The 55273-nt window shown below is 63.4% G+C and carries 52 protein-coding genes; 37 read left to right on the top strand and 15 right to left on the bottom strand.

Features of this window, described 5'->3' with window-relative positions:
* On the bottom strand, positions 1–83 hold an 83-nt coding region (locus JHD73_RS29715; RefSeq protein WP_368735496.1), incomplete at its 3' end, for a transposase.
* Positions 84–260: 177 nt separating this feature from the next.
* Here JHD73_RS29715 and JHD73_RS04805 point away from each other — a divergent pair.
* Positions 261–1517 carry an SGNH/GDSL hydrolase family protein gene (locus tag JHD73_RS04805; RefSeq protein ID WP_199028322.1) on the top strand — a complete coding sequence of 419 codons (1257 nt, stop codon included), beginning with the start codon at positions 261–263 and terminating at the stop codon, positions 1515–1517.
* Positions 1518–1524: 7 nt separating this feature from the next.
* Here JHD73_RS04805 and JHD73_RS04800 read toward each other — a convergent pair whose 3' ends face one another.
* Entirely contained in the window at positions 1525–3057 is a 1533-nt protein-coding gene (locus JHD73_RS04800; RefSeq protein WP_199028320.1) for an amino acid permease, read from the bottom strand.
* A gap of 76 nt (positions 3058–3133) precedes the next feature.
* Positions 3134–4672: an amino acid permease gene (locus tag JHD73_RS04795; protein ID WP_199028318.1), complete on the bottom strand. Its 1539-nt coding sequence runs from the start codon at positions 4670–4672 to the stop codon at positions 3134–3136.
* A 370-nt stretch (positions 4673–5042) separates the two neighbouring features.
* Between JHD73_RS04795 and JHD73_RS04790 the strand changes: the two genes are divergently transcribed.
* The 12 genes from JHD73_RS04790 (at position 5043) to JHD73_RS04735 (ending at position 18878) form a co-directional block, all read left to right on the top strand.
* Positions 5043–7124 carry a 3-hydroxyacyl-CoA dehydrogenase NAD-binding domain-containing protein gene (locus JHD73_RS04790; protein WP_199028316.1) on the top strand — a complete coding sequence of 694 codons (2082 nt, stop codon included), beginning with the start codon at positions 5043–5045 and terminating at the stop codon, positions 7122–7124.
* A gap of 39 nt (positions 7125–7163) precedes the next feature.
* Complete coding sequence (gene pncA, locus JHD73_RS04785) at positions 7164–7796, top strand: bifunctional nicotinamidase/pyrazinamidase (RefSeq protein ID WP_199028314.1); 633 nt, start codon at positions 7164–7166, stop codon at positions 7794–7796.
* Positions 7797–7856: 60 nt separating this feature from the next.
* Positions 7857–9035 (top strand): acetyl-CoA C-acyltransferase, encoded by a 1179-nt coding sequence (locus JHD73_RS04780; protein WP_199028312.1) that lies wholly within the window; start codon positions 7857–7859, stop codon positions 9033–9035.
* A 324-nt stretch (positions 9036–9359) separates the two neighbouring features.
* Positions 9360–11228, top strand: coding sequence for an acyl-CoA dehydrogenase (locus JHD73_RS04775; protein ID WP_199028311.1), 1869 nt, complete (start codon positions 9360–9362; stop codon positions 11226–11228).
* A 25-nt stretch (positions 11229–11253) separates the two neighbouring features.
* Positions 11254–12036 carry an SDR family oxidoreductase gene (locus tag JHD73_RS04770; RefSeq protein ID WP_199028309.1) on the top strand — a complete coding sequence of 261 codons (783 nt, stop codon included), beginning with the start codon at positions 11254–11256 and terminating at the stop codon, positions 12034–12036.
* A 32-nt stretch (positions 12037–12068) separates the two neighbouring features.
* Positions 12069–12503 carry a PaaI family thioesterase gene (locus tag JHD73_RS04765; protein WP_199028307.1) on the top strand — a complete coding sequence of 145 codons (435 nt, stop codon included), beginning with the start codon at positions 12069–12071 and terminating at the stop codon, positions 12501–12503.
* An 85-nt stretch (positions 12504–12588) separates the two neighbouring features.
* Positions 12589–13992 carry a serine hydrolase gene (locus JHD73_RS04760; RefSeq protein WP_199028305.1) on the top strand — a complete coding sequence of 468 codons (1404 nt, stop codon included), beginning with the start codon at positions 12589–12591 and terminating at the stop codon, positions 13990–13992.
* A gap of 28 nt (positions 13993–14020) precedes the next feature.
* Positions 14021–15031 carry an NADP-dependent oxidoreductase gene (locus JHD73_RS04755; RefSeq protein ID WP_199028303.1) on the top strand — a complete coding sequence of 337 codons (1011 nt, stop codon included), beginning with the start codon at positions 14021–14023 and terminating at the stop codon, positions 15029–15031.
* A gap of 102 nt (positions 15032–15133) precedes the next feature.
* Positions 15134–15982, top strand: a complete 849-nt coding sequence (locus JHD73_RS04750) for a class II aldolase/adducin family protein (protein ID WP_199028301.1) — start codon at positions 15134–15136, stop codon at positions 15980–15982.
* Between the two features lie 25 nt (positions 15983–16007).
* A complete protein-coding gene (locus JHD73_RS04745) occupies positions 16008–16964 on the top strand; it encodes a glutathione S-transferase family protein (protein ID WP_199028299.1) in 957 nt (318 codons plus the stop codon).
* Positions 16965–17029: 65 nt separating this feature from the next.
* Positions 17030–17932 (top strand): SDR family oxidoreductase, encoded by a 903-nt coding sequence (locus JHD73_RS04740; protein ID WP_199028297.1) that lies wholly within the window; start codon positions 17030–17032, stop codon positions 17930–17932.
* Between the two features lie 28 nt (positions 17933–17960).
* Positions 17961–18878: an alpha/beta fold hydrolase gene (locus JHD73_RS04735; RefSeq protein WP_199028295.1), complete on the top strand. Its 918-nt coding sequence runs from the start codon at positions 17961–17963 to the stop codon at positions 18876–18878.
* 9 nt (positions 18879–18887) lie between these two features.
* On the opposite strand, the gene JHD73_RS04730 is transcribed toward JHD73_RS04735, so the two are convergent.
* The gene (locus JHD73_RS04730) at positions 18888–20036 is read right to left on the bottom strand and encodes an iron-containing alcohol dehydrogenase (RefSeq protein ID WP_199028293.1); all 1149 of its coding nucleotides are present in this window, start codon (positions 20034–20036) and stop codon (positions 18888–18890) included.
* Between the two features lie 107 nt (positions 20037–20143).
* Between JHD73_RS04730 and JHD73_RS04725 the strand changes: the two genes are divergently transcribed.
* Genes JHD73_RS04725 through JHD73_RS04715 form a run of 3 tightly spaced genes read left to right on the top strand, consistent with a single transcriptional unit; the run spans position 20144 to position 22021 of the window.
* Positions 20144–21118, top strand: a complete 975-nt coding sequence (locus JHD73_RS04725; RefSeq protein WP_199028291.1) for an alpha/beta hydrolase — start codon at positions 20144–20146, stop codon at positions 21116–21118.
* A gap of 22 nt (positions 21119–21140) precedes the next feature.
* Positions 21141–21578 (top strand): thioesterase family protein, encoded by a 438-nt coding sequence (locus JHD73_RS04720; RefSeq protein WP_199028289.1) that lies wholly within the window; start codon positions 21141–21143, stop codon positions 21576–21578.
* Positions 21575–22021 carry a GNAT family N-acetyltransferase gene (locus tag JHD73_RS04715; protein WP_199028287.1) on the top strand — a complete coding sequence of 149 codons (447 nt, stop codon included), beginning with the start codon at positions 21575–21577 and terminating at the stop codon, positions 22019–22021. The genes JHD73_RS04720 and JHD73_RS04715 overlap by 4 nt, the downstream gene beginning before the upstream one ends.
* 8 nt (positions 22022–22029) lie before the next feature.
* Here JHD73_RS04715 and JHD73_RS04710 read toward each other — a convergent pair whose 3' ends face one another.
* Positions 22030–22935, bottom strand: a complete 906-nt coding sequence (locus JHD73_RS04710; RefSeq protein WP_199028285.1) for a LysR family transcriptional regulator — start codon at positions 22933–22935, stop codon at positions 22030–22032.
* Between the two features lie 111 nt (positions 22936–23046).
* Here JHD73_RS04710 and JHD73_RS04705 point away from each other — a divergent pair, with 111 nt between their 5' ends.
* Positions 23047–23943: a sterol desaturase family protein gene (locus JHD73_RS04705; RefSeq protein ID WP_199028283.1), complete on the top strand. Its 897-nt coding sequence runs from the start codon at positions 23047–23049 to the stop codon at positions 23941–23943.
* A 12-nt stretch (positions 23944–23955) separates the two neighbouring features.
* Here JHD73_RS04705 and JHD73_RS04700 read toward each other — a convergent pair whose 3' ends face one another.
* The 3 genes from JHD73_RS04700 to JHD73_RS04690 form a co-directional block, all read right to left on the bottom strand.
* The gene (locus tag JHD73_RS04700; RefSeq protein WP_199028282.1) at positions 23956–24771 is read right to left on the bottom strand and encodes an NRDE family protein; all 816 of its coding nucleotides are present in this window, start codon (positions 24769–24771) and stop codon (positions 23956–23958) included.
* Between the two features lie 118 nt (positions 24772–24889).
* A complete protein-coding gene (locus JHD73_RS04695) occupies positions 24890–25180 on the bottom strand; it encodes a DUF4936 family protein (RefSeq protein WP_199028280.1) in 291 nt (96 codons plus the stop codon).
* A 15-nt stretch (positions 25181–25195) separates the two neighbouring features.
* Entirely contained in the window at positions 25196–26236 is a 1041-nt protein-coding gene (locus JHD73_RS04690) for a folate-binding protein YgfZ (RefSeq protein ID WP_199028278.1), read from the bottom strand.
* Between the two features lie 142 nt (positions 26237–26378).
* Between JHD73_RS04690 and mltG the strand changes: the two genes are divergently transcribed.
* From mltG to JHD73_RS04660, 6 genes are all read left to right on the top strand, one after another.
* Positions 26379–27377 carry an endolytic transglycosylase MltG gene (gene mltG / locus JHD73_RS04685; protein ID WP_199028276.1) on the top strand — a complete coding sequence of 333 codons (999 nt, stop codon included), beginning with the start codon at positions 26379–26381 and terminating at the stop codon, positions 27375–27377.
* The gene (gene tmk, locus JHD73_RS04680; protein WP_199028274.1) at positions 27374–27991 is read left to right on the top strand and encodes a dTMP kinase; all 618 of its coding nucleotides are present in this window, start codon (positions 27374–27376) and stop codon (positions 27989–27991) included. Before mltG ends, tmk begins: the two co-directional genes overlap by 4 nt.
* Positions 27992–28072: 81 nt before the next feature.
* Positions 28073–29083, top strand: coding sequence for a DNA polymerase III subunit delta' (locus JHD73_RS04675; protein ID WP_199028272.1), 1011 nt, complete (start codon positions 28073–28075; stop codon positions 29081–29083).
* A 21-nt stretch (positions 29084–29104) separates the two neighbouring features.
* Positions 29105–29524, top strand: coding sequence for a PilZ domain-containing protein (locus JHD73_RS04670; RefSeq protein ID WP_199028270.1), 420 nt, complete (start codon positions 29105–29107; stop codon positions 29522–29524).
* Positions 29525–29577: 53 nt separating this feature from the next.
* Positions 29578–30381, top strand: coding sequence for a TatD family hydrolase (locus JHD73_RS04665; protein ID WP_199028268.1), 804 nt, complete (start codon positions 29578–29580; stop codon positions 30379–30381).
* Between the two features lie 13 nt (positions 30382–30394).
* The gene (locus tag JHD73_RS04660; RefSeq protein WP_233176783.1) at positions 30395–31231 is read left to right on the top strand and encodes an ankyrin repeat domain-containing protein; all 837 of its coding nucleotides are present in this window, start codon (positions 30395–30397) and stop codon (positions 31229–31231) included.
* A gap of 40 nt (positions 31232–31271) precedes the next feature.
* On the opposite strand, the gene egtB is transcribed toward JHD73_RS04660, so the two are convergent.
* On the bottom strand, positions 31272–32579 hold the full coding sequence (gene egtB / locus JHD73_RS04655) for an ergothioneine biosynthesis protein EgtB (protein WP_199028266.1): 1308 nt from the start codon (positions 32577–32579) through the stop codon (positions 31272–31274).
* A gap of 271 nt (positions 32580–32850) precedes the next feature.
* On the opposite strand from egtB, the gene JHD73_RS04650 reads away from it, so the two are divergent.
* The 7 genes from JHD73_RS04650 to JHD73_RS04620 all read left to right on the top strand — a co-directional run bounded on the left by JHD73_RS04650 (position 32851) and on the right by JHD73_RS04620 (position 39766).
* Positions 32851–33918 carry a LacI family DNA-binding transcriptional regulator gene (locus tag JHD73_RS04650; protein WP_199028264.1) on the top strand — a complete coding sequence of 356 codons (1068 nt, stop codon included), beginning with the start codon at positions 32851–32853 and terminating at the stop codon, positions 33916–33918.
* The gene (locus tag JHD73_RS04645; RefSeq protein ID WP_199028262.1) at positions 33915–34958 is read left to right on the top strand and encodes an ABC transporter substrate-binding protein; all 1044 of its coding nucleotides are present in this window, start codon (positions 33915–33917) and stop codon (positions 34956–34958) included. The genes JHD73_RS04650 and JHD73_RS04645 overlap by 4 nt, the downstream gene beginning before the upstream one ends.
* A 2-nt stretch (positions 34959–34960) precedes the next feature.
* Entirely contained in the window at positions 34961–35812 is an 852-nt protein-coding gene (locus tag JHD73_RS04640) for an ABC transporter permease (protein ID WP_199028260.1), read from the top strand.
* Positions 35809–36615, top strand: coding sequence for an ABC transporter permease (locus tag JHD73_RS04635; RefSeq protein WP_199028258.1), 807 nt, complete (start codon positions 35809–35811; stop codon positions 36613–36615). Before JHD73_RS04640 ends, JHD73_RS04635 begins: the two co-directional genes overlap by 4 nt.
* Positions 36612–37685 (top strand): ABC transporter ATP-binding protein, encoded by a 1074-nt coding sequence (locus JHD73_RS04630; RefSeq protein WP_199028256.1) that lies wholly within the window; start codon positions 36612–36614, stop codon positions 37683–37685. Before JHD73_RS04635 ends, JHD73_RS04630 begins: the two co-directional genes overlap by 4 nt.
* Complete coding sequence (locus JHD73_RS04625) at positions 37685–38533, top strand: phosphodiesterase (protein ID WP_199028255.1); 849 nt, start codon at positions 37685–37687, stop codon at positions 38531–38533. Before JHD73_RS04630 ends, JHD73_RS04625 begins: the two co-directional genes overlap by 1 nt.
* A gap of 354 nt (positions 38534–38887) precedes the next feature.
* Positions 38888–39766: a hypothetical protein gene (locus JHD73_RS04620; RefSeq protein WP_199028253.1), complete on the top strand. Its 879-nt coding sequence runs from the start codon at positions 38888–38890 to the stop codon at positions 39764–39766.
* A gap of 169 nt (positions 39767–39935) precedes the next feature.
* Here the strand turns inward: JHD73_RS04620 and JHD73_RS04615 are convergent, their stop codons facing one another.
* Complete coding sequence (locus JHD73_RS04615) at positions 39936–40625, bottom strand: FMN-dependent NADH-azoreductase (RefSeq protein ID WP_199028251.1); 690 nt, start codon at positions 40623–40625, stop codon at positions 39936–39938.
* Between the two features lie 141 nt (positions 40626–40766).
* On the opposite strand from JHD73_RS04615, the gene JHD73_RS04610 reads away from it, so the two are divergent.
* On the top strand, positions 40767–41675 hold the full coding sequence (locus JHD73_RS04610; protein ID WP_199028249.1) for a LysR substrate-binding domain-containing protein: 909 nt from the start codon (positions 40767–40769) through the stop codon (positions 41673–41675).
* On the opposite strand, the gene JHD73_RS04605 is transcribed toward JHD73_RS04610, so the two are convergent.
* A complete protein-coding gene (locus JHD73_RS04605) occupies positions 41646–42971 on the bottom strand; it encodes a polyhydroxyalkanoate depolymerase (protein ID WP_199028324.1) in 1326 nt (441 codons plus the stop codon). The genes JHD73_RS04610 and JHD73_RS04605 overlap by 30 nt on opposite strands.
* 268 nt (positions 42972–43239) lie before the next feature.
* On the opposite strand from JHD73_RS04605, the gene JHD73_RS04600 reads away from it, so the two are divergent.
* The 4 genes from JHD73_RS04600 to JHD73_RS04585 all read left to right on the top strand — a co-directional run bounded on the left by JHD73_RS04600 (position 43240) and on the right by JHD73_RS04585 (position 47228).
* Entirely contained in the window at positions 43240–43902 is a 663-nt protein-coding gene (locus JHD73_RS04600; protein ID WP_199028247.1) for a glutathione S-transferase family protein, read from the top strand.
* Positions 43903–44038: 136 nt separating this feature from the next.
* Positions 44039–45124: a pyruvate dehydrogenase (acetyl-transferring) E1 component subunit alpha gene (gene pdhA, locus JHD73_RS04595; protein WP_199028245.1), complete on the top strand. Its 1086-nt coding sequence runs from the start codon at positions 44039–44041 to the stop codon at positions 45122–45124.
* Positions 45117–46097, top strand: a complete 981-nt coding sequence (locus JHD73_RS04590) for an alpha-ketoacid dehydrogenase subunit beta (RefSeq protein WP_199028243.1) — start codon at positions 45117–45119, stop codon at positions 46095–46097. Before pdhA ends, JHD73_RS04590 begins: the two co-directional genes overlap by 8 nt.
* Before the next feature lie 3 nt (positions 46098–46100).
* Positions 46101–47228: a dihydrolipoamide acetyltransferase family protein gene (locus JHD73_RS04585; RefSeq protein WP_199028241.1), complete on the top strand. Its 1128-nt coding sequence runs from the start codon at positions 46101–46103 to the stop codon at positions 47226–47228.
* Positions 47229–47244: 16 nt separating this feature from the next.
* Here the strand turns inward: JHD73_RS04585 and JHD73_RS04580 are convergent, their stop codons facing one another.
* Genes JHD73_RS04580 through JHD73_RS04570 form a run of 3 tightly spaced genes read right to left on the bottom strand, consistent with a single transcriptional unit; the run spans position 47245 to position 51298 of the window.
* Positions 47245–48723: an amidase gene (locus JHD73_RS04580; RefSeq protein ID WP_199028239.1), complete on the bottom strand. Its 1479-nt coding sequence runs from the start codon at positions 48721–48723 to the stop codon at positions 47245–47247.
* A 35-nt stretch (positions 48724–48758) separates the two neighbouring features.
* Entirely contained in the window at positions 48759–49970 is a 1212-nt protein-coding gene (locus tag JHD73_RS04575; protein WP_199028237.1) for a M20 aminoacylase family protein, read from the bottom strand.
* Between the two features lie 26 nt (positions 49971–49996).
* Positions 49997–51298 (bottom strand): MFS transporter, encoded by a 1302-nt coding sequence (locus JHD73_RS04570; RefSeq protein WP_199028234.1) that lies wholly within the window; start codon positions 51296–51298, stop codon positions 49997–49999.
* A gap of 287 nt (positions 51299–51585) precedes the next feature.
* On the opposite strand from JHD73_RS04570, the gene JHD73_RS04565 reads away from it, so the two are divergent.
* The gene (locus JHD73_RS04565; RefSeq protein ID WP_199028232.1) at positions 51586–52503 is read left to right on the top strand and encodes a LysR family transcriptional regulator; all 918 of its coding nucleotides are present in this window, start codon (positions 51586–51588) and stop codon (positions 52501–52503) included.
* A gap of 36 nt (positions 52504–52539) precedes the next feature.
* Here JHD73_RS04565 and JHD73_RS04560 read toward each other — a convergent pair whose 3' ends face one another.
* Positions 52540–53562 (bottom strand): AraC family transcriptional regulator, encoded by a 1023-nt coding sequence (locus tag JHD73_RS04560; RefSeq protein WP_199028230.1) that lies wholly within the window; start codon positions 53560–53562, stop codon positions 52540–52542.
* A gap of 76 nt (positions 53563–53638) precedes the next feature.
* On the opposite strand from JHD73_RS04560, the gene JHD73_RS04555 reads away from it, so the two are divergent.
* Positions 53639–54850 (top strand): MFS transporter, encoded by a 1212-nt coding sequence (locus tag JHD73_RS04555; RefSeq protein WP_199028228.1) that lies wholly within the window; start codon positions 53639–53641, stop codon positions 54848–54850.
* Positions 54851–55273: the final 423 nt, after the last annotated feature.

Here is a 55273-nt window from a genome sequence, read left to right as displayed (position 1 = left end):
CGCTTGCCGCATGCGCGGCATTTGAGCCGCCCATCGGAGAGTTTGTAGGGCCTGCTTGCGGAACAATCCGGGCATCGCTTCATGGTCGGACCAGGGTAACTCTGGTCCGGTTTGGGTAGGAATTACCTTTTCTTTTGTCGAGCAGCAACCACCAGTTGACAAATCTCTCCTTGAAGTCGGTGCGAACGGTCATTACCACTTCGAGTGGGCCATGCGTTCGACATGGCTTTGTTCATCCGATCACATTCAATGGAGACATCATGCGTAGCAGCGTTCTTCGACAGCGGCTGTGCCGTGTAGCCGCGATTGCCCTGATCTCACTGACCTCTCCAGCGCTACATGCCGATGACGCAAGAGATAGCGGATGGGTAGCCACTTGGACAGCCAGCGCCGACCGCAACAACTACGCCACGACACCGCAGAGTTTTCCTGCCGCAACGACAATTCGGCAGATCGTCCATAGCAGTGTCGGCGGCGACCAACTGCGTATTCTGCTGACGAATGAATTTGGGGCGGCGCCGGTGGCGGTCGGGGCGGTTCACGTGGCGCTATCCGCCGGTGGTGCAAAAATCTTTCCGAATACGGACCGGCCCGTGACGTTCAGTGGAAAAACGAGTGCCACACTGGCTGCGGGCGCACCGCTGATCAGCGACCCGATCGACCTCCCGATCACGCCGTTGGCGGACGTTGCGATCAGCTTGTTCTTGCCCAATGCCACGAAGCTGGAGACGATCCATCAGCTTGGCAACCAGACGGCCTATATATCGAGCGGGGACAACACCGCCGCCCAGGATCAGCCATCATCGTCGACCTATACCAGCCGGTTCTATCTCTCGGGCCTGTTGGTCAAGGCGCGCAACAATCCACGCACCGTCGTCGCATTTGGTGATTCCATTACAGATGGCGCCTACTCCACGATCGACGCAAATCATCGTTGGCCAGACTATTTGTCTCGGCGGCTCAACAGTCATGGTCCATGGGGCGCGTTTGCCGTGCTCAACCAGGGCATTGCCGGAAATCGCATCCTTTCGGATCTGGCTGGCGTGAGTGCGCTTGCCCGGTTTGATCGCGACGTGTTGAGCCAGTCGGGCGTTCAGTGGGTGGTTCTGCTGGAGGGCGTCAACGATATTGGCTACCCCGGCACATCGCTGGAGCCCACGGCCCCCCTGGTGCCCGCATCAGACATCATCAACGGCTACCGGCAGCTGATTGCGCGTAGCCATCTGCGAGGCATCAAGGTCATGGGGGGCACTATCACGCCGTTCAAGGACGCCGCGTATAAGGGCTACTGGTCACCGCAAAAGGAATCCATCCGCCAAACCGTGAACCAATGGATCCGGATCAGCGGCGCCTTTGATGCCGTTGTTGATTTTGACGCGGCAGTGCGTGATCCGGCCAATCCTGCGGCGCTTCTGGCAGCGTACGACAGCGGGGATCACCTCCACCCCAATGACGCAGGCTACGCGGCGATGGCTAACGCCATCAATCTCTCGGTCCTGCGTGCGGTCGGGCCGTGATCACCGCCTAGTTGGCAGCCACCCCCGAGGCGGGAGCGCCAGCCTTGGGAGGCGCTGCATTGTGCTCGAGATGCTCGGTACTGAATTGCATGTCGGCATAACGCACAAACCGCGTCTTGAACTTCCAGCGGTAAGCCAGCCAGATCGCCACAAACACGACCACACCGCAATATGTCGCGACGAAGGCGCCAAAGTTATCGATCGGCGCGAGCAACGCCTTGGTGTTCTGCCCAAGAATGATCACCACACACACGATCGCAACCATGATCGGCCCGAACGGGAAGAACGGCGACCGGTATGCCAGTTGCTGGACTGAATGCCCTTGGCTGATGAACCCCTTGCGGAACCGATAGTGCGCTAGCGCAATGCCAAACCAGGCAATGAAGCACGTTACTGCAGACGTGTTCAGCAGCCACAGGTAGACCACCTGATCACCAAACAGCGAACTGAAGAAGCACAGCGCGCCCACCGCTGAGGTGGCGACCAGGGCGCGGTGCGGCACGCCGTTGCCTGACACCTTGGCAAACCAGCGCGGCGCCTGACCCTCAAGCGACAGGTCATACAGAATCCGCGTCGACACATACAGGCTCGACGTGCCTGACGACAACAGCGCGGTCAGTACCACCGCGTTCATGATTCCGGCAGCGAAAGCGAGTCCGGCATGCTGGAAGACGAGTGTGAATGGGCTCACGCCGATGTCTGTCGCTTCGTTGCGCAGCAAGTTCGGATCGGTATATGGCAGCACCACACCGATAACCAGGATCGCCAGCACGTAGAACAGAAGGATGCGCCAAAACGTCTGGCGAATGGCGCGAGGGATGGTCCGGGAGGGGTTCTCCGCCTCGCCGGCGGCTACGCCGATCGTTTCCACGCCCTGGAAAGAGAACCCAGCAATCATCGCCACCCCAACCATGGCAGGCAAGCCGCCCACGAATGGAGCGTCGCCCACGGTGAAGTTCTGCCAACCCGATTGCGGACCGCCGTGCATGATGCCGAAGATCATTGCCAATCCGATCAGCAGGAACACCACGATGGTTACGATCTTGATCATCGAGAACCAGTATTCCGCCTCACCGAAACCACGCACGGAGAAGGCGTTGATCCCGAACATAAGCAGCAGGAACGCGGCACTCCACACCATGCCGGGCACTTCCGGAAACCAGTACTTCATCACCAGTTGGGCAGCCGCGAGTTCAACGGCAACCGTTACGGCCAATGAGAACCAGTAGTTCCACCCCAGCGCAAAGCCGAAGCCTTCCTCTACATACAACCGGCTGTACGTCACGAACGAGCCCGACACCGGCAAATGCACGGCCAGCTCGCCCAGGCTCGTCATCAGGCAATAGACCATCACGCCGATCAACGTGTAGGTGAGCAGCGCGCCGCCGGGGCCCGCCGTCGCAATCGATGCACCGGAGGCCACGAACAGCCCCGTACCGATGGCGCCGCTCAGGGCGATCATCATGATGTGCCGCGAGCGCAGGCGTCGGCGCAGTTCGGATTGGGCTTCGAGGCCGGTGGGGGTAATGGGTGTGTGCATAGCGGGTGGCGCCAAAGTGGAGCGCGCAAATCAAAACGCCCGCCGAATGCAATGCAAACGGCAGGCGAGGCAAATGTTATTGCTGGGTGCGGGCGGCGACGGTCGGCAGTTCCGGGCCAGGGTCTTGCCCGGCCAGCGGATCACGCACCACGGGCGGGCGCGGAAAGTGCATGTCCTGGTAGCGGACGATGCCGCCACCGCGTACCAGCCGGTAGCCGATCCAGATCAAGAAGAAAACCGGAATACCGATGTACGTGGCAATGACCGCCGGCCAATCGATCGTGCCACTGGTGAATGCCTGATAGTTCTGGCCCAGCGTGATGACCAGGCACAACCCAAACGCGAACAGCGGGCCGTACGGGAAGAACTTCGAGCGATACGGCAACTGCGCCGGATCATGCCCCTGCGCTACCAGCCCCTTGCGAAAGCGATAGTGGCTGATGGCAATGCCCAGCCACGCCACGAAGCCCGTCATGCCCGAGGTATTCAGCAGCCACAGATAGACCGTTTTGTCGCCGTACAGCGAGCTGAGGAAGCACAGCGCGCCCACGGCAGTCGTCGCCAGCAGCGCATTGCGTGGCACGCCATTCTTGGTGAGCTGGGCAAAGATGCGCGGCGCACGGCCCTCGGTCGCCAGGTTGTAGAGCATGCGCGTGGACGCATACATGCCCGAGTTGCCCGCTGACAGCACGGCGGTCAGGATCACCGCGTTCATCAGCCCGGCTGCAAACGCCAGACCGGCATGCTTGAACACCAGCGTGAACGGACTCACGCCAATGTTGGTGACTTCCGTTGAGAGCAGGTTCGGATCGGTGTACGGCACCAGTACACCGATGATGAAGATCGCCAGCACATAGAACAGCAGAATCCGCCAGAACACCTGCTTGACTGCTCGCGGAATCGTCCGTGCCGGATCGGCCGACTCACCCGCTGCCACGCCGATCAGCTCCGTCCCCTGGAACGAGAACCCCGCAATCATCGCTACGCCGATCATCGCCGGTAGCCCGCCCACGAACGGCGCATCGCCCAGCGTCAGGTTCTGCAGGCCCGACTGCGGGCCGCCCTTCATGATCCCGAAGATCATCGCCAGACCGATGCCGATGAAGAAGATGACCGTGATCACCTTAATGAGCGCAAACCAGTATTCCGCCTCGCCAAAGCCACGTACCGAAATGGCGTTGAGCAGGAACATGATGAGCAGGAACACCGCGCTCCACAGCACACCCGGCACATCTGGAAACCAGTAGTGCATGACGAGTTGCGCGGCCGCCAGCTCCACGGCAATCGTCACCGCCCAGTTGTACCAGTAGTTCCAGCCCAGCGCGAAGCCAAAGCCCTCATCGACATAGAGCGCGCCGTAGGTGGCGAAAGAGCCTGAGATCGGCATGTAGGCTGCAAGCTCGCCCAGGCTGGTCATCAGGAAGTAGACCATGGCCCCGATCAGGATGTAGGCGGCGAGTGCCCCTCCGGGGCCCGCCTGCGAGACCGATGCACCCGAGGCCACGAACAGCCCGGTACCGATCGATCCGCCAATGGCGATCATGGTGAGATGGCGCGCGCGCAATGTGCGGCGCAAGCCCGGCGTCTCTGTGGACGGGGTAGCGTGTTCTGACATGTATGCAGAGTGGGCGATTCCGCTCGGATCACGAATGGAATCGACGAAATGTGACGAGACGTCCCCGCGCCTGATGGGCACCCGGCGGACGAAATGCGCGACTCTATCAAAACCGTCATGTGCCGGGCAAAAAATCGATGCTGCAGCACACGCGTTTGAACCTGCCGCAGCCCGCTGCATTGCCCGCCGGACGGCGCCGTGCAGCGCAAAAATAAAAATTGAACGACCGTGCTATTTTGTGTATTCTGTGTCGAGTCGCGGCCTTACCGCGCGTTAAAAAAACGATAGTTGAGAGACAGTTCAACCGCGAGGCACGGCGCGCAGTTCTGGCGTCATTCGAGCCGACCCTCGCATCACCAAAGGAACCAGCATGACAGCGGAGTACAAGGTCCAGGACGGCGTTGCCGTCATTACGCTCAGCAACCCGCCGGTCAACGGTCTCGGCCATTCCACGCGCCTGGGTATTGTCGAGGGCATGGTCAAGGCCAGTGATGACCCCAACGTCAAGGCGGTCGTGATCACCGGGGCTGGCAAGGCCTTCTCCGGCGGTGCAGACATCCGCGAGTTCAATACGCCCAAGGCAACGCAAGAGCCGACGCTGCACGCCGTCATCAAGGCGGTCGAGTCGAGCAGCAAGCCGGTCGTGGCCGCCATTCACTCGGTGGCGATGGGCGGCGGCCTGGAACTGGCGTTGGGCTGCCATTACCGTGTGGCCGCACCGGGCGCGCAGATCGCGCTGCCGGAAGTGAAGCTGGGCATTCTGCCGGGCGCCGGCGGCACGCAGCGTCTGCCGCGCGCGATCGGCTTGGAGCCAGCGCTGAACATGATCGTCTCGGGCACCGCCATTCCGTCGGAAAAACTGGCCAAGAGCGGCCTGTTCGACCAGATGGTCGAGGGTGACCTGATGGCTGGCGCCATCGACTTTGCGCTGAAGGCCGCTGCCGAAGGCAAGCTGCCGAAGGTGCGTGATCGCAAGATCGAGCATGACAACCCCGAAGGCTTCCTGCAATTCGCTCGCAACACCGTGGCCGCTGTTGCCAAGAACTTCCCGGCACCGGGCAAGTGCGTGGACGCCGTGCAGGCCGCTGTGCAGAAGCGCTTTGACGATGGCATCAAGTTCGAGCGCGAGCTGTTTATCGAACTGGTGAATACGCCGGAATCGCGTGCACTGCGCCATGCCTTCTTCGGTGAGCGTGCTGCCAGCAAGATCCCCGATGTGCCGGAAGACACGCCGGTGCGCAAGGTGGAGAAGGTGGCCGTGATTGGCGCCGGCACCATGGGCGGTGGCATCTCGATGAACTTCCTGAACGCGGGCATTCCGGTCACCATGCTGGAAACCAAGCAGGAAGCGCTGGACCGCGGCGTTGCCACCATTCGCAAGAACTACGAGAACAGCGCCAAGAAGGGCAAGCTCACGCAGGAGAAGGTCGAGCAGCGCATGGCTCTGCTGACCCCGACGCTCTCGTACGACGATATCAAGGACGCCGACCTCGTCATCGAGGCCGTGTTTGAAGAAATGGGCGTCAAGGAAGTCGTGTTCAAGAAGCTGGACGAAGTCGTCAAGCAGGGCGCGATCCTGGCTTCGAACACTTCTACGCTGGACGTCGACAAGATCGCCAGCTTCACCAAGCGCCCGCAGGACGTGGTCGGCATGCACTTCTTCAGCCCGGCCAACGTGATGAAGCTGCTGGAAGTCGTTCGCGGCAAGGAAACCGCCAAGGACGTGCTGGCCACCGTCATGAAGCTGGCCAAGGCCATCAAGAAGACTGCAGTCGTCTCCGGCGTGTGCGACGGCTTTATCGGCAACCGCATGATCGAGCAATACAGCCGCCAGGCCGGCTACCTGCTGGACGAAGGCGCGCTGCCGGAGCAAGTCGACAAGGCCATCGAGAAGTTCGGCTTTGCGATGGGTCCGTTCCGCATGGGCGACCTGGCCGGTAACGACATCGGCTGGGCCATCCGCAAGCGCCGTGCCGTGGACAAGCCGGACATCGTGTACTCGAAGACGGCTGACCTGCTGTGCGAGATGGGCCGCTTCGGCCAGAAGACCGGCGGCGGCTGGTACGACTACAAGGCGGGCGACCGCAAGCCGTATCCGAACCAGCAGGTCAACGACATGATCGTCCAGCACTCGAAGGATCTGGGCATCACGCGCCGCAAGATTTCCGATGAGGAAATCGTCGAGCGCCTGGTATTTGCGCTGGTCAATGAAGGCGCGAAGATCCTGGAAGAGGGCATCGCCTCCAAGGCGTCGGACATCGACATGGTCTACCTGACCGGCTACGGCTTCCCGCTGTTCCGTGGTGGCCCGATGCTCTACGCAGACACCGTCGGCCTGTACAACGTCGCGCAGACCATGCACCGCTACAGCAAGGGCTACCACGGTGAAGCGTGGAAGGTTGCGCCGCTGCTGCAGAAGCTGGCCGATGAGGGCAAGGGCTTCAATGGGTAAATGAGCGGCTAATCAACCGACAAACGCGACTGAGCCGCCATGCAACTCACGCCCACCGACTGCCTGCTGGTCATCGACGTGCAGAACGATTTTCTGCCCGGCGGTGCGCTGGCCGTGCCGAACGGCGACCAGGTCATCCCGGTCGTCAATCGGCTCGCCCAGGCATTCGGCCGGGTGGTGCTGACGCAGGACTGGCACCCGCGCGAGCATGTGTCGTTCGCGGCTAATCATGCCGGCAAGGAACCGTTTGGTACGATCGATTTGCCATACGGGCAGCAGGTGCTATGGCCTACCCACTGCGTACAGCACAGCACCGGCGCAGCACTGGCCGATGGGTTGGACGTGCCGCATGCGCAGTTGATCGTCCGCAAGGGCTATCACCCGCACATCGACAGCTACTCTGCCTTCTTTGAAGCGGATCGCAAGACACCGACCGGCCTACTGGGCTATCTGCGCGAGTTGGGTATCGCGCGCGTGTTCTGCGTCGGGCTGGCTACAGACTTTTGCGTAGCGTGGTCGGCACTGGATGCGCGTGCGGCGGGGCTGGAAGTCGCAGTCATCGAAGATGCCTGCCGCGCGATTGACCTGAACGGGTCGCTTGCGCAAGCGTGGCAGCACATGACGGATGCGGGCGTCGCGCGGTTGCAGTCGCACGAGGTTCTGAACGGATAACGGAATACAACGGGCGCGCAACAGAAGCCGCGCCCGCCACCAGATACGAGGAGCAACACCATGACCGAAGCAGTCATCGTTTCCACCGCACGTACCGGCCTGGCCAAGAGCTGGAAGGGCGCCTTCAACATGACGCACGGCGCCACGCTGGGCGGCCACGCGGTCGAGCACGCCATCGCGCGCGCCAAGATCGAGCCGGGCGAAGTCGAAGACGTGCTGATGGGCTGCGCCAACCCCGAAGGCGCGACCGGCGCCAACATCGCCCGCCAGATCGCGCTGCGTGCCGGCTGCCCGGTGACGGTGCCGGGTGCGACCGTCAACCGTTTCTGCTCATCGGGCCTGCAGACCATCGCCATGGCCGCGCAGCGCGTGATTGCCGATGAAGGCGACATCTTCGTGGCTGGTGGCGTGGAATCCATCTCGTGCGTGCAGCAAGAGATGAACCGCCACATGATGACCGAAGGCTGGCTGAACAAGCACAAGCCCGAAATCTACTGGAGCATGCTGCAGACCGCCGAGAACGTCGCCAAGCGCTACAACATCGGTAAGGACCGCCAGGACGAGTACGGCGTGCAAAGTCAGCAGCGCGCCGCCGCCGCTGCCGCTGCCGGCAAGTTCAACGACGAAATCGTGCCGATGACCACGGTGATGGGCGTGGCCGATGCCAAGACCGGCCAGCTCATGACGCGCGAAGTCACCATCTCGGCTGACGAGGGTATCCGCGCCGACACAACGCTCGAAGGCGTGTCGAAGATCCGCACCGCCATGCCCGGCGGCGTGGTGACTGCAGGTAACGCCAGCCAGTTCTCCGACGGCGCATCCGCTGCCGTGGTGATGAACGGCAAGGTGGCAGCCGCCAAGGGGCTGCAGCCGCTGGGTGTGTTCCGCGGTTTTGCGGTGGCCGGTTGCGAGCCGGACGAAATGGGCATCGGCCCCGTGTTTGCGGTGCCCAAGCTGCTCAAGAAGGCCGGCCTGAAGGTCGAAGACATCGGCCTGTGGGAGCTCAACGAAGCGTTTGCCGTGCAGGTGCTGTACTGCGCAGACAAGCTGGGCATCCCGATGGACCGCCTGAACGTCAACGGCGGCGCCATCGCCGTGGGCCACCCGTACGGCGTATCGGGCGCACGCCTGGTCGGCCATGCGCTGATCGAAGGCAAGCGCCGTGGCGTTAAGTACGTGGTTGTGACCATGTGCATCGGCGGCGGCCAAGGCGCTGCTGGTCTGTTCGAGGTGCTCTAAAGAGACACAGGCTCCCACTCAAAACGGGAGCCTGTTTTTTTTGGACGGGAACGTCCCAGTAAAACGCCAACCCACGCATTCCGCCGGTTTGGCCGTTGACGTTCCTGCCCTAGATGGCGCCTTGAATTTCTGTAAGCGGGCGGAAAAAAGAACGGGAACTGTCTGAGCGCAGCGAGGTTTCCCGTTCTCCGCCCGGTTACAGAAATTCAAGGAGTCTTTCGCCATCTCGGGCGCGCATTTCTTTGCTTACTTTCTTTGGGCAAGACCAAAGAAAGTGAGTCAGCCCCGGCAGGGGATGAAACAAGGGATGGACCACAAAACATCATGTCTTCTCTGCTGCTGTCGCGCCGCGACCTGAGCTTCCTGCTCTACGAATGGCTCAACGTCGAGTCACTCACAAGCATTCCCCGTTACGCCGACCACTCCCGCGAAACCTTCGACGCAGCGCTCGATACCTGCGTGCGCATCGCGACCGATCTTTTCGCCCCGCATAACAAGAAGAACGACCAGGAAGAGCCGCACTTTGACGGCACCACGGTCCACATCATCCCCGAGGTGAAGACTGCGCTGGACGCCTTCAACAAGGCGGGCCTGATGGCCGCAGGGCAAGACTTCGAACGCGGCGGCATGCAACTGCCGACCGTGGTCGAGAAAGCCGGCTTCGGCTTCTTCAAGGCCGCCAACGTCGGCACCAGCTCGTACCCATTCCTCACCATCGGCAACGCGAACCTGCTGCTCGCGCACGGCACGCCCGCGCAGATCGAAACGTTCGTGCAGCCCGAGATGGAAGGCCGTTTCTACGGCACGATGTGCCTGTCGGAGCCGCAGGCCGGGTCGTCGCTGTCGGACATCGTGACGCGTGCCGAGTACGAAGGCGAATCACCGCTGGGCGCGCAGTACCGCCTGACCGGCAACAAGATGTGGATCTCCGCTGGCGAGCACGAGCTGTCAGACAACATCGTCCACCTCGTCCTGGCGAAAATTCCTGGGCCAGACGGCAAGCTGATCCCGGGCGTGAAGGGCATCTCGCTCTTCATCGTGCCCAAGTTCCTCGTCAACGCCGATGGCTCGCTGGGCGAGCGCAACGACGTGGTGCTGGCCGGCCTGAACCACAAGATGGGCTATCGGGGCACGACCAACTGCCTGCTCAATTTTGGCGAGGGCACGCAGTTCCGACCGAAGGGTGCAGACGGCCAGCCGCGTGCGGGTGCCATCGGCTACCTGGTTGGCGAGCCGCATAAAGGCCTGGCGTGCATGTTCCACATGATGAACGAGGCGCGCATCGGCGTCGGCATGGGTGCGACGATGCTCGGCTACACCGGTTATCTGCACGCGCTGGACTACGCGCGCAATCGCCCGCAGGGCCGCCCGATTGGGCCATCGGGCAAGGACGCCGCCTCGCCGCAAATCCGCATCATTGACCACGCCGACGTGCGCCGCATGCTGCTGGCACAGAAGGCCTATGTGGAAGGCGCGCTCGGCCTGAACCTGTATTGCGCCAAGCTCGTCGACGAGGAGCGTGGCGAAACGGATGAGGCCAAGCGCGCCAAGCTCGGCCTGCTGCTCGACATCCTTACACCCATCGCCAAGAGCTGGCCATCGCAGTGGTGTCTGGAGGCCAACAGCCTGGCGATCCAGGTACATGGCGGCTACGGCTACACGCGCGAATACAACGTCGAACAGTTCTACCGCGACAACCGCCTGAACCCGATCCACGAAGGCACGCACGGCATCCAGGGCCTGGACCTGCTTGGCCGCAAGGTGGTGATGCAGGACGGCGCGGCATTCAAGGCGCTGGGCGAGCGCGTGCAGGGCACCGTTGGCCGGGCGCTTGAGACGGATGACGAAACGCTGGTGGGCCAAGGTCGCGCACTCGGCATGGCCACGCAGAAGCTCGCCAAGGTCACGCAAGCGCTGTGGGCCGCTGGCGACCCGCGTGTGACGCTGGCCAATGCGTCGGTCTATCTGGAAGCCTTCGGTCACGTCGTCGTGGCATGGCTCTGGCTGGAACAGGCCCTGACCGCAGCCAAGGCACTGCCCGTTGCAACGGGTGAAGACGCCGACTTTTACCGCGGCAAGCTGCAGGCGGCGCGGTATTTCTTCCAGTGGGAGTTGCCGAAGATCGACCCACAGATTGCGCTGCTGGGCTCGCTCGACACGACCACGCTGGACATGCAGGACGCTTGGTTCTAACTAAGACAACCACACAGGAGACACCATGGGTACGCTCAAGCATCTGTTCGATCTTTCCGGCAAGACGGCACTGATCACTGGCGGCTCGCGTGGGCTTGGCCTGCAGATTGCCGAAGCACTGGGCGAGCAGGGAGCACGCATCGTGCTGTCGGCGCGCAAGGCCGATGAGCTGAAGGAGGCGCAGGCGCATCTGAAGTCGCTCGGTATCGAGGCGGATTGGATTGCCGCCGACGGTGCCGTCGAAGCCGACATCCAGCGCCTGGCAGACGAGGCGCTGGCCAAGCTGGGGCACATCGACATTCTCGTCAACAATGCGGGCGCCACGTGGGGCTCGCCAGCGGAAGATCACCCCGTCGAAGCCTGGGACAAGGTGATGAACCTAAACATTCGCGGCCTGTTCCTGCTCACGCAGCAGATCGGTAAGCGATCGATGATCCCGCGCAAGTACGGCAAGATCGTCAACGTGGCATCGATTGCCGGCCTGAAGGGCAATCCGCCAGGCTCGCTCGATACGATCGCCTACAACACCAGCAAGGGCGCCGTGGTCAACTTCACGCGTGCGCTGGCCGGCGAATGGGGCGAGCACAACATCACCGTCAACGCCATCGCCCCGGGCTTCTTCCCCTCGAAGATGACGCGCGGCTCGCTGGAAAAGCTGGGTGTCGACAAGCTGACCGAGAAGTCGCCGCTGCATCGCATTGGCGACGACGAAGACCTCAAGGGCGTGGCCGCGCTGTTCGCATCGGATGCTTCGAAGCACATCACCGGGCAGATCCTCGCCGTCGATGGTGGCGTGAGCGTGGTCTAATTTCGGCTGCTTCCCACTCTTTTGAACGCAGCATGAGCGCAGACAACAACGGTTTTCCGATCGACATTCCCTTCCTGAAACTCATCGACATGCGCTGCCTGAAGGCGGCGGATGGCGAGGGCATCGTCGAGCTGACGCTGGAAGATCGCCACATGAACAGCTGGGAGATGGCCCACGGCGGCGTGACCATGACGATGCTGGACGTGGCCATGGCGATGGCCGGCCGCTCGGCTGACGTGCATGGCCGCGGCGTGGTGACGATCGAGATGAAGACGGCGTTCATGCAGCCCGGGCGCGGCACGCTCAAGGCCAGTGCGCGCTGCGTGCATCAGTCCACCACCATGGCCTTCTGCGAGGGTGAGGTGACTGACGACACTGGCAAGCTGGTCGCGCGTGGCTCGGGCACGTTCAAGTTCGTCAAGCGCATGCCGCCGCCGCGCACGCCTGAGCCTGGCGCGGACGGCTGATCACAAAGATTGCAGTTGCAGTACCCAGTTGCACATCCCAGGCCCGGGGGCCTGGACAACAAGAAAAGCAATCACGGAGACAACCATGCAACAACCCGCACGGCGGACGGCGTCTGCCCTTGCCATTACTCTGCTTTGCTGCACCGGATTGATCATGACCCTGGAAGGATGCGCCTCGAATTCTGCGCCGGCCGCAGCGCCGGCTGCTGACGCCCAAACGACCGTACAGGCGCCGTCCGCACCGAAGCCCCCCATGCAGAAGCCGCTCAATGCGGACGAATCCGACCCGAACAAGATGGGCTGGATGCAGGGCTTCCCGCCGCCGCCCGATCGCATCATCCGCTTTGATCTGGCGGGCAACATGTTCCCGCGTACGCGTTACGGTTTCAGCCACGTGCGTGAGTTCGTGCCCACGCGCGCGGTCTGGCACGGTGACGGCCCGGTGAGCAAGCTGCCGCGCGCTGAACGTGATATCAGCGGCGTGCTCTTCACCGATCCCGAGGGTGTGCGCCGCACCTTCGCCGAGGCTCTGAAGCTGACGTATACCGATGGCATCCTCGTCATGCACAAGGGCAAGGTGGTGTATGAGCGTTACTTTGGCGCGCTCGATGCACACACCCAGCACATTGCCATGTCGGTTACGAAATCGTTTGTGGGCACGCTGGCCGCCATGCTGGTGGCCGACGGCAAGCTCGATCCGGCCGCGCCCGTCACGCAATACGTGCCGGAGTTGAAGAACAGTGCCTATGGCGATGCCACCGTGCGCCAGGTCATGGACATGACTATCGGCGTGCACTATTCCGAAAACTACGCCGACCCGAACGCCGATGTCTGGGCCTACGCCCGTGCTGGCGGCATGCTGCCGCGCCCGGCCGGCTACAAAGGACCGGACAACTTCTACGATTATCTCGTCACGCTGAAGAAGGAAGGCGAGCATGACGCGGCGTTTTCGTACAAGACCGTCAACGCAGAAGTTCTGGCCTGGATCGTCCGTCGCGCGTCCAACAAATCATTGGCGGCGCTGCTGTCCGAGCGTATCTGGCAACCGATGGGGGCAGAGAACGATGCGTACTTTGGGGTGGATAGTATCGGCACCGAATCCGGTGGCGGTGGCCTGAACACCACGCTGCGTGATCTGGCCCGCTTTGGCGAGATGATCCGCAACGACGGCCGCTTCAATGGCCGCCAGATTCTGCCCAAGAGCGTGATCGACGACATCCGCCGCGGTGGTGACCCTGCCAAGTTTGCCAAGGCCGGCTACGCCACACTGCCGGGCTGGTCGTACCGCGATATGTGGTGGATCTCGAACAATGCCCACCACGCTTTCGAGGCGCGTGGCATCCATGGTCAAGCCATCTATATTGATCCGGTGGCGCAGATGACGATCGTGCGCTATGCCTCGCACCCCATCGCCGCCAATGGCGCCAATGATCCGATCACGCTGCCAGCCTTTGGCGCGCTGGCGGATTTCCTGATGCACCAGAAGTGATCCATTTGCATACCTAGGAGTGTTTTTTATGTCGAAGACTTATCAGCGCATCGTTCTGGCGTCCCGTCCGCAGGGTGCAGTGACGCTGGACAACTTCCGCCTGGAGACGGCTGATATTCCCGAACTGCAGGACGGCCAAGTGTTGGTGCGCAACCATTTCCTGTCGCTCGATCCGTACATGCGCGGTCGCATGAACGACAGCAAGTCTTATGCGCAACCGCAGCCGCTGGATGAAGTGATGATCGGCGGCACGGTGGGCGTGGTGGAAGCGTCCAAGAACCCGTCGTTTGCCGTGGGTGACAACGTGGTTGGCATGTTCGGCTGGCAGGAAGTGGGCGTGTCGGATGGGCGCGGCATCCAGAAGGTGGATACGCGCCACATTCCGCTGTCGGCGTACCTGGGCTCGGTGGGCATGCCTGGCGTGACCGCGTGGTACGGCCTGAACAAGATCATGCTCCCGAAGCCGGGCCAGACCGTGGTGGTGAGCGCCGCTTCGGGCGCGGTGGGCAGCGTGGTCGGCCAGCTCGCCAAGCTCAAGGGCTGCCGTGCCGTGGGCTTTGCCGGCGGCAAGGACAAGTGTGACTACGTGGTCAACGAGTTGGGCTTTGATGCCTGCATCGACTACAAGGCCGCCAAGGACCCGAAGGAGCTCTACCAGATGCTCAAGGCCGCTACGCCTGACGGCATCGACTCGTATTTCGAGAACGTTGGTGGCGCCATTCTGGATGCCGTGCTGCTGCGCATGAACGCCTTCGGCCGCATCGCCATGTGCGGCATGATCGCCGGCTACGACGGCCAGCCGCTGCCGCTGCAGAACCCGCAACTGATCCTGGTGTCGCGCCTGACCATCGAGGGCTTTATCGTCTCCGAGCATATGGACGTGTGGCCGGAAGCACTGCGCGAGCTGGGCGGCTTCGTGGCGCAGGGCAAGCTGAAGTTTCGCGAGAGCGTGTCGCAAGGGCTGGCAAGTGCGCCGGAAGCCTTCATGGGCCTGCTCAAGGGTAAGAACTTCGGCAAGCAACTGGTGAAGCTGGTCTGATGTTTTGACGTCAATGCGCGGACTGTCAATCGTTTGACAGTCCGCTGGGTGAGGGCCACAACAGAATGGCTCCACCTACAACGACTGCGTGAAGGAGACACCATGAACGCACCCGACACCGCACACGCCAAGCGGCCCGAAGACATGGCCAGCAACCTTAGCCCCGAGGCCGCTGCCCGTTACCGCAACCTGCCGCGGCCGCCGCAGTTCGCCACCGTGGCCGAAGAGCGTTTGCATCGCAAGCAGCGTCTGGCTGCGGCGTTTCGCCTGTTCTCCAAATTTGGTTTCGACGAAGGCGTGGCCGGGCACATCACCGCACGCGACCCGGAGCACCAGGACAGCTTCTGGGTGAATCCGTTCGGCGTGCATTTCAGCCAGGTGACGGTGTCGAACCTGATCCGCTGCGATCACCACGGCAACGTGGTCGAGGGCGACTACCCGGTCAACGCAGCGGCTTTCGCGATTCACTCGCGCGTGCATGGAGCACGGCCTGATGCCGTAGCCGCAGCGCACTCGCATAGCACGTACGGGCGCGCATGGTCGACGCTCGGACGCAAGCTCGATCCGCTCACGCAAGACGTGTGCGCCTTCTATGGCGATCATGCCGTGTACGACGATTTCGGTGGTGTGGTGGTCGAACTGGACGAAGGCCAACGCATTGCCGAGGCACTCGGCGACAACAAGGCCGCCATCCTGCAGAACCACGGCCTGCTGACCGTCGGTAAGACGGTCGACGAGGCTGCCTGGTGGTTCATCACCATGGAGCGTTCCTGCCAGGTGCAGTTGCTGGCCGAGGCCGCAGCCGCGCGCACCGGCGAGGCACCGCGCACGATTTCCGATGCCGCCGCGCGACAGGCGTATTCCATCGTCGGCTCGGCGCAGGCAGGGTGGTTCCAGTTCCAGCCGCTATACGCCCGCATCGTCAAGGAACAACCCGATCTGCTCGATTGATCGGTTCTAAACACCTGGAGCATCCATGACGGACTTGATCCTGCACCACTACGCCACCTCACCGTTTTCAGAGAAAGTACGTTTGATCCTCGGCTACAAAGACCAGCCGTGGAAATCCGTCACGGTGCCCGTGGTGCTGCCCAAGCCGGATGTGATGCCACTTACCGGCGGTTACCGGCGCACGCCGTTCCTGCAGATCGGCGCAGATATCTACTGTGATACCGCGCTGATTGCGCAGGTGCTGGAGTCGATCCATCCGGTGCCGACGCTGTATCCGGCCGATCATGCCGCTGCCGTGTTTGCCATGGCGCAATGGGCGGATACGACGCTGTTCTGGGCAGCGGCGACCTTTGTCATGCAGCCTGCCGGTTTTCAGAGTCTGTTCGGCAGCATGCCAGAGGCGTTCGTCAAAGCGTTCGTGGAAGACCGCAAGGCCATGCGCGCAGGCGGTACCGGCCTGCGCACACCGCCGCAGGAAGCGACATCCACGCTGCATGTCTTCCTCGCGCAACTGGAGCGGCAACTCGCCACCGGTGAGCACATCTTCCTGTTCGGTGAGCAGCCGAGCGTGGCTGATTTCTCTGTCTACCACTGCCTGTGGTTCATCCGCCGTGCGACGGGCGTGGCGGGCATTCTGGACGCGCATCCGGAGGTTGTGGCGTGGATGCATCGCGTTGCCGCGTTTGGGCATTCGCAGGCCCAGCCGATGACGCCGGCTGAAGCGCTGGACGTTGCCCGCGCCGCCACACCGCACGCGCTGACCGAGCCGAATGCGCCATTCGACGATCGCTACGGCCTGCCCAAGGGTACGCGCGTGACGGTGGCCGCAGTCGACTACGGCGTCGACCCGATCGAAGGCGAGTTGATCGTCTCCACCCGCGACACGGTGGGCCTGCTGCGCGAAGACGCACGCGTCGGCCAGGTGGTGGTGCATTTCCCGCGCGTGGGTTACGCCGTGCGCAAGGTCGAAGCGGCGGGCTAGGCGTTGGACAGGCGGGTTTTGCCGCTTTGATCCCCTTTCATGACAACAACACGAGAGAGACACGTATGAAGCAATTCGCAGGCGGCGTGGCCGTCATCACGGGCGGTGCGTCGGGTTTCGGCAAGGAGTTCGCCAAGAACGCGGCCGGGTTGGGCATGAAGCTGGTGCTGGCCGATATCCAGCAGGACGCGCTGGATGCGGCTGTGGCTGAGTTTGCAGCGCAGGGCGTGGAAGTCATCGGCCTGCGCGTTGACGTGTCGAAGGTGGAAGACGTACAGGCGTTGGCCGATGCTGCCATCAAGACGTTCGGCAAGGTCAACCTGCTGTTCAACAACGCAGGCGTGGGCGCCGGCGGGCTGATCTGGGAGAACACCGAGCGCGATTGGGACTGGGTGCTGGGCGTGAACCTGCACGGCGTGATCCACGGCGTGCGCATCTTCACGCCGCTGATGCTGGAAGCCGCCAAGAAGGACCCGTCGTACGAAGGCCATATCGTCAATACGGCATCGATGGCGGGGCTGTTGAATGCGCCGGCCATGGGTATCTACAACGTGTCCAAGCATGCGGTGGTGGCGTTGTCCGAATCGCTGTATCAGGACTTGAGCCTGGTGACCGAGCAGATCCATTGCTCGGTGCTGTGCCCGTACTTTGTGCCGACGGGCATTACTAAGTCACACCGCAATCGCCCGCAGGACCTTGCCAATACGGCGCCGCCCACGAAATCACAGCTTGTGTCGCAAGCCATGTCGGACAAGGCCGTCAGCTCTGGCAAGGTGACGGCGGAGCAGGTCGGCCAGATGACGTTTGATGCGATCCGCGACGCGAGCTTCTACATCTATTCGCACCCGCACGCGCTGGCACCGGTGCAGCATCGCTTTGAAGACATCATCTCGCAGCGCAATCCGTCCGATCCGTTCGAAGGTAAGCCGGATGTGCGTGCACGTCTGGTGGAAGCACTGCGCGACTAACGCCGACACCCAAGACTCCGGAGCCGCCATGACGACCGCCGCCATCACTGAATCGCAGTTCGCCGATCTGCCCAACGGCATGCGGCTGCATTACGCCAGCGCCGGCAAGCGCGGTGCGCCGCTGATGCTGTTCGTGCATGGCTTTCCGGAGTTCTGGTACGAGTGGGAGTCACAGCTTGCGGCATTCGGTGATACGCACTTTGCTGTGGCGCCCGATATGCGCGGCTACAACCTGTCGAGCAAGCCAGCGGCGGTGGATGCGTATCGTCCGAAGTTCCTGGTGCAGGATCTGGCGCAGCTCATTACGGCGCTGGGGTATGAGCGCGCCATCGTGGTTGCCCACGATTGGGGCGGGGCGATCTGCTGGAACCTGGCAATCCAGCATCCGGAGTTGGTGGAGCGGCTGGTGATCGTCAATTCGCCGCACCCGTGGGTGTTTGCGAATGCGTTGCTGAGCGATCCGACGCAGCAGGCTTCGTCGGCGTACATGAACTGGCTGCGCAAGCCGGGCTCGGAAGAGGCGCTGGCCGCCAACGAATTCGAGAAGCTGGAAGGTTTCTTCCACGGCATGGGCCAGCCGGTGGCCGAGTGGTTCACGCCGGAGGTGCGGGCACGCTATCACGCTGCATGGAGCCAGCCGGGCGAGGGCGGCTCGCACGGGCTAACTGGGGGCGTGAACTATTACCGTGCTTCACCATTGCATCCGCCCACCGAGGGCACCGCACCGTTGCGCATCGACCAGATGCCGCCCGACGCGTTTGTCGTGAAGGTGCCCACGCTGGTGATCTGGGGCGAGATGGATATGGCGCTGCCGAAAGGCCTGCTCAACGGGCTGGAGCGCTTCATTCCCGATCTGCGCCTTGAGCGCATTCCCAACGGCACGCATTGGGTGGTGCACGAACAGCCGGAGCGCATCACCGCGCTGATCCGGCCGTTCGTTTCGTAACGCGCCGGCTTACATCGACTCCGCAAGCATGCGGCGGTAGTCATCTGCCGTGGCGATGCGCGGGTTGGTCTTGTGGCAGTGGTCGAGCAGTGCGCCTTCCACCACGTGCTCCAGCGCGTCTTCCGGCACACCCATCTGGCGCAGGCTGGTCGGCAGTCCCAAACGCGCCGTTAGATCGTGTACGGCTTGGGCCAGATCAGCGCCCGCGGGCAGGTTCATCACGCGGCGCATGCGCGCGTAGCGGTTGTCCCGCACCACGGTTTCCGCTGTTTCGTTAAAGCGCAGCACGGCAGGCAGCACCACCGCATTGAGCGTGCCGTGGTGCAACCCGGTCTTGCCGTTCACTTTCACACCGCCCAGCGGGTGCGACAGCGAATGCACGCACCCCAGCCCCTTCTGGAACGCCATCGCACCCTGCATCGAGGCGCTCATCATATTGAGCCGTGCATCTCGGTCGGCACCATCACGCGTGGCGCGTTCGATATTGGCCCAGGCGCGCTCCAGTCCATCCAGCGCGATGCCATCGGCGGGCGGATTGAAGGCCGGGGCGAGGAAGGTCTCAATGCAATGCGCGATGGCATCCATGCCGGTGGCGGCCGTGAGCGCGGGCGGCAGGCCGAGCGTCAATTCCGCATCGCAGATCGCCGATTTAGGCAGCAGGTGCCACGAGTGGAATCCAAGCTTGCGACCGTCTTCCAGGATGATGATGGCACCGCGCGCCACCTCGCTGCCGGTGCCGGCTGTGGTGGGAATGGCGATCAGCGGTGCCGCCGCTTCCGTGATCTTTGCGCTGCCGCCCTCGATGGTGGCGTAGGTGGTCAGTGGCTCGGGGTGCGTCGCCGCAATGGCGATGCCCTTGGCCAGGTCGATCGACGAACCACCGCCAATGGCGATCAGCCCGTCGCAGCCGGCGTCCTTGTACTGCGCGGTGGCCTTCAGCACCATCGCCTCGGTCGGGTTGGAGGGCGTTTCGTCGAACACGGTGATGGGCAGCCCGCCCGTGGCATCGATGGCCCGCTGGGCCAGCCCGGCGGCGGCCACGCCCTTGTCGGTCACGATCATTGGCCGGCGGATGCCGACGCGCGCGCATTCGCTTTTCAGTTCGTTGACCGTGCCGAAGCCGAGGTGGACGTGGGTGAGGTAGTAGATGAGGGCCATGCGCTGTCTCCGATGGATGTGTGCATCACCCGTCTTGTCGTGCGGGCGTGGTTCAATGGATACTCCGATGATAGCTAAATTAGAACGATCGTTCAGTTAACGCCCTCATGCAGCACCCGTCTCTCGACCCGCACGTTGCCCAGTTGCTCGACCTGGTTGCGCGTGCCAAGCGTCCGCCGTTGAATGCGCTCGACCCCGCCGACGCCAAGATCGCCTACGAAAAGAGCAGCCCCATTGTCGACATCCCGGCCATTCCGCTGGAAGCCGTACATGACCTGACGGTCACTGCGCGCGACGGTCATGCGATTCCCATCCGTACCTATGCCGCACGTGAGGTGAGCTGGGCCGATCCGCTGCCGTTGCTGGTGTACTTTCACGGTGGCGGTTTCACCGTGGGCAGCATCAGGACGCACGATCAACTCTGCCGATCATTGGCAGCCAAATCCGGGGCGATGGTGTTGTCGGTGGACTATCGGCTCGGGCCGGAGTGGAAATTCCCGACCGCAGCAAACGACGCGTTTGACGTGCTGCAGTGGGTGTTCGATGAAGCCGTCACCATCGGCGCCGACCCCGCGCGCATCGCGTTCGGCGGCGACAGCGCGGGCGGAACGCTAGCTGCCATCAGTGCCATCGAGGCACGTAACCGAGGCCTCGCGCCTGTTCTGCAACTGTTGATCTACCCCGGCACCACTGCGCGCGAGACCACGCCGTCACACCGCAAATTCGCCGAGGGCTACCTGCTCACGCAGGAGATGATCCACTGGTTCTTCTCGCAATACCTGCGCACGGATGCCGACCGCGACGACTGGCGCTTCGCCCCGCTGGATGCCGGTGGCCACGGCGCCGATGTGCAAGGCGTGTGCCCCGCGTGGATTGCGGTGGCTGGCTTCGACCCGATCCGCGATGCCGGCATCGGCTACGCGAACAAGCTGCGCGATGCCGGTGTGCCAGCCGAACTGAAGCTGTACGAAGGCATGATCCACGACTTCTTCAAGATCGGCCGCTTTGTGCCGGCAGTCGAAGATGCACACCGCGACGCCGCCACTGCACTGCGCCGCGCCTTCGGCACCGAGACGGAGTAAGCAACAATGAGAGGAGACCCGCATGGCGATTGAGGATTTCCGCCACAGCACGCCATTGCGTGTGCGCTGGGCCGAAGTCGATGCGCAGAGCATCGTCTTCAATGGCCACTACCTGTTGTATGCCGATGTCTGCATCACCGAGTATTGGCGCAGCATCGGCGTGCGATATCCGGTGGATGTGGTTGATACGTTTGGTGTCGACTTCTACGTGGTCAAATCCACGCTCGAATACCATGCGTCCGCGCGCTTTGACGACGAGCTGGACCTGCGTTGCCGCGTGGCGCGCTTGGGCCGCTCCAGCATGCGTTTTATCATTGAGATGTATCGCGAAGACGAGCATCTCGTTACCGGCGAGGTCATCTACGTATGCGCCGATCCCGCTACGCAGACCTCCGCGCCGCTTCCCGAGACGCTGCGCGATCGCATTCTCAATTTTGAAGTTCTCAAGCCTGAAACATGACTGCCCCTGAATCTGTCCGCCCGCTTGCCGGCGTTGAAATCGACCGCTGGGACACCGTGCGCGAAGAAGCGCGCGCCATTCGCTACGACGTGTTTGTGGTCGAGCAGGGCGTGCCTGTTGAACTCGAATGGGACGAGTGGGACGACCAGTGCTGGCACGCCCTGGCGCACGATACGGCCGGCCGCGCAGTTGCTACCGGCCGTCTACTGCCGGACGGCCACATCGGCCGCATGGCTGTGCGCAAGGAGGCGCGCGGCACGGGCGTTGGCGCATGTGTACTGCAAGCGTTGATCGACAAGGCCCGGTCGCTCGGTTACCCAGAACTGATCCTGAACGCGCAAACCCACGCCATGCCGTTCTATACACGCGCTGGCTTTACCGCCGAGGGCGCAGAGTTTGAAGAGGCGGGCATCCCGCACCGGACCATGCGCCGCGTGCTGTAACAGACCGCCTACACGTTGATCGCGCGGGCGGCGCGCACGATCGCTTCGATCGCAGCCTGTGCCGCCGGCGACGACGTTCTGCCGTGCAGTCGCACAATCCCCGTGATGGACGGCGGCGACAGCCAGCCTTTTACCGCCAGCCGTACAAGTGCGCCGGACTCCAGTTCCTCGCGTAGGGCGGCATCTGTTGCGCCGAGCACGGTGTCGGTGGTGAGCGCGACCGTCTTGAGCACGCCGTAGTTGTCACATTCGAGCGCAATGCTGACTTCCTCGCCCGCAGGCAAACCCAGCAGGGCGGCCAATTCCACCTTCGACGGGCTCAGCAGCTTCGGCACGGCAATGCCGTATTCCCACACTTCGCGCAACGTGTGCTCACGCTGCGCCAGCGGGTGGCCGGCCCGCACGTACAGATGGGGCGGTTGACCGCCGATGGGCTGGATATCCAACGCGGCGTCTTTTGGCATGTCGCGCACGTCCGCAGCGAAGAACTCGATGCTTTCCGTGCGCAGGCTTTCTAGTAGTTGTACCCAGTTGCCGACTTCCATGCGCAGCGCCACTTGTGGATGCAGTTGCCGCAACTCACGCAACGCCTGCGGCATCAAGGTGGCAGTCAGCAGCGGCCCCACGCCAAAGGCGGTATCGCCGAGTTGGCTGTCACGGTAAAGATCTACGTCACGCTGCAGGCACCGCGCCTCGAACAGCAGCTTGCGCCCCCGTGCGATCACGAACTCACCCGCTGCAGTGGGGCGCACGCCGCCCACATCACGGTCGAACAGGCGGATGCCAAGGTCATCTTCGATGGCCTGGATGCTTCGGCTGAAGGCAGGTTGGCTAAGGTGCGCCAACTCGGCGGCGCGGGCGAAATGCAGGGTGTCAGCCAGGGCAACGACGTGACTCAGGCGGCGCAAGTCCATGCTGTTGCGTCCATTGCATTGAATAGATGTTTATTATGCATTGGACGCATTGAATTACCACGCCTAGGCTTGTCTTCATAAAAATTCGCTACAAAAGCGAGGAGACACCCGATGAGTTCACACCTGCAATTGGCACTGATCGTCGCCTGCATCCTGGGCTTCGGCGCCATGGAGTTCGTCACACGGCGCTACCAGGCCAGTGTCAGCGGCAAGGCCACCGCCAACGACGCATGGCTGGAAGTGCTGATGTTCGTTAGCCTGGTCGCCATCACCCAGCCGATTGCGCTGCTGGGCAGCAACGCGCTGTGCAACTGGCTCATGCCTGCGCAGCACAACGCCTGGGCCAATCTGCCGTGGTGGGCCATGACCGGCCTGCTGCTGATCGGCGATGACCTCACGCAGTATCTTTGGCACCGTGCCTCGCACACACCACTGCTGTGGCCGTTGCACCGCGCGCATCACAGCTCGTCGTACATGAGCGTGCGTGTCACATACCGCAACAACTTCTTCTACTACCTGATGATGCCCGGCCTGTGGATTGGCGGTGTGGCGGTGTATCTGGGTTTCGGCAGCGTCTACGGGGTGTATCTGCTGGTGAAGGTGGCCGTCATTCTGGGCGCGCATTGCGCCTGGCCGTGGGATGCGCCGCTGTACCGCATTCGCGCGCTGCGCCCACTGATGTGGGTGATTGAGCGCACCATTTCCACGCCTGCTACGCATTGGGCGCACCACGCGCTTACCAACGCCGATGGCATCGGCCACTACAAGGGCAATTTCGGCAACCTGCTGTTCTTCTGGGACGTGCTGTTCGGCACCGCCCACATCACGCGCAAGTACCCCGCGCAGATCGGCTTGCAGGACGACGTATTGTTTGGCGAGGAGCGCTGGACCGCGCAAATGTTCTACCCGCTGGTGCAGTCCAAGCGTGAGCATTCTGCGCTGCGTCCGGGCGGTGCGGCCATCACCGAAATCGACCAGCTTGTTGCCGCCAAACAAGAGACGGCATGAGTCGATGCGCGCTTACATATCGGCGTGCGTAACGGTATCGAGCACGCCGAGGTAGCGTGTCTCGCCAATCTGCCCTTGCGCGTCGAAGCGGCGCTCGGTCACGTCGAAGCAGCCATCGTGGCGGATGCGCAGCACGGTAGTGGCACGCGTGCCATAGCGCGGCGAGCGGATGAATGCGGCGGAGAGCAGCTTTTCCCACTCTGGTGCCACGCCGGTGGCAGGCAGGGCGCCGGTGGGGGCTTCTCGTGTCTCGGCCATCAGGTTGATATAGCGGGACACGTCCAGCGCGTTGCCGTGTCGGCCGGTATCAGCGGCCAAGGCCTCGGCAAACGCGGCCATGCGGTGGCGTACCTTGAACCACGGCGTGTCGAGCAACGCATTTGACAGCCCGTATACGCCGGGCGCCAGCTTGAGCGGGGCGTCTGCGCGGTTGCTGGTCCACCAGAGTTCGTCGCGCGTGGCGGTCAGCAGGTTGTAGCCGTTGTAAGCGCGGTCGCGAGTGGTCAGGCTATCGAGGTACGTCGGGATCGACGCCTCATCGGCCGTCAGGAAATTGGAGACCAATTCACCGCGTGAGCGCGCATCGGGGCGGCGCTCGGACGGCGCACGGTAGTTGGTCAGCGCTGCAAAACGGCCGTCGCGTGTCATCCCCATCCACGTGCCTGCGTGGCCGACAACCTGGGCCAGATCGCGCCCGGCGAGTACGTTGGGCGCATCGCTCCACCACGCCAGCGGCGCCGCGGGGCGGTCATAGAATTCGTCCCGGTTGGCGGCCACCACTAGTGCGTAGGCGGGGTGGGCGTGCCAGGCCGTGAGAATCAAACACATGAGCACTTCCTTTGAACGTGCCAAGCGAGTGGTCAATGTGACGACCTGTGTCGCGAGGGCTTCGGCCAAGCATAGCAGCCAGCCGAGTTTTTGCGATGACGATTACGCGAGTACGGGGCTAACCGTTCTCCAGATCAACGAAAAGCTCCGCATGGCGTTCGCCCGCAACGAATTCGCGCGGGCCGCCGGTCTCCCACAGGCCGGCCAGCGTAGCGGTAAAGGCAGGCGGGATATCGTGGTAGCACTCCATCCACGTGGCCTGCCCGTCGCGTAGCTCGGGGCGACGCATCACGGTGCCGGTCACGCCGGTCGCTTCTTCCACCGTGTCGAGCCAGCGTTGCCAGCGTGGCAGGGCAGCGGCGGCGTCGCGCTCGGCGATGCGGAAGTAGACGAACAGGTGATCGGCCATGATGGGTGTCCGGTATCAGGCGTTTTCTGAAACGGGAATCGTGTACGGCAGGTTCTGCAACGTCAACACCGGGCCGTCAAACGTGGCGAGGTGGATGACGGTGTCGAGCGCATCCAGCTTCAACTCGACCAGCAAGTCCGTGCCGCCGTCCGGTGCCATTGCCGCATTCACGACCATGCCGCACGGCTGGCTCGGATCGGCTGCGCTGTAGACCTCGGCGCCTGCCGAGGTGGGAGCATTCACGTGGGCGCGTTGCATGCGCCGCTTGAGCGTGCCGCGATACTGGCTGCGCGCGACGATTTCCTGGCCGGGATAGCAGCCTTTTTTGAAATCGACACCGCCCAGCAACTCCAGGTTCACCATCTGCGGCACGAACTGCTCTTGCGTGGGCAGGGTGATTTGCGGCACACCTGCCTGCAGGCTCAACCAGTCCCACACCTCAGTGCCGATCAGCGACAGGCGCGACGACAGCATCTTCCATGCATGCTGGAAATGCTCGGCGTGCACCATCCATTGATAGCGCGGGCGGCCGTCGGCGTCGGGCAGGCGGATCACTGCGCCAACCTGCTGGCCCACCGTGGCCGGCTGCTGTGCAACGGCGTAGATGGCATCCGACTCCGGCAGCACGGCGCCGGCCGCCAGCAGGGCATCGGCCGCATCCGGCCCGGCGACGCCGATGGCGATGAACTCGTCCATCGGACGCAGCTTGGCCTTGGCACGCAGCACGAACATCGACAGGCGCTTGGTAAGCGCCGGGGCGACCAGCTTGTCGGCCTGCAGCACGATCGTATCGGCCTGGCGCCACATCAACAGCGTGGCCAGCAGGCGCCCTTTGGGCGAGCAGTAGCCGGCCAGACGAGCCTGGTTGGGCCCCAGGCCCGTGACGGCGTTGGTCAGCTGGTTATGGAGGAATTCGGCCGCATCCGCGCCTTCAACGGCAATGCGCGCGAGGTTGGTCGGCGCAGACAGCACGCTGCCGCGCGTGGCGGCGTCAAATTGGACGTCGAGCGGAGGAAAGCTGAGCGTATCGACGAAATCCTGGAAAACGACATTCATGGTGTGCAGGCTGCCTGAGATTGACCCGGTATTATATGAGGCTGTCTGAAGGGCAGTTTGTGTCCTCTCAACCCATGTCAATAGTGCGGACAAAGCTGCGGCCGAGTCGTTCCGCACGTGGATTCCGTCAATACGCAACGCAATGTTCTCTTTTCTCAAGCGCTTGATTCTGCTGGCGATCCTGATCGCGCTGGCGGCGGCAGGCGGCGTGGTGTGGTGGGCCCAGCAACCGGTGAGCCTTCCGGCACCGTCGCTGGAAGTGGTGATCAAGCCGAACTCGAGCGTGATCTCGGTCGGCAAGCAGCTCGCCAGCGCGGGCGTGGGCGTGCAACCGCAGTTGTTCTCGCTCGTGGCGCGCGCTACCGGCAACGCCAAGAGCCTGAAGGCCGGCGGCTACGAATTGGAGACCGGCGCCACGCCGTTGTCCATCCTCGACAAGATGGCGCGCGGCGAGGTCACGCACTACGTCGTCACCGTCATTGAAGGCTGGTCGATGCGCCAGATGCGCGCGGTGGTGGATGCGGAGCCAGCGCTCAAGCACGACACGGCGGGCCTGTCCGACGCCGATTTGATGCGCAAGATCGGCGCACCCGAAGCCAATCCGGAAGGCCTGTTCTTCCCCGATACCTATCTCTTTGCACGTGGCAGCAGTGATGTGGAGCTCTATCGCCACGCCTACCAGGCCATGCAGAAACGCCTGGCCGACGCCTGGGCCAAGCGGCCGCTCGACCTGCCGTACAAGACCCCGTACGAAGCCTTGACCATGGCCTCCATCATCGAGAAAGAGACCGGCCAGAAGGTCGACCGACCGATGATCGCGGCGGTGTTCGTCAACCGCCTGCGCAAGAACATGCTGCTGCAGACCGACCCGACCGTCATCTACGGCATCGGTGCCGGCTTTGACGGCAATCTGCGCAAGCGCGATCTGCAGGCAGACACGCCGTACAACACCTACACGCGCGCCGGCCTGCCGCCCACGCCGATCTCGCTGCCGGGCATGGCCTCGCTGCAAGCGGCGCTGAACCCCGCGGCGTCCGATGCGCTGTACTTCGTGGCGCGCGGTGACGGCAGCAGCCAGTTTTCGACCAACCTGACGGACCACAACCGGGCCGTCAACAAATACCAGCGCGGCCAACCATGACCGGCAAGTTCATTACATTCGAAGGTATCGACGGCGCGGGCAAGAGCACGCACCTGGCGTGGTTCGCCCAGCAATTGCAGGCCAAGCTCGCGCCGCAAGGCAAGAATGTGGTCGTCACCCGTGAGCCGGGTGGCACGCCCCTGGGCGAACGCCTGCGCGAGGTGCTGCTGCACGAACGCATGCACCTGGAAACCGAAGCGCTGCTGATGTTCGCCAGCCGCCGCGAGCACATCGCCGAGGTGATTCAACCCGCGCTCGATCGCGGCGATTGGGTCATTTCCGACCGTTTCACCGACGCCACCTTCGCCTACCAGGGTGGAGGCAGGGGCTTGGCCATTGACCGGCTTGAAGCGCTGGAGCAGTGGGTGCAACAGGGCCTGCAGCCAACCAAGACCATCCTCTTTGATCTCGCCCCCGAAATTGCCGCCGCGCGCCTGGCAGACGCCCGCACGCCCGACAAGTTCGAGGCAGAGTCCGCCCAGTTCTTCCTGCGCACGCGTGCCGAATACCTGCGCCGCGCCGCCGCCGAGCCGCTGCGTTTTGTTGTGCTGGACGCCAACCGCGAGCGCGGCGAACTCCAGAAAGACTTAGAGAAGTTGCTTGCAGTGCTTTGATTTTGCGTGCAATTTCCGATACTGAAATAATGGTTTCACGGCGAGCTTTCGCATCAACAATCTAGCGCAACCCATTGATTTATGATGCTTTATCCTTGGCAATCCGCTGACTGGGCGCGCCTGCAGGCCATGCGGTCCAAGCTGCCGCACGCCATCCTGCTGAACGGGCAGGCCGGCACCGGCAAGCGCGATTTCGCCATGCACTTTGCGCAGGGCCTGCTGTGCGACACACCCGCGGCCGACGGTCAGCCTTGTGGCACGTGCGCGGCCTGCAACTGGTTCGCGCAGGGTAACCATCCGGACTTCCATCTTGTGCGCCCTGAGGCCATGGAAGATGCGCCCGAGACCGAGAAGGACGCCGAGGGTAAGAAGAAGGCGCCCAGCAAGATCATCCGCATGGAGCAGGTGCGCAGCCTGATTGAGGCGATTGGTGTGGGCACGCACCGGGCAGGGCTGCGCGTGGTAGTGCTGTACCCGCTGGATGCGCTGCAGACCGAAGGCGCCAACGCGCTGCTCAAGACGCTGGAAGAGCCGCCACAGGACACCATCTTCCTGCTGGTGACGGATCGTATCGACCGCATCCTGCCGACCATCCTGTCGCGTTGCCGGCAGTTTCCGCTGCAGCCGCCTCAGCCCGACGCCGCGCGCCAGTGGCTGGAGCAGCAGGGCGTACCGCACGCGCAAAACCTGCTGGCTGAATACGGCAATGCACCGCTGGCTGCGCTATCGGCCGCCGAGTCCGAAGACCGGCCACTGTTGCAGTTTTTGCTCGAGCAGCTGGGCCAAGGTTCGAAACTCGACGCACTGGCCACCGCCGATCATTTACAGAAATTGTCGGTTCCCGCCGTTCTCAGTACCATGCACCGATGGGTATTTGATCTGATGGCTGCAAGGCTGGCAGGGCGCCCACGGTATTTCCCGGCCCAGCGCGACGCATTGCAGCGTTGCGCAAGCGCCATCCCGCTGGACCGCCTGGAGCGTTTCGCCCGTGCCTTGCCCGAACGGCGCCGTACCGAGCAGCATCCGCTGGCTGCACGGCTCGTCATCGAAAGCCTTTTGCTGGATTACCGGCAGCTTTTTCCTGCTGCCTGAAACTGAACTCCTGGAACCTCTGTGAGCACTGCACCTCTTCGTACGCCTGGTACACCGGTCACCCCTGGCGCTCCTGCTGCCCCAGGCATGGCTGCTGGCGCCCCGACGCGCCCGGGCATTGTCTCCCTGGCCATCAAGGATGAAGCCGGCCTGCACGCCGCCTATATGCCGTTCCTGAAGAACGGCGGCATCTTTGTGCCTACCCAGCGGCCTTACCGCATCGGTGAAGACGTCTTCCTCGTGCTATCGCTGCTGGACCGCCCGCAGAAATATCAAGTGGCCGGCAAGGTGGCCTGGATCACGCCCGTTGGCACGCCAAACAGAACACCGGGGATCGGCGTGCACCTGGGGGAAGACGAACCCTGCCGCGTGCTGCGCCGCGTGGTTGAGGAGCTGCTGGGCAAGCAGATCAACTCGCAACGCCCCACGCAAACGCTCTGATACCTTTTATGAGACGGCGCATGAAATTTGTGCCGTAACTTGCTGATTTTCTGATGTTTGTTGATTCCCACTGCCATATCAATTTTCCGGATCTCCGGGCGCGCCTTCCGGATCTGCTGACCCGCATGCGCGAAAACCGCGTTACGCACGCGCTGTGCATTTCCGTCACGCTGGAAGACTTCCCGAGCGTACTGGAGATCGCCGAGCAGGAGCCGAACGTGTACGCCACTGTGGGTGTGCACCCGGATGCCGAAGCCGATATTGAAGAAGGCACGCGCATTGAAGAGCCAACGCTGGAGCGCCTGCTGGCGCTGGCGGACCACCCGCGTGTGGTCGGCATTGGCGAGACGGGGCTCGATTACTACCGCTTGGGCGATCGCACCGTGGCCGACATGGAGTGGCAGCGCGAGCGTTTTCGCACGCATATCCGTGCCTCCAAGCAGACCGGCAAGCCGCTGGTGATCCATACGCGCTCGTCGGCGGACGACACGCTGGCCATCATGCGCGAAGAGGATGCCCAGGCCGCACGCGGCGTCATGCACTGCTTTACCGAAAGCTGGGACGTGGCGAAGGCCGCGCTGGATCTTGGGTTCTACATCTCGTTCTCGGGCATCGTCACGTTCAAGAACGCGGTGGACCTGCAGGAAACCGCCAAGAAGGTGCCGCTGGACCGCATGCTGATCGAGACCGATTCGCCCTACCTTGCGCCGGTGCCATTCCGCGGCAAAACCAACGAGCCAGCATACGTACGGCACGTGGGTGAATTTATCGCAACGCTCCGTGGGGAACCGTTGGATCGTATTGCCAACACCACGACAGAGAATTTTTTCAATCTATTCAACGCAATACCGCGATAACTTGAAGTTCGGCATGAAAAAAATTACATTGACCGTCGGGCTGACGATGGCCCTGTCGGGCGTCGCACTCGCCACGCCACAGGACGACCTGCGTGCTGCCGTCGAATACAACCGGCCAGTGCTGGTGCAGAAGTACGTTGCGCAGGGCGTCGACCCGAACCTGAACACGCGCGAAGGCACGCCGCTGCTGGTGGACGCGCTCAAGGACAAGAACATCGAAGTGGCCGAGGCGCTGATCCGTGCCAAGAACCTCGATTTCGAGCGCACCAACGCCGCCGGCGAGAACGCGCTGATGATGGCCGCCTACCAGGGCCTGCTGCCCATGGTGAAGCTGATGGTGGAAACGTACGAGGTGGAGGTCAACAAGACCGGCTGGACCGCGCTGCACTACGCCGCCACCAACGGGCACGACGACGTCGTCAAATACCTGCTCGACCACGCCGCCTATATTGATGCGGAAAGCCCCAACGCCACGACGCCGCTGATGATGGCGGCCATGAACGGCCACATCACCACGGTCAAGCTGCTGCTGGACGAGGGCGCGGACATGAACCTGCGCAATCAGCAGAAGATGGACGTGATCGACTTTGCCAAGCGGTATCACCAGGACGAGATTGCCGCGGGGCTGGAGTCACGCCGGCGCAAGCTGGCTGCGCAGTCTGGCCAGCCCGCGCCTGCGGCCAAGCCTGCAGCACCAGAGGCACCGACGCCGATGGCGGCCCCTAAGCCAGCGCCTCAGCCGGCCGCAGCGCCATCCGGCAATCGCGATGCAATCGGTACCCCAACCGATGCGCTGTTCAACAGCAATGGCAGCAGCCGCGTGGCGCCGGGCGAACTGCGTGGTAACTAAGCCCGACAATGCGGGACGGGTGTGATGCCTGTGATACCTGTCACACCCGCCGCGCCAACCGCACTCCGGTGAACTGCCAGCGCTGGTGCGGATAGAAGAAATTTCGGTACGTCGCCCGCAGGTGCCCCTCGGGCGACACGCATGACCCGCCGCGCAGCACCATCTGGCTGCACATGAACTTGCCGTTGTACTCGCCCACGGCGCCCTCGGCCGGCTGAAAGCCCGGGTAGGGGCCATAAGGGCTGGCAGTCCACTCCCATACATCTCCGAAGAGTTGCCGAAGTCCGCCGGCCTGGGCGATGCCGTGGTCGGGCAATGGCATGAGCGCGCCGCGATCGGCGAAGTTGCCTTGCACCGGCATGCCCTCGGCGGCGTGCTCCCATTCGGCTTCCGTGGGCAGGCGGGCGCCGGCCCAGCGGGCATAGGCATCGGCCTCGTAGAAACTGACATGCGTGACGGGTGCATCCAGGTCAACGGGGTGCAGACCGTGCAGCGACATCTGCTGCCAACCCTCCGCGCCATCTACGTCAGAGCGCCAATAAAGCGGGGCGTCGATCCCTTCGCGCTGCACCCAAGCCCAGCCATCGGATAGCCACAGCGTGGGCTGGCGATAGCCGCCGTCCTGCATGAAGGCGATCCACTCGCGGTTGGTGATGGGGTGTGTTGCCAGTGCGTAGGGCTCCAGCCAGACGGTGTGGCGCGGGCCCTCGCAGTCGAACATGAAATCGGCGCCGGAATCGGTTTTGCCGATTTGTGCGGCGCCGCCCTGGAATGCGACCCAGCCTGGTTGGGCTCCAGTCGCGCGTACGGGTGCGGGCCGTGTCTGCGCGTAGGCCGGACACAGTGGGTTCTGCGCAAACAGGTGCAGCAGATCGGTCAACAGCAACTCCTGGTGCTGCTGCTCGTGATGCAGACCGAGCGTAATCAGCCGGGCAAGCTCCGCAGACACGCCTTCGGCCAGCAGGCGCTGCATGGCCGCATCCACATGCGCGCGATAGGAGCGCACCGCATCGAGTGTCGGGCGCGTGAGCATGCCCCGGCGTGGGCGTGGATGCCTTGCGCCAACGGTCTCGTAGTACGAGTTGAACAGGTAGCGGTAGCGCGCATCCGGCGAGCGGTAACCGGCCACGTTGGGGCCGAGAATGAACTCTTCGAAAAACCACGTGGTGTGGGCCAAGTGCCATTTGGCGGGGCTGGCGTCGTCCATCGACTGGACGGTGGCATCGGCGTCCGACAGCGGCGCAGCCAGTGCCAGGGACTGTGTCCGCACGGCGCTGTAGTGCTGCAGGAGGTCGGGCAGGGCAGGCCGGGTATTGGCGGGCACATCGAAGGCGGGCGATACGCGCATGACGTCTTCAGTCTCCAGGCTGGCGGCAAGAACAGGCGATCAGAACGGCAGAGCAGCAAGTGGGCCATGCTGCAGAGCGCACGCTGGCGCGCCATGCTCACCCGCGCATGTCTCGGTTTCGTAAGAAGCATATGCGAGCTTTGTAACTTTGCTATGCGCAACAGTGGCCATGCTGCGTTGCAGTGATGGCTGCAGCGCAGCATCGCTTGTCATGAAACAGTCACTCCGGTCACCTAGGATGTAAACGTTTACAAATTCAAATGAGGGCGCCGTGGCAAGCAGCATCAAAGACGTGGCAACGCGGGCGGGCATCTCCATCGCCACCGTGTCGCGTGCGGTCAATACGCCGGAACGTGTGAGCGCTGAGACGCTCGCCCGCGTGCAGGCCGCCATGGATGCGCTGCAGTACCGCCCCAACGCGTTGGGCCGCCAGCTACGCGCAATGCATACCGGTCTGCTGGGCGTGGTGCTGCCCTCGCTGGCCAACCCGGTGTTTGCGGAGTGCATGCAGGGCATTGAGGACGCGGCGTCCGTCACGGGCCAGCGCGTCATGCTCATGACCACCGCCTACGACCTCGAGCGCGAAGCACGCGCCATCGAGACCCTGCTGGAGCAGCGCGTCGATGGGCTGGTCCTGACGGTGGCCGATGCCGCGGCCAACCCCCACCTCGATCGTCTGGACGCCGAGCACGTGCCGTATGTGCTGGTCTACAACGACACCGTCGGCCAGCCGCGCATTCCCGCTCGCTGCTGCGTGACGGTCGACAACCGGGCCGCTGCGCGTGATGCCATCCGTGCACTGCTGGCGCAGGGCCACAAGCAGATCCGCATGCTGACCGGCACGCTGTCGGCGTCCGACCGTGCGGCGCTACGACACGACGGCTACCGCGAGGCGTTGGAAGCCGCCGGCATTGCCCCGCAGCCACCGGTGGAAATCGACTTCAACGCCGATGCCATGCTGCCCGCCGAACTGGCCCGCCTGCTGGCGCCGCCGCGCCCGACCGCCATCTTCTGCAGCAACGACCGCCTGGCATTGCTCACGATCCGCTCGCTGCGCGAGATGGGCCTGCGCGTGCCGGAAGACGTGAGCGTGATCGGCTTTGACGGCTTGGCGATGGGGCAGTGGCTCATGCCCACGCTTGCTACGGTGGCGCAACCGCATCGCCAGATTGGCGAGGGTGCCGCCCAAGCGCTGGCGCGCCGCATCGCGGGTGAGGTCGTGCCATCGATCACGCTACCGCATCGCCTGCTGCATGGCGGCACGCTGGCCCGAGCGCCCGCATCGCTTTCTGTTGTGCCTTCTTCCCTCACGTCTGATACGCAAGGAGCGTCTCGATGAAACGTCTCGTTCAATGGCTGCGCGCGTGCGGCCTTGCTGGTGCCACCATCGCTGCTGGCGCCTTCGGCCTGGCCGCGCCAGTGCAGGCCCAGCCGGCCGGCCAGCAGGTCGCCATCTGCTACAACTGCCCGCCGGAGTGGGCCGACTGGGCCAGCCAGATCAAGGCCATCAAGGACAAGACCGGCATTACCGTGCCGTTCGACAACAAGAACTCCGGCCAGGCCATCGCGCAGATGCTGGCTGAGAAGTCGCACCCCGTGGCCGACGTGGCCTACCTGGGCATTACGTCCGCCTACCAGGCCAAGGAGAAGGGGCTGGTCGCCAACTACAAGCCCAAGCACTGGGAAGACATTCCGGCCGGCATGAAGGACCCGGACGGCGCGTTCTTCTCGATCCACTCCGGCACGCTGGGCTTCTTCGTCAACAAGGACGCGCTGGAAGGCAAGCCGGTGCCGCGCTCGTGGAAGGACCTGCTCAAGCCTGAGTACAAGGGCATGGTCGGCTACCTGGACCCGAGCAGCGCATTCGTTGGCTATGTGGGCGCCGTGGCAGTCAACCAGGCGCTGGGCGGCACGCTGGACAACTTCACCCCCGGCATTGAGTGGTTCAAGCAACTGAAGAAGAACGCGCCGATCGTGCCGAAGCAAACGGCCTACGCCCGCGTCGTGGCCGGTGAAATCCCCATCCTGCTGGACTACGACTTCAACGCCTATCGCGCCAAGTACAAGGACCACGCCAACGTGGAGTTCGTGATCCCGCAAGAAGGTTCGATTGCCGTGCCGTACGTGATGAGCCTGACCGCCGGCGCGCCGCATGCGGACAACGCCAAGAAGGTGCTGGACTTCGTGCTGTCGGATGAAGGCCAGGCGCTGTGGGCCAACGCCTACCTGCGCCCGGTGCGCGCCAATGCCATGAGCAAGGAAGCGGCATCACGCTTCCTGCCGGCCAGTGAATACGCCCGCGTGAAGACGGTCGACTTCAACAAGATGGCAGCAGGCCAGCAGGCCTTCGGCACGCGCTATCTGGACGAGGTCCGCTGAGCATGAGCACCGTCACCCGAACCACCTTGCCAGAGGATGCGGTACTGCCCGCACGGTGGCGGGTGGCGTTGCTGGCGCCGGCCGTTGCGTTGTTCTGCGCATTCTGGTTGCTGCCAATGGCTGCGCTGCTGCGTGTGAGTGGCAGTGAAGGCTTGATCGCCACCTACACGGCAGCGCTGACCACGCCGCGCTATCTGAGTAGCCTTGTCTCCACGGTCGTGTTGTCGGCGGCCGTGACGCTGGCAACGCTCGTGCTCTCGACCATTGCTGGACTGTTTCTGGTGCGCCATAACGTGCCGGGCAAACGGCTGATTACCGCCATGCTGACGTTCCCGCTGGCGTTTCCGGGCGTGGTGGTCGGCTTCATGGTGATCCTGCTGGCCGGGCGTCAAGGCCTGCTGGGTGACCTGACGCGTGCGCTGACCGGCGAGAAATGGGTCTTCGCCTATTCGATCGGCGGGCTGTTTCTCGGCTACCTGTATTTCTCGATCCCGCGCGTGGTGCTGACGGTGATGGCGGCGGCGGAAAAGCTCGATCGCTCGCTGGAAGAGGCCGCGCGCTCGCTGGGGGCATCGTCTTGGCAGGTCACGCGCGACGTGCTGGTGCCGGGGCTCGCACCCGCGCTCATCGCCTCGGGGGCCATCTGCTTTGCGACCTCGATGGGCGCATTCGGCACGGCCTTCACGCTTGCCACCGAAATCGACGTGTTGCCGATGACGATCTACACCGAATTCACGCTCAACGCAGGCATTGCGATGGCAGCAGCGCTGTCGGTCGTGCTGGGTGTGGTGACATGGCTGGTGCTGGCGATTGCGCGCACTGCAAGCGGCGGGCAAACCGGAGCGGCGGCATGAAACGCCTGCTTTCTCTCTCGCAGTGGTTGATTACGCTGCTGCTGTGCCTGTTCCTGATCGTGCCGGTTGTGCTGTCAATGGCTGTGGGCCTGACGCGCAACTACATCCGCGGTTTCAAGAGCGGTTGGACGTTGGATTGGGTCGCCCAGGTGTGGGACATGTACCAGACGTCGATCTGGATGTCGTTGCTGGTGGCGCTGTGCACGCTGGTGATCGTACTGGCCGCTGGTGTGCCGGCCGGTTATGTGCTGGCCCGCCGTCAGAGCCGCACGAGCCGCCTGATCGAAGAATTCCTGACGCTGCCTGTGGCGCTGCCGGGCTTGGCGACAGCACTGGGGTTGATCGTTGCGTATGGCGGGTTCGGCGGCTTTCGCGAAAGCCTGTGGTTCATCGTGGTCGGGCACGTGGTGTTCACGCTGCCGTTCATGGTGCGCTCGGTAGCGGCGGTGTGTGCGGGGCAGAACCTGAAGACGCTGGAGGAGGGCGCCGCCAGTTTGGGTGCGTCGTTCTGGCAGCGCTTTCGCACCATCGTGCTGCCCAACGTGCAGCCCGGCATCCTGGCCGGCGCGCTGACGGTGTTGACGCTGTCAGTGGGTGAATTCAACCTGACCTGGATGCTGCACACGCCGCAGACCAAGACCCTGCCGGTCGGCCTGGCCGACACCTATGCGTCGATGCGCCTGGAGATTGCCAGCGCCTACACGCTGATCTTCTTCGTCATGATCGTGCCGCTGCTGGTACTGATGCAGCGCTTTGGCGGGCTGCGCACGAGCGACACCCGCAACGGAAAGACCTCCCGATGAGCAAAGACTCTCTCAATCTCGCACCTGTGCCGATCCAGCTGCGCGGCTGCGGCAAGCACTTCGGCGGCCAGCGTGTGCTGGACCCACTCGACCTCGATATCGGCGCCGGTGAAACCGTCGTGCTGCTCGGCCCCTCGGGTTGCGGCAAGACCACCACGCTGCGCATCGTAGCCGGGCTGGAAGCGCCGGATGCGGGCGGCACCGTGCGCTTTGGCGACGAGGATGTCACCGCGCGCCCCATCGAGCGCCGCCGCGTCGGTATGGTGTTCCAGAACTACGCGCTGTTTCCCAACCTGAGCGTGCGCGGCAATGTGGAATACGGCCTGCGCATCCAGCGCCGCCTGAATGGCCTGTCTGACGCACAGATCAGCGTCCGTGCGAACACGCTGCTGGAGATGATGCATCTCACACCGTATGCCGATCGCGCTGTCGACCAGCTCTCCGGCGGCCAGCGCCAGCGCGTGGCCTTGGCACGCGCCTTGGCGCCGGAGCCACGCGTGCTGCTGCTCGACGAGCCGCTCACGGCACTCGACGCCAAGCTGCGCGAATCTGTGCGCGCCGAAATGGACCGCCTGCTGCGTAGCCTCGGCATCACCACCATTTACGTGACGCACGATCAGGAAGAAGCGATGGCGCTGGCGGATCGCATCGTCGTGATGGAAGCCGGCCGCATCGCGCAGATCGGCACGCCACGCGAGATCTACTTCCAGCCGGCCAACCGGCATGTGGCCGATTTCATCGGCATCATGAACCGGCTCGACGGCCTGCGGCGCGATGGTGCATTTGTCTGCGCGGGTGGTCGTGTGCCCGTGCTGGCAGGCGAGGGCAAGGATGGAAACGATACGGTGTTCTTCCGCCCGGAAGACGCCGTGCTGGCCGATCCGGCGCACGCTGCGCTCAAGGGCACGGTGGAATCGGCGGTGTTTCTCGGGTTCCGCACCCGTGTGCGCGTGGCGGGCGTTTCGGCCATGCCGTTGTTCATTGACGTGCCCGGCCGCCAGCACTTTGCGCCAGGCCACGCGGTCGGCTTTGATGTTCCGGCAGACCGGCTCCTCACCTTGCAAGCGTGATGCACTTTCTGCAACTGACCGACCTTCATATCAAGCGCCCGGGGCGGCTGGCATATCGGCGTGTGGATTCTGCCGCCTATCTGGCACGTACCGTGGAGCACGTCCTTGCGCAGCCTGAGCGCCCCGAGGCCATTGTGCTGACCGGTGATCTGGTGGATGCCGGCTCCCCCGAGGAATACGCGCACCTGCGCGCCGTGCTCGCGCCGCTGGATGCGGCAGGCATCCGCATGCTGCCTGTGCTTGGCAACCATGATGCCCGCGATGCCGCACGCGACGCCTTTGCCGACTGGCTCGCGGCCATTCCGGCTGCCGCACAAGACCCGCATGCATTCCAGTACTGGGCCGACCTTGGCGATGTGCGTCTGATCGTGCTCGACACGCTGGACACCGGCCACCCGGGCGGCCGCCTGGGCGTGCAGCGCCTGGACTGGTTGGCCGAAGCGCTGGCGCAGGAAACGCTGCGTCCGACGGTGATTGCCATGCACCATCCGCCGTTTGCCACCGGAATCCATCACATGGATGTGCAGTCGCTGGCCGAAGACGACATCCCGCCGTTTGCGCAGATCGTGCGTGCGGCGGGCAACGTCGAGCGCATCATCTGCGGCCATTTGCATCGCTCCATTGACGTGCGCTTTGCGGGCACGGTGGCATCGACCTGCCCATCACCGGCGCATCAGGTGGCGTTGGACCTGAACCCCGCGGGCGAACCCGGCTTTGTGATGGAGCCGCCCGCCTACAAGGTGCATGCCTGGGTGCCAGGCCAGGGGCTGGTGAGCCATCTCGCTTACGTTGGCGAATTCGATGGCCCGCACCCGTTTTTTGAGGCCGATGGAAGATTAATTGATTGAGTCGTTTTGAGGAGTAATGCTGGCCGCCGATGAGGCCAGCTTGCGCCTTACGCAGCATACGAAGAACTTTCAATTTCTTGTGCATCCAGGCCAAGATTCATTTTCCAAGCGGTTCGGTGGGTTTTCGCCATCATTAAAAAAGAAGCGCCCCTTCATTTTTTGACGATGGGCTGTTCTCTGCATAGCCTTCGACAGTGCCGGAAATGATTGCCTGAGCATCATTGACTCACAATGTGTGCACTATTTTTGTGCGCGCATCCGGCGCGACCCAACCTGTCTTTGCTTGTCTTAAATGTATTGATTGCCCGATGCTAAATTTGGCATGGGTTCATATCTGCATCATTTGGAGGTTATATGGCAGACGGAAATTTGGTGAGCGACTGGACACCGAAAGAAGGCGACGTCGTCTTCGTTGTTGACGATGAAGGTACCATTATTGCAGCCAAACCCAGAACACTGAGCAGGGGTGACACTTTAACTATTTCACACAACGGCGCGGCGAAGTTGGTTGCGGCACGAATTCCAGAGTGGAAAGAGTTTAAAGGCGGTATTGAAAGCGTGATCAAGAAGCCATTTAACCTTCCAGTGACTTTTGATTTTATGGCGGGCACGGATATGGTTTTCGTGCGGCTTACGCCATTAGCTTATGACTCCAGTGGAAATATAATTGATGCCAGCGCGGTCTGCGAGCTTGTGAAATCAAATTTTAATGGAGAAATTCAAACCGGAGTTACTCTGAGGCGATCACCGTATGTGAAAGATGGAGAAGTGGTGCGCTATCAAAAGAAAAGAATACCGGATGGAACGCTGGTGAGCGATTGGACGCCGAAACAAGGTGCTGCCGTGTACATTGTTGAAGACGCAGGCGCGCTGTGCCAGAATGGCTTGATTAAAGGAGATAAGTTGACAATCTACCCTGATTCCACCGTGAGCATGGTCAATACGCAACTCAGATCTTCGCTGGAGGAAAATGAGGGTCATCAGACTTTTAAGCGAGAGAATCCGGAACGTCGCAATAACTGGAGTTCCTTTCCCGGGTCTTTAATTGGGAGTGAATCTTCTCCTGTGATGGCTCATTTTGGAATTGAAACAACAGATATGCATTTGAATTTTATATCACCAACTTATGACTCAAGTGGAAATATAAATGGCATCAATGCGGAACTTTGGTACGGATCCGGTGGGGCGAGTGCCCCCATTCAAAGGCGAGTTATTTTAAAACTGGAATCATAATACAATTATCCTTCGCGCTGCCATTCGTGAAAATTTTACGTTGCGGATGGTAGTGCTGCCGAAAAAACACTTGGCGCGCCAATAATCAATCGATATTTGTTTGTGCTCCCGAGCATCGCGTGTATTCACGCCAGCACACAAAACTAAACCCAGATGGACGGTTGATCGACTAAGCTGCCTTAGCGGCGGTGCTTGCCGCCATGCGCGCCACCAGCGCATCGACATCGGCTTCAGCAGACGCAATCGACGCACGCAGCCGATCGTCCGCAAACTCGTCGTACTCGATGGCGACGGACGCCACGTCGGTGATACCGATGTAGCCGAACGCCGTGGCCACGCCGCCTTCCACATGGTTCAGGTGGGCGATGCGCTGGCCAGGGCCATAGCCGAAGTCACCGCGCGAACTGAGGATGACGAGGCGCTTGTTCATCTCAGCCAGCAGGGGCCAGTAGGGCTCGCCTGCGCGGCTGCGGTCGAAGCCGAACGTGCGGCCTACGCGCACGATGTTGTCGATGTAGGCCTTGAACTGCGCGGGCATGCCGAAGTTGTACATGGGCACACCGGCCACGATCACGTCTGCGGCAAGCAACTCGTCGACCAGCGCATCGCTTTGCGCCAGCGCTTCGTGCATCCACGGTTCCCGCTGCGCGGGCGGCGTGAATGCGGCATGCACCCAGTGGCCATCCACGGGCGACGGCGGTTGGGCGCCGACGTCTCGGTAGACGATATGCGCATCGGGCTCACGTTCGCGCCAGCGCGCCACGAAGCGGGCCGTAAGCCGGCGGGTGTGCGAACCGTGGCGGGCCGTGTCGGAACTGCCCGGCCGGGCGCTGGAGTCGAGGTGCAAAAGACGGGTCATGTCGAATCCGTTATGAGTGGAGGTGTGCCCACTCTATGAACCGCGCTGCACTGCGACAAACGACATGTTTTGCGCGCGACGGATGACTTGAAATCATCCATGCAGACCATGAGGACACGGCACCCGTGACACAATCCGCGCATGCGAAAACTCCCGCCCCTGAGCGCGCTGCGTGCCTTTGAGGCCACTGCACGCCATCTCAGCATGAAGCGCGCCGCCGACGAACTGTCGGTCACGCCCACGGCCATCAGCCACCAGATCCGCCGCCTGGAAGAGGCGCTGGGCGTGACGCTGTTCGAGCGGCAGGTGCGCGCGCTGCGGTTGTCGGAGGCCGGCGAGCGACTGTATCCGGTGCTCAACACCGGCTTTGATGCGTTTGCGCAGGCCATCGATACCATCCGCGCTCCCGCGGTGCAGCCGGTGCGCCAGCGCGTCACACTCACCGCGCCAATGGGGCTGGCCGCGCGTTGGCTCGTGCCCAGACTCGGTGAGTTCGCCACGCAGCATCCGGAGGTGGATTTGCGCATCCATGCGTCCGATACGGTGGTCGACCTGCATGGCGGCAGTGCGGATCTGGCCGTGCGCTATGGCGAGTCGCCTACCGCCAGCGCCGGCCTCGTCGCCGCACACCTATTTGACGATGCCTATGCACCGGTCTGCCACCCAGGGCTGAACATCCGTTCGCACGACGATCTGGCGCGTGTGCCGCTCATCCACTCGGAATGGCAGCGCACATTGCCGCAATCCATCGGTTGGCCTCTGTGGGCCCGTGCCGCTGGCATCGAACACGTGCTCAAGATCGCGTCGGGCATCGTGCTGTCTGACGACGGGCATGCCATGTCTGCGGCCCTGGCGGGGCAGGGCGTGGTCCTGGCGAACCTGCCGTTGGTGCGCGACGCGCTGGAGGCGGGCACGCTCGTGCAGCCGTTCGACGGGCCGGTCATCCGCCGCTATGCCTTCTGGGCGGTCGCGCCGGAAACGCGCCTGGAGGAGGGCGCCGCACGGGCCGTGTGGGATTGGCTACGTCTGGCCGGAAGCCGCGGCCTTTGAGGATTCGACCCAGTCGCGCAGGCTGACAACCTGACCACCGGTCTGCGACGCGGTGGCAGCCCTGGGCGCGCGCGGCTCGTGGTCATGGATGGTGGCGCGCACCATCGGGTAGATCTGCGTTTCCCACTTGCGGCCATTGAATACACCGTAGTGCCCCACGCCGGTCTGCACGTGGTGCCGCTTCATGTACGGGCGAAGACTGCTGCACAAGTCCTGCGCGGCCATCGTCTGGCCCACCGCGCAGATGTCGTCCTTCTCGCCCTCGATGGTCAGCAGTGCGGTATGTCGGATGGCACGCGGCTCGACCCGCCGACCGCCTACGTGCAGTTCCCCGAGCGGCAGCGCGTACTGCTGAAACACCGTGCTCACGGTTTCCAGGTAGAACTCGGCCGTCAGGTCAGTGGTGGCGAAGTACTCCTCGTAGAACCTGCGGATCGCCTCAGCCTTGGCCGGGTCACCCTTTGCGCGCTCGTGGTGCAGGTCAGAGAACGACGCTGCGTGCCGATCCAGGTTCATGGACATGAACGCGCACAACTGCACGAAGCCCGGATACACGCGCCGCTGTGCGCCCACAAAGCCCGCCGGCACTACGCTGATGAGGTTGCGCTCGAACCACTCGATCGGCCGGCTGTTGGCCAGCGCGTTGACCTTGGTCGGATTGATGCGGCAATCGATCGGCCCGGCCATTAGCGTCATGCTGGCGGGCTGGGCGGGGTCGCCGTCTTCGGCCATGAGCGCCACGGCAGCCAGCGCGGCCACGGTGGGTTGGCAGATCGCCACGAGGTGGGCATCGGGCCCGAGTTGCTGCAGAAACCTGATGACGTGGCCAACGTAGTCCCCAAAGCCGAAACTGCCTGCGGAAAGCGGAATGTCGCGCGGGTTGTGCCAATCGGTGATGTACACATCATGGTCGGCCAGCATGGTGCGCACGGTGCCGCGCAGCAGCGTGGCGAAGTGTCCGGACATCGGCGCGATGATCAGCACGCGCGGTTGCTGTGGACCGCTGGCCTTGCGGAAATGAAGCAAGGCACCAAAGGGCGTATTGCAGACGACCTCTTCCGTCACGGCGACGGGCTCACCGCACACGTGCACGGTGTCAATGCCAAAGGGCGGCCGGTGGTGCGATAGGCCGGCCATCTGTACGAGCTCACAGCAGGCATCGATGTAGCGGCCGTGTGGGCTTTCGGCCAATGCGGGGGTCGCGGCAATCGTTGCTCGTGCAATGGCTGCAGCATCCCGCCACGGCCGCATCAACTCCGTGATGGCCTGGTAGGCGGGATAGGCAAGGATGTTCATGGCGTCGTTGGCGCAAGCCTGCAGCGTGGGCGCATCGGTCAGACATGAGGCAAGGCAAGTCATGTGCCAGACCGGTTTGCACTGGCATGGTGTTTGCGAATCGCCAGACACGGCGCGCCATCCAGGGCAACCTAGCGCGCGCCAGGGCATGGCGGCGCGCTTTGCGCGGGCTGCGTGCCACGTCATGCAATGGTGCGCATGCGGCGTTTCGGTGCAGAACGTCCAGATTTGGTGAAGCGCGCCCAGGCAGGCAACCACGGAGACCGCCATGAGCCGGACGACCACTACGCTGACCATCAGCAGCCGCAACTATTCGTCGTGGTCGTTCCGTGGCTGGCTGCTTGCCCGGCTGGCGGGCATCGAATTCGAAACGGTGGTGGTGCCGGTCGATGATGCGGCCGCGCGTGCAGAGTTGCTGCTGCTCTCGCCGTCCATTCTCGTGCCGTGTCTCCACCACGAGGGCATCAAGGTGTGGGACACCCTTGCCATTGCCGAGTATCTCAACGAGATCCGTCCGCAAGCGCATCTGCTGCCGGCCGACCGCGCGGCGCGCGCGCATAGTCGGGCCGTCTGCGGCGAAATGCACTCCGGCTTCAGCGCACTGCGCTCTGCACTGCCGATGAACCTGCGCGCGCAGTTTCCAAACTTCCGGGTCTGGTCGCGTGCGCAGGACGATATCGAACGCATCGTCGCCATCTGGCGCGAATGCCTGCAGCACTATGGTGGCCCATGGCTGTTCGGCAAGACGCCCGGCATGGCCGATGCGATGTACGCCCCGGTCGTCACGCGCTTTCTCACCTACGATGTCAAGCTCGACCCGGACATCGCCGGGTACTGTGCGACCGTGCTCAAACATCCGTTCGTGCGCGAGTGGATGGAAGCCGCCCAGCTTGAGACCGAGGACATCGACGAGCTGGACGTGGAGTTCTGAACGCAGCACGCTGCACCGCAAAAACGTAAGCCCCGGTCCACACCCCAACGCGCCTCAGCCAAACGGCTGGACTTGTTTTCGGTCGCCCAGCGTCTAGTGTGGGAAGGAGACCAAAAGAACAAAAGGGGCTGCAGTCATGACCACGGTCGGCAGCTTTCAGATCGACTATCTGCAGGTCCTGGACCGCGAGGGCAAGCCGGTTCAGCCACTCCCGGCGTTTGCGCAGGATGTGCAAACGCTCCTCGCGCTCTATCGCGCGATGGTGCTCACCCGTGCATTCGACACCAAGGCGGTTGCGCTGCAGCGCACCGGCAAGCTCGGCACGTTTGCGTCTTCCGTGGGGCAGGAGGCGATTGGCGTGGGCGTCGCCAGCGTGATGCACCCGGACGACGTGCTGTTCCCGTCCTATCGAGACCACAGCGCGCAATTGCTGCGCGGCGTCACGATGGCCGAGAGCCTGCTGTACTGGGGCGGCGACGAGCGTGGCAGCGCGTTCAGCAGGATGCCCCATGATTTTCCGAACTGCGTGCCGATCGGCACCCAGGTCTGCCATGCGGCGGGTGCGGCCTATGCGTTCCAGTTGCGTGGCGAGCCGCGTGTGGCGGTCGCGATCATCGGTGACGGGGGCACATCCAAGGGCGATTTCTACGAAGGCATGAACTTCGCGGGCGTATGGAATGCGCCGCTGGTCATCATCATCAACAACAACCAGTGGGCGATCTCGGTGCCGCGCAGTCGCCAGACCATTGCGCAGACGCTGGCGCAGAAAGCCGTAGCCGCCGGGATTACCGGCTTGCAGGTCGACGGCAACGATGTGATTGCAGTGCGGCAAGCCGCGCAGGAAGCATTGGATCGCGCCAGGGCAGGGGGCGGCCCCACCCTCATCGAAGCCGTGACGTACCGCCTGGGCGACCACACCACCGCCGATGACGCCACGCGCTACCGCGATTCCGACATCGTCAAGCAAGCCTGGGAAGCCGAGCCCATCCTGCGACTGCGCAAGTACCTGACCAGCGTGAATGCGTGGGACAAGACGCAGGAAGAACAACTCGGCCGCGCCTGCTATGCGCAGGTGGAAGAGGCGGTTGCCGCATACATGGCCGTCGAACACCCGGGGCCGGATGCGATGTTCGACCACCTGTACGCGACCTTGCCCAGCACGCTGACGTGGCAGCGCGCCATGGCGCTGGCATTCGCCTGCAACGGAGGCACCCATGGCTGACGTCAACCTCGTCGAGGCCGTCAACCTGGCACTGGCGCATGCGCTGGAGCACGATCCATCCGTCGTGCTGTTGGGCGAGGATATTGGCGTCAACGGCGGCGTGTTTCGCGCCACGGCGGGCTTGCAGGCGCGGTTTGGGGCGCAGCGTGTGATGGATACCCCGCTGGCGGAAACGGCGCTGGCTGGCACGGCCATCGGCATGGCGGCGGTCGGGCTCAAACCTGTGGTCGAGATCCAGTTCAGCGGCTTCATCTATCCGGCCATCGACAACGTGCTCAACCATGCCGCGCGACTGCGCAACCGCACGCGCGGGCGGCTCTCGTGCCCGATGGTGATTCGCGCGCCCAGCGGTGGCGGCATCCACGCGCCTGAGCACCACTCGGAGAGCCCGGAGGCGCTGTTCACGCATATGCCGGGGTTGCGTGTGGTGGTGCCATCGTCTCCAGCGCGGGCGTATGGGCTGTTGCTGGCAGCCATTCGCGATCCGGACCCGGTGATCTTCTTCGAGCCGACGCGGCTGTATCGCGTGTTCAAGCAACCGGTGGAAGACGACGGCCAAGCCTTGCCGCTGGACACCTGTTTCGTGCTGCGCGACGGCACCGACGTCACGCTGGTGAGCTGGGGCGGCGCCTTGCAGGAAACGCTTGCCGCCGCCGACACGCTGGCCGAAGAGGGCATCGCCGCCGAGGTGATCGACGTGGCCACGCTCAAGCCGTTGGATATGGATTCGATCCTGGCATCGGTGGCCAAGACCGGCCGCTGCGTGATCGTGCACGAGGCCGCCCGCACATCAGGCGTAGGCGCGGAGATTGCCGCCAACATTGCCGAGCATGGCTTGTACTCGCTGCTGGCGCCCGTGCAGCGCGTGACAGGCTACGACGTGGTCATGCCGCTGCCCCGGCTTGAACACCACTACCTGCCGAGCGAGGAACGCATTCTCGCGGCGGTCAGGAAAACGCTGGAGGGCGCTTGAACAATGATCGTCTTCAAACTGCCGGACCTCGGTGAGGGGCTGCAAGAGGCGGAGATCGTGCAATGGCACGTCAACGTAGGTGACACCATCCAGGCGGATCAGCCGCTGGTGTCCGTCGAAACCGCCAAGGCGATCGTGGAAATTCCGTCGCCGCAATCCGGCCGCATTGCCAAGCTATTCGGACAGCCCGGCGACATCGTGCACCTTGGCGCGGCGCTGGTCGCTTTTGAGGGCGCCGGTGGGGGCGATGCCGATGCCGGCACGGTGGTGGGCCAGATGCCGGCAGGGCAGCACGTGGTGCACGAAGCGCCTGCCGTGGTGGGCCGGGGCGCTGCAGGTGCCGGCGCGGGCGCGGGTGGTGTCAAGGCGATGCCTGCTGTCCGGGCGCTGGCACGCAAGCTTGATGTGGACCTCTCGATGGTGACGCCGTCGGGGCCGGATGGCGTGATCACCGCCGCCGATGTCGAACGTGCCGCCAAGACGTTTGCCGACCTGGGCCCGCCCGAAGTGCTGCGCGGTGTGCGGCGTGCGATGGCACAGAACATGGCCCGCGCGCAGAACGAGGTGGCTGCCGCCACCGTCATCGACGATGCGGACATTCACGCCTGGGCACCGGGCACCGACGTGACGATCCGTTTGATTCGCGCGCTAGTGGCTGGTTGCCGTGCGGTGCCTGGCTTGAACGCTTGGTTTGACGGCAATGCCGGACGGCGCCACGTGCTGGAAAAAATCGATGTGGGCATCGCCGTGGATCTGCCAGACGGGTTGTTCGTGCCCGTATTGCGCAACGTAGCGCATCGGGATGCCACGGACCTGCGCGCGGGGCTTGACCGCATGCGTGCTGACATCAAGGCGCGCAAGATTCCACCGGAAGAATTGCGCGGCAACACGATCACGCTGTCGAACTTCGGCATGATCGCGGGCAAGTACGCCGCGCCGATCGTCGTGCCGCCCACGGTGGCAATTCTGGGCGCGGGGCGTATCCACGAGCAGGTGGTTGCGGTCGGCGGCGCGCCGGCCATCCACCGTGTCTTGCCGCTGAGCCTGACGTTTGACCACCGCGTCGTGACCGGCGGTGAGGCTGCAAGATTCCTGGCGGCAGTGATTGCCGATCTGGAAGCCGCTGCGTAGTCCGTTCTGTCGGCGATCAGCGCAGCAAGGGCGATGTGCTGTGCGCTGGCGCAAACGCCTCGTGCCATGCGGCAGCAAGCTGCAGCAAGGCAAAGTCTGAGCGCGGTGGTGCAATCACCTGCAGACCCAGCGGAAGACCATCGGCTGTGAAGCCCGACGGCAAGCTTGCCGCTGGAATACCGGCAAGCGTCGGGCCGATAACGACCTCCATCCAGCGGTGATACGTATCCATCGCGCGGCCGGCAACCGTCTTGGGCCAATGTTCCTCAGCCGGGAACGGTGCGATCTGGCTGCTCGGGAGGACCAGGAAGTCGTACACGGCAAACTGCGCCAGCAACGCTTGATACCAGCGCGCGCGGGTCGCGGTGGCGCGGTTGATGTCTGCCACGCCACGGCGATGACCTTGCTCGACTTCCCAGATCGCTTCGGGCTTGAGCAGCTCTCGCGTTGCCGCGTTGGCGTACAGCTGGCCCAGGTTGCCGGTCACAATCATGGAACGCAGCGTGCACCAGCATTCCCATAGTGCCTCCATCGGGAAGAACGGCGGCACAGCTTCAACCTGGCAGCCCAGGTTCCGGAAGGTGTTCAGTGCGCGCTCGTTGACGGCCATCACCTCCGGTTCAACGGCCAGATAGCCGCCAAAGTCGCCCAGCCAGCCAATACGCGCTTGCCGGCAATCCCGATGCAGCGGCTGCGTGAAACCGGCAGGATCGTCTTGCAATGAAAGCGGCGCGCGCGGGTCGTAGCCCGCCTGCGTGGCGAGCAGCCAGGCGAGGTCTTGCGGGTTACGCGCCATCGGGCCTTCGGTGCCCAACTGCTGAAAGAACACGTCGCCGGTGGGGCCGTAAGGCACGCGACCAAGACTGGGGCGCAAGCCATAGATGTTGTTCCAAGCGGCGGGATTGCGCAGCGAACCCATCATGTCGCTGCCGTCCGCCACGGGCAGCATCTGCAGCGCCACCGCAACTGCCGTACCGCCGCTGCTGCCCCCAGCCGAGTGCGCGGGGTTCCACGCGTTGCGCGTGATGCCGTAGACCTGGTTGTAGGTATGCGAGCCCAGGCCGAACTCAGGCGTGTTGGTCTTGCCGATGAATACCGTGCCCTGCCGGCGCAGGCGCTCCGCCATGATGCTGTCGTGCGCCGGCACATTGCGCGCCAGCGCACGGCTGCCCATCGTCGTCACCATGCCGGCGACAGCCGTCAGATCCTTTGGCGCCTGCGGAAAGCCATGCATCCAGCCGCCCGACAGACCTTGCGACAACAGCACATCGCGCTCGCGCGCCTGGTCGATCGCCCACGCGGCATCGACACGGGCCACCACGGCGTTGACCGTTGGGTTGAGGCGGTCGATCTGGGCCAGGAAGGCTTCCATGACCTCCACGCAGGAAACATCACGCGCATGAATGCGCTTGGACAGCTCGATCGCGCTCCACTGCACAATCTCCTGCTGGATCGTCGAATGCGTTGCTGCGGGGGTCAGGGCGGTGTTCTGCATGGCTCTCTTCTGCGGCTCAGGCGCTCATCGGGCAATCAGGCGGTCAGGTAGGTTTGCGCCAGTCGCACCCAGCAGGCTGCGCCCAGCGGCAACACCTGATCGTTGAAATCGTAACCGGGGTTGTGGACCATGCAGCCGCCGAATTCGCCTTCGCCGTTGCCCAGAATCAGGTAGCAGCCGGGCACCTGATTGAGCATCCAGGCGAAGTCTTCGCTACCGTTGAGCCCCTTGGGCGCTTGCGTGACGACCTTGTCTGCGCCGACCAGCTCAGTGCAAACCTGCTGCGCAAGCTGGGTCTCTGCCAAGGTATTGATCATGGGCGGCGTGAGCTGGCGATAGTCGATCTGCGCTTCCACGCCATGTGCCTGTGCGGTCAGGCTGACGATCTCGCGGATACGCTTTTCCACCATGGCGCGCGTTTCCGGCCGTGCCGCGCGTACGTTGACGCCGATCGTCACAGACTCGGGAATCACGTTGTGCGTCATGCCGCCACGGATGAAACCAACCGATACCACAGCGGTGTCATCCGGTGCCACATTGCGTGCCACCACGGTTTGCAGGGCAGTGACCATGGCCGCAGATGCCACGATCGGATCGCTCGCGCGGTGCGGCATCGCACCGTGTCCGCCCACACCCTTGATGGTCACATCGGCCACATCGGAAGACAGGCTGACCGGCCCCGGCAATACGCGGAAGCTGCCGGCCTCCACGCCCGGCATGTTGTGCAGCGCGAACACCGCATCGCACGGAAAGCGCTCGAACAATCCGTCTTCGATCATGGCGCGTGCACCGCACAGGTTTTCTTCGTCAGGCTGGAAGATCAGGTTGAGCGTGCCGTCAAAGTTGCGGCTGTCGGCCAATGCCTTGGCTGCCGCCAGCAGGATGGCGGTATGCCCGTCATGACCGCAGGCGTGCATCTTGCCGTGGTTGCGGCTGGCATAGGGCAAGCCAGTCGCTTCAATGATGGGCAGGGCATCCATATCAGCACGGATGCCGAGCTTGCGCGTGCCGCTGCCGAGCTTCAATTGGCCAACCACGCCGCTTTTGCCGATGCCGGTGTGCACCTCGTAGCCCCAGCTTTTCAGCAGATCGGCGACCAGCGTGCTCGTGGCGCCCACCTCGAAACCCAGTTCGGGCTGGGCATGGATCTGGCGGCGGATGTTGACAAAGGTTTCTGCGTCGATGTGGACAGGGGGCAGCAGATGCGGCAACAGTTGGAAGGGCGTGAGCGTAGGCGCTTTGGTCATGTTGGGGTCCTGGTAGGAATCGGGGGTTAGTGGGACTCGCGCACTTCGCGCAGGCTCAGTACGGTCAGCAGCGTGATGGCACTGCACGCCATCATGTAAAAGGCAGGGGAGAGCGGATTGCCGGTGCGGGCCAGCAGCCAGGTCACGACAAACTGGCATGAGCCGCCAAACACCGTGACGCCAATCGCGTAGATCACCGACAGGCCGCTGGCGCGCACCTTGATGGGCAGCAACTCCATCATCATGAGCAGCATCGGCGTGGTGCCCAGGTACAGGCTGCCGGTCAGCAGCGCCGACAGCGCCAGCACCAGCGGCACGCTCGGGTAATGCGTCATCAGCCAGAAGGCCGGATAGAGCAGCACCACGGTCACCAGCGTTGCACCCACCACCAGCGGCTTGCGGCGCGGCAGACGATCTGCCAGCCAGCCGGAAAGCAGCGAAGCGCCAAAACTGGTCAGCCCGGTTACGCAACCTGCGAGCAATGACAGCGACGCCGGCAGATGCAGCTCGCGGATCATGTAGGTCGGCATGAAATAGATCACCAGGTATGTGCCCACCGTCCCGCCGATGATGGTGAGAACGCCCTTGACCACCAGCCCACCGTGCTCGCGGAACAGCATGCCGAGCGGGCTGGGTGCGTGCGCTTCGGCCGTATGGGTTTCATCCAGGTGCGAGCGGATATAGAGCCCGACGGGCGCGATCAGCAGGCCCAGGAAAAACGGTACGCGCCAGCCCCAGCTCTGCAGCGCTTCCGACGACAGACTGCCGTACAGAATGGCCGCAGTCAGCGCGCCACACAGTGCGGCGATGCCCTGGCTGCCCAACTGCCAGCTCACGCGAAAACCACGCCCCTTGATGCCGCCGGACTCCATCAGCATGGCGGTCGATGCACCGATCTCACCGCCCAACGAGAAGCCCTGCAGCAGACGTCCCGCCAGAAGCACCAGCGGACCGAACAGGCCTGCGATGGCGTACGTCGGCGCGACGGCCAGGCACAACGTGCCGATGACCATCAGGCCGATCGTCAATGTCATCGCGGCCTTGCGCCCGTGGCGGTCGGCATAGTTGCCGATCACGAAACCACCCAGCGGCCGCATCACAAAGCCAATGCCGAACGTCGCCACCGCCAGCAGCAGCGAGCCATACGCGCTATCCGACGGGAAGAACAGCTTGCCGATCATCAGCGCGAAGAAGCTGTAGACCGTGAAGTCGTACATCTCCAGCGCATTGCCGATCGAACACGCGGCAATCAGCCGGGCCTGACTGGCGGGCTTGGGTGCGGCAATGGCCGAGGCGGGCAGGGCCGGCTGCAGGGTGGCGTCGTTCATGGGGGTCTCCGTCCATGATGTTGAGGAAGGGCTTCTGTGAGTCCTTGGGCGTTTGCAGTATTCCGGGAACGCGCGCGCAGAAAAAATCGCAAATATTCATCCCGATAACCAAATAGAATCACCGTCATAACCGGTGCATATCCGCCATCAGGGAAAGCCCGCGAAGCCTTGCCCGACAGGCATCAGACGTGCAGAGACGGCCGCGTCACCTATCGCCGGGGCGCACCGTGGTGAAGTGGCTTGCCCCGCGCGAGGGCCCAGCCCAGGAGAAAAAGAGGAGGAGCCACATGAAGCTGCACCAATTGCGCATCCTGCTGGCGGTGGCACAGCACGGCAGCATCCATGAGGCGTCGCGCAGCCTGCACGTATCCCAGCCGGCGCTCTCCAAGGCCATTGCTGAATTGGAACGCGAGCTTGGCGTCACGCTGCTGTCGCGCTCGGTGCGTGGTGTGAGCCTGACGGCGTATGGGATGGCGCTGGTCAAGCGCGCCAGCGTGGTCGAGCAGGAGTTGCGTCACGCGCTGGAAGATATTGAATCCATCCGCGGGCATGCGGAGGCCGAACTGAACATCGGCTTTACCGCCGTGGCGTCCAGCGGGCCGCTGCCTGATGCAATGGCAGCGCTGCGCACGCGTTTTCCCAACGTTGCACTACGCGGCTTCGAGCAACGTCCACAGCAGCTTCTGGAAGGCTTGCGCGAAGGGCGGCTCGATCTCGCACTGATCTCAAGCAACAGCGGACCCGGCACGAGCAGCTTCCAGTGGGAGCCGTTGTTCTCCGTACCGATGCGCCTTGCGGTACGGCCGGGCCATCCGCTACGACGCGTGCGCAGGCTGCGCCCGCTGCTGGATGCCGACTGGCTGGTGCTGGACCCGTTGGATGACCCCGGCAGCCCGATGGTCAGCCTGATGCGGTTGCACCGGCTCGACATTCCACGGCGTATCGTGCTGAGCGGATCCAATCTGCTCGGGCTGCAATTGGCCACCAAGACCGATCTCATCAGCATGTGGTCGGACTTTGTCTTCAGCGGTACCGGCGGCCCCTTGCGCATGGTGCCTGGCTCGCTGGACGTGCTGCCGATGGAAGACGAGTTACCGGATTTTCACGTCTACATGGTCTATCGGTCGGCTGACCTGATGACGCATGCCTGTGCGGAGTTCAGCAAGGAGATTCGGCACTTCGCGCAGAGCTATCGCCAACGCTGAACGTCGGCAAGACGATGCGCCGGCACGCGTAGTGCATCACGCGCCGCTTTCTGCGCGTACCGCTCCCGGTGGCCGTCCGACCACCCGCTTGAAGGCACGGCTGAACGCGGCGAGCGACCCATAGCCGAGCCGGTAAGCAACGGCTTCGATCGTCTCGCGGTCGCGCGCGATCCATTGTGCGGCAAGCCGCATCCGCAGCTCGGTCAGGTAGCGCACCGGGGTCATTCCGGTCGCCGCAAGAAAGCGCTCGGCAAACACGGAGCGTGACACGCCCGCCTGCGCGGCCAACTCTGCAACGCTCCAGTTGCGGCCCGGATCACGATGCAGCGCGACGATCGCGCGGCCAAGCTTCGGCTCGCGCAGTGCCTGCACCCAGCCTGTGGCATCGCCGCAGCCGCACTCGACCCAGCCACGCACGATGAATGCAGCCACCACATCGGCGAGCCGCGCCAGGATGCCCGCAAAACCCGCGCGCTCCGAGCACGATTCACGCTCCATCGCATCAAGCATCGGGCGGATTTCGGGGTAGCGCGCGAGCAGGGTGCCGACATGCATAAACTCCGGCATCGTGCCGACGAGCGGCTGCATACCGCCCAGATCCAGCTCCATGCACGCGCTGAAGATCAGCGCATCGCCGGCCGTCTGCTCCGTCCCGGCGCACGTCGGCGACACACCGACCGACGCAACCGTGTCGCAGATCTTTGCAGCCTCAAAGCCAGCGATCTCGCGGCACGGGGCATCCACGTCAGACATCAGCGCATGCATGCTGCCGTGCGGCAGCAGGATCGCATCACCGGCTTCAAGCCATGTCGTTGCGCCGGTCGCGTCCCGCAGCAGCACGGGGCCACGCCCAACGAAATGGAACTGCGCGCGACCCGGCGCATGGCCGAAGCTCAACCCGAAGGGCCGTGCAACCTGGATGCGGCGGTATTGGACGCCGCTCAGCCGCATGCCCAGCAACAACTCGCTGACAAGGTCATGCACGTCGGGCAGGGGAGACAGCAGGGGCTCGGACATGGGTTCCGGACGATCAATCAACAATAACGGATTGTATGTCATAGACCGTCCCATCATCAGCCCCTACCATGTGGCCCTATTGGTACTTTCCCTGATGTTTCCTCATACGGAACGACGCATGAATCCCGGAATCTCCGCTGCCGCCTCCATCGCGGCTCCCCGTGAACCGGCCTGGGGCGCAGTCTTTGCAATGACGCTCGGCGTGTTCGGGCTCGTCACGGCCGAATTCCTGCCCGCCAGCCTGCTCACGCCAATGGCCGAAAGCCTGGGCGTGACCGAAGGCGTTGCCGGGCAGGCCGTCACGGCGACTGCTGCGGTGGCCCTCGTTACGAGCCTGCTGACCGCCGCCGCGACCCGCACGATCGACCGCCGCCGCGTGCTGCTGGCATTCTCGGTACTGCTCGTTGCATCCAATCTTGCGGTTGCATTTGCGACCAATCTGACGACGATTCTCATCGGCCGCGTGGTGCTCGGCATTGCACTCGGCGGCTTCTGGACCATGGCAACCGCGACGGCGATGCGGCTCGTGCCAGCCGCGATGGTGCCGCGCGCGCTGTCGATCATCTTCAGCGGGGTGGCCGTCGCCACCATCGCCGCCGCGCCGCTCGGCAGCTATTTCGGCCACCTGATCGGCTGGCGCAACGTGTTCATGGCTGCAGCAGTACTCGGTGTGGTGGCTTTCATGTCGCAGGTCGCAACGCTGCCGTCGATGGCACCGAGTGGCACAACGCGGCTGCGCACGCTGATTGACGTGCTGCGCCGGCCGACCGTCGGTGTGGGCATGTTTGCGACGATCTTGGTATTTACCGGCCATTTCGCATTCTTCACGTATTTGCGGCCGTTCCTCGAACAGGTTGCCGGTGTTGGCGTGAACGGGCTGTCGGCGATCCTGCTTGGTTACGGCATCGCCAACTTCGTCGGCACATCGCTTGCAGGCCGCGTGCTTGAGCATCGGCTGCGGCCAATGCTGATCGCAATGCCGGCGCTGATGGTGGTGCTCGGCATCGCGCTGGTCGCGCTGGGGCGTGCGCCGGTGATCGACGCCGTGCTCATCGCGCTGTGGGGAATGGCGTTCGGCGGCGTGCCGGTGGCGTGGTCAACGTGGGTGACGCGCACCGTGCCCGACGAGGCGGAAAGCGCGGGTGGCCTGATCGTCGCTGCTGTGCAGCTCGCGATTGCGACCGGCGCTGCTGTTGGCGGGGTCGTGTTCGATGCGAACGGCGCCTCTGGCGTGTTTATCGGTGCGGCCGTGGTGCTGGCCATTGCTGTTGCTACGATTGTGACGGGGGTGCCGAAGCGTGTGGAGACGGCGGCAGTGCTGGTTGAGTGATCAGTGGCTGCGTGCTGGCGGGCTAACCAGCTTGCCAGCTGCACTGCTGCTTGGCTTGGGCAGTTATTAACCGCATAATTTGCATTATGTAAAATTGCACGCCGGACTCGTGCGCGTCTACAGCAGGCGTTGCGTGCAATCCAGGCACGCACGGAACCGGCACCCGCGTGACCGGCAACACATCAGCAGATCCAACACCTCCCTCTTCGAAACGCCTGCATCCAGCAGGCGTTTTTTCTTCTTAGCGATCCTTCGGTAGTAGCGGCGCCTCGCCGCATCTTGCATGCCACGACGCAGCGTCCGGATATGCCAGTACAAGTGCCTGATTTCCCGCGCCAGCGCCCGAACCTCGTTCTCGGACACTCAACCCCTGCGTGTTATTGTTACGTCACGATAAATCGAAAAGTGACGACATGCGCGCAA

This window comes from Ralstonia sp. ASV6, from assembly GCF_016429285.1.
GTDB lineage: Bacteria > Pseudomonadota > Gammaproteobacteria > Burkholderiales > Burkholderiaceae > Ralstonia > Ralstonia flaminis.
This window is presented reverse-complemented; position numbering and strand designations above follow the sequence as displayed.

Bases quoted from the DNA above. Each gene is read 5' to 3' on its own strand.
- JHD73_RS04585 (WP_199028241.1), top strand. From the start codon at position 46,101: ATGATCGTCTTCAAACTGCCGGACCTCGGTGAGGGGCTGCAAGAGGCG.
- JHD73_RS04625 (WP_199028255.1), top strand. From the start codon at position 37,685: ATGCACTTTCTGCAACTGACCGACCTTCATATCAAGCGCCCGGGGCGG.
- JHD73_RS04800 (WP_199028320.1), bottom strand. From the start codon at position 3,057: ATGCACACACCCATTACCCCCACCGGCCTCGAAGCCCAATCCGAACTG.
- JHD73_RS04790 (WP_199028316.1), top strand. From the start codon at position 5,043: ATGACAGCGGAGTACAAGGTCCAGGACGGCGTTGCCGTCATTACGCTC.
- JHD73_RS04795 (WP_199028318.1), bottom strand. From the start codon at position 4,672: ATGTCAGAACACGCTACCCCGTCCACAGAGACGCCGGGCTTGCGCCGC.
- JHD73_RS04590 (WP_199028243.1), top strand. From the start codon at position 45,117: ATGGCTGACGTCAACCTCGTCGAGGCCGTCAACCTGGCACTGGCGCAT.
- JHD73_RS04720 (WP_199028289.1), top strand. From the start codon at position 21,141: ATGGCGATTGAGGATTTCCGCCACAGCACGCCATTGCGTGTGCGCTGG.
- JHD73_RS04755 (WP_199028303.1), top strand. From the start codon at position 14,021: ATGTCGAAGACTTATCAGCGCATCGTTCTGGCGTCCCGTCCGCAGGGT.
- JHD73_RS04605 (WP_199028324.1), bottom strand. From the start codon at position 42,971: ATGAACATCCTTGCCTATCCCGCCTACCAGGCCATCACGGAGTTGATG.
- JHD73_RS04570 (WP_199028234.1), bottom strand. From the start codon at position 51,298: ATGAACGACGCCACCCTGCAGCCGGCCCTGCCCGCCTCGGCCATTGCC.
- JHD73_RS04690 (WP_199028278.1), bottom strand. From the start codon at position 26,236: ATGAATGTCGTTTTCCAGGATTTCGTCGATACGCTCAGCTTTCCTCCG.
- JHD73_RS04725 (WP_199028291.1), top strand. From the start codon at position 20,144: ATGCAGCACCCGTCTCTCGACCCGCACGTTGCCCAGTTGCTCGACCTG.
- JHD73_RS04635 (WP_199028258.1), top strand. From the start codon at position 35,809: ATGAAACGCCTGCTTTCTCTCTCGCAGTGGTTGATTACGCTGCTGCTG.
- JHD73_RS04735 (WP_199028295.1), top strand. From the start codon at position 17,961: ATGACGACCGCCGCCATCACTGAATCGCAGTTCGCCGATCTGCCCAAC.
- tmk (WP_199028274.1), top strand. From the start codon at position 27,374: ATGACCGGCAAGTTCATTACATTCGAAGGTATCGACGGCGCGGGCAAG.
- mltG (WP_199028276.1), top strand. From the start codon at position 26,379: ATGTTCTCTTTTCTCAAGCGCTTGATTCTGCTGGCGATCCTGATCGCG.
- JHD73_RS04610 (WP_199028249.1), top strand. From the start codon at position 40,767: ATGCGAAAACTCCCGCCCCTGAGCGCGCTGCGTGCCTTTGAGGCCACT.
- JHD73_RS04645 (WP_199028262.1), top strand. From the start codon at position 33,915: ATGAAACGTCTCGTTCAATGGCTGCGCGCGTGCGGCCTTGCTGGTGCC.
- JHD73_RS04660 (WP_233176783.1), top strand. From the start codon at position 30,395: ATGAAAAAAATTACATTGACCGTCGGGCTGACGATGGCCCTGTCGGGC.
- JHD73_RS04730 (WP_199028293.1), bottom strand. From the start codon at position 20,036: ATGGCCCTCATCTACTACCTCACCCACGTCCACCTCGGCTTCGGCACG.
- JHD73_RS04675 (WP_199028272.1), top strand. From the start codon at position 28,073: ATGATGCTTTATCCTTGGCAATCCGCTGACTGGGCGCGCCTGCAGGCC.
- JHD73_RS04740 (WP_199028297.1), top strand. From the start codon at position 17,030: ATGAAGCAATTCGCAGGCGGCGTGGCCGTCATCACGGGCGGTGCGTCG.
- JHD73_RS04565 (WP_199028232.1), top strand. From the start codon at position 51,586: ATGAAGCTGCACCAATTGCGCATCCTGCTGGCGGTGGCACAGCACGGC.
- JHD73_RS04765 (WP_199028307.1), top strand. From the start codon at position 12,069: ATGAGCGCAGACAACAACGGTTTTCCGATCGACATTCCCTTCCTGAAA.
- JHD73_RS04775 (WP_199028311.1), top strand. From the start codon at position 9,360: ATGTCTTCTCTGCTGCTGTCGCGCCGCGACCTGAGCTTCCTGCTCTAC.
- JHD73_RS04805 (WP_199028322.1), top strand. From the start codon at position 261: ATGCGTAGCAGCGTTCTTCGACAGCGGCTGTGCCGTGTAGCCGCGATT.
- JHD73_RS04615 (WP_199028251.1), bottom strand. From the start codon at position 40,625: ATGACCCGTCTTTTGCACCTCGACTCCAGCGCCCGGCCGGGCAGTTCC.
- JHD73_RS04710 (WP_199028285.1), bottom strand. From the start codon at position 22,935: ATGGACTTGCGCCGCCTGAGTCACGTCGTTGCCCTGGCTGACACCCTG.
- JHD73_RS04705 (WP_199028283.1), top strand. From the start codon at position 23,047: ATGAGTTCACACCTGCAATTGGCACTGATCGTCGCCTGCATCCTGGGC.
- pdhA (WP_199028245.1), top strand. From the start codon at position 44,039: ATGACCACGGTCGGCAGCTTTCAGATCGACTATCTGCAGGTCCTGGAC.
- pncA (WP_199028314.1), top strand. From the start codon at position 7,164: ATGCAACTCACGCCCACCGACTGCCTGCTGGTCATCGACGTGCAGAAC.
- JHD73_RS04640 (WP_199028260.1), top strand. From the start codon at position 34,961: ATGAGCACCGTCACCCGAACCACCTTGCCAGAGGATGCGGTACTGCCC.
- JHD73_RS04780 (WP_199028312.1), top strand. From the start codon at position 7,857: ATGACCGAAGCAGTCATCGTTTCCACCGCACGTACCGGCCTGGCCAAG.
- JHD73_RS04620 (WP_199028253.1), top strand. From the start codon at position 38,888: ATGGCAGACGGAAATTTGGTGAGCGACTGGACACCGAAAGAAGGCGAC.
- JHD73_RS04575 (WP_199028237.1), bottom strand. From the start codon at position 49,970: ATGACCAAAGCGCCTACGCTCACGCCCTTCCAACTGTTGCCGCATCTG.
- JHD73_RS04695 (WP_199028280.1), bottom strand. From the start codon at position 25,180: ATGGCCGATCACCTGTTCGTCTACTTCCGCATCGCCGAGCGCGACGCC.
- JHD73_RS04600 (WP_199028247.1), top strand. From the start codon at position 43,240: ATGAGCCGGACGACCACTACGCTGACCATCAGCAGCCGCAACTATTCG.
- JHD73_RS04630 (WP_199028256.1), top strand. From the start codon at position 36,612: ATGAGCAAAGACTCTCTCAATCTCGCACCTGTGCCGATCCAGCTGCGC.
- JHD73_RS04770 (WP_199028309.1), top strand. From the start codon at position 11,254: ATGGGTACGCTCAAGCATCTGTTCGATCTTTCCGGCAAGACGGCACTG.
- JHD73_RS04700 (WP_199028282.1), bottom strand. From the start codon at position 24,771: ATGTGTTTGATTCTCACGGCCTGGCACGCCCACCCCGCCTACGCACTA.
- JHD73_RS04745 (WP_199028299.1), top strand. From the start codon at position 16,008: ATGACGGACTTGATCCTGCACCACTACGCCACCTCACCGTTTTCAGAG.
- JHD73_RS04760 (WP_199028305.1), top strand. From the start codon at position 12,589: ATGCAACAACCCGCACGGCGGACGGCGTCTGCCCTTGCCATTACTCTG.
- JHD73_RS04715 (WP_199028287.1), top strand. From the start codon at position 21,575: ATGACTGCCCCTGAATCTGTCCGCCCGCTTGCCGGCGTTGAAATCGAC.
- JHD73_RS04580 (WP_199028239.1), bottom strand. From the start codon at position 48,723: ATGCAGAACACCGCCCTGACCCCCGCAGCAACGCATTCGACGATCCAG.
- JHD73_RS04750 (WP_199028301.1), top strand. From the start codon at position 15,134: ATGAACGCACCCGACACCGCACACGCCAAGCGGCCCGAAGACATGGCC.
- JHD73_RS04560 (WP_199028230.1), bottom strand. From the start codon at position 53,562: ATGACATACAATCCGTTATTGTTGATTGATCGTCCGGAACCCATGTCC.
- JHD73_RS04665 (WP_199028268.1), top strand. From the start codon at position 29,578: ATGTTTGTTGATTCCCACTGCCATATCAATTTTCCGGATCTCCGGGCG.
- egtB (WP_199028266.1), bottom strand. From the start codon at position 32,579: ATGCGCGTATCGCCCGCCTTCGATGTGCCCGCCAATACCCGGCCTGCC.
- JHD73_RS04555 (WP_199028228.1), top strand. From the start codon at position 53,639: ATGAATCCCGGAATCTCCGCTGCCGCCTCCATCGCGGCTCCCCGTGAA.